This is a genomic window from Microbispora sp. H10885, from assembly GCF_014161415.1.
In the GTDB taxonomy this organism is placed as follows: domain Bacteria; phylum Actinomycetota; class Actinomycetes; order Streptosporangiales; family Streptosporangiaceae; genus Microbispora; species Microbispora triticiradicis.
Window position 1 is genome coordinate 112,696 of record NZ_JABBWY010000008.1, and the last position, 57,671, is coordinate 170,366.

Sequence of the window (57,671 nt, forward strand, 5' to 3'; positions counted from 1 at the left end):
TCTCCATGACGCGCAGTTGCGCGGCCACGTCCTCACCCGCGTGCCGGGGCGGCACCGAGCGCCAGAAGTCGAACCCGCCGCACTCCAGCAGCCGTTCCCGGTCGTACAGCACGCAGCCGCCGATCCACGCCACCTTGTACGGCCGCCACTCGCGGGGGCCCGGGGCGCCGATGTGCTCCTGTGCGAGGTGCAGCGGATTGGACGCGTTGTGCAGGGTCCACCGCCGCCAGGCCGGCGACTCCCGGCGCACCCGTTCGGGCCGTACGCCGCCGGTCCACTCCTCGTACGGCGCGAGTTCGGCCGGGCGTACGTCGTCGCGGTAGGACAGCCCGTGCAGGGCGAAGCCGACGAACCCGCAGCGCAGGCCGTTCATCGCCGCCAGCAGGACCTCGATCGCCTCCGGCTCCAGCCAGACGTCGTCGTCCAGGTAGAGCGCGAGCCGCCGATCGGCCCGGTCGAGCAGGAACGCCCGCTGCTCCGCCATGCCCCGCGCGGGCAGGTGACGACGGACGTCCACGGGCCGGTCACGGTGGCCGAGGATCCGCACCTGCGCGGCCACCAGCCGGTCCCCGGCGACCGGCTCCCGCGACTGGTCCGAGATCACGACGCGGAACCCCGGCACGGTCTGCGCCGCCAGACCCGCCAGCGTGACGGCGAGCGCACCGGGGCGATCCCTGGTGGGCACGAGAACGTCGAGGTCGGACGGGGTGAACATGCGCGGCTGATACCCCTGGGGTCGTACGGCAAACAGCCCCGCCGAGCGGCCGCCCTGCGAACGGACGGAGGGAAGGTGACGGTCAGGTGGGGTGGTCGGAGAGGCGGTCGGGGCGCCGGAAACTGATCCGGCGGCGTCCCGGGCACCCGTTCGGGCCGCGTTTTCCGGCGGCGTCGTCGGACGGCTGCGGCCGCCCGTTCGTGTGCGCCGGGCCGTGCGCCTCCGCGCAGTGGGGCTCGGCCGGGCCGCCGATGGCCAGCAGGTCCGGAGGGGCGTGGTCGACCTGGAGGGTGGTGTGGGCGATGCCGTACTCGTCGTGGACCATCCGCTGGGCGGCCTGTCGTACGGCGTGGCAGTCGGAGCCGGGGGCGACCAGGATGTGCGCGGACATCGCCGGGTAGCCGGAGGTGACCTCCCAGATGTGGAGGTCGTGCACCTCGACCACATGCTCCAGAGCGGCGGTCCTGCGGCCGATCTCGGCGGGGCTCATGCCCGCGGGGGCGGCCTCCATGAAGACCCGTCCGGAGTCGCGCACCAGGCCCCACCCGGCCTTGAGCATCAGGGCGGCCACGACCAGCGCGGCCAGGGCGTCGGCCCGGCTCCAGCCGGTGGCCCACACCACCGCGCCGGCGGCCGTGGTCGCGATGAACGCGAACAGGTCGTTCAGGATGTGCTGGAAAGCGCCCTCGACGTTGAGGCTCGACCGGTTCGCCCTGCTCAGCAGCCAGGTCGCGGCGAGGTTGACCACGATCCCGGCGAGACCCGTGGCGACCACGTACGCTCCCGCCACCTCGGGCGGCTCGATCAGCCGGCGTACGCCCTCGTAGACGAAGTAGACGCTGAGCAGCAGCAGCGTGATGCCGTTGATCTGCGCGGAGATGATCTCCGCGCGTTTGAGGCCGTACGTGAAGCCGCCCTGGGGAGGCCGGGCGGCGATCCGCATGGCCACGATCGCGAAGGCGATCGCGATCGCGTCGGTGAGCATGTGCCCGGCGTCGGACACCAGGGCGAGGGAGTGCGCGACGACGCCGACGACGACCTCGGCCGCCATGAAGCCCAGGATGAGCACCAGCGCGGCGGTCAGCAGCCGCCGGTCGGCCTCGGCGCTGACCGCGTGACCGTGCCCGTGACCGTGCGCATGCCCGTGCCCGTGCCCTTGTGCCTGTCCCGTCCCGCGTCGGTGTCCCTGCGGGGGTTCGTGCCCTGTGCCGGTATCACCCATGCCGGTCTCACCCATCGTCTCGGTCCTTCTCCTCATGCGTGAGGTGCGTGATCGCCAGATCGAACAGCAGTCGCACGTGCGAGTCCGCGAGGCGGTAGTAGGCCATCCTTCCCGTGCGCCGTACCTTCACCACGTTGTGGGCCCGCAGCAGGCGCAGGGCGTGGGACGCCGCGGACATGCTGTGCCCGGTGGCCGCGGCGAGGTCGCACACGCACATCTCGCCGCCTTCGAGCAGCGCCGCGATCAGCCGCAGCCGTCCGGGGTCGGACAGCAGCCCGAAGATCTGCGCCAGGTCCTCCATCGTCTCCGGGCCCGGCATGACCCGCCTGACGCTCTCCACCCGGTCCGCGTCGACCACGGGGAGCGCGCAGGAATCGGCGGTCTCGATGTCCACAACGATTGAACGGTCGTTCACATGAAGAAGTTTAGATGACCGGACCATGCTGTCAACGACGCACCGCCCGGGAGGTCCGCTCCAGGGGGTGGTGATGGACCGATCCACCCAAGAGGATCTTAATTTCGCAGGTGGTGGCGGCAATTGGGCCTTCACTGTTAGGAAAGCTTCTTTTATATTTGCGCCACCCCCAGCAGTGAGGAGCACCACATGCGAAGAGCGCTGACCTTCCTCGCGACGGCGTCGGTCGTCATCGGTGCCACCGTGTTCATCGCCTCGCCCGCTCAGGCGCACGGGTACATCTCGTCGCCGCCGAGCCGGCAGGCGATGTGCGCGCAGGGCCGCGTCCCCAACTGCGGCGACATCGTGTACGAACCCCAGAGCGTGGAAGGACCGAAGGGGCTGCGCAGCTGCAGCGGCGGCAACGCCCGGTTCGCCCAGCTCGACGACGAGAGCAGGCCGTGGCCCGCGACCAGCGTCGGCAACACCGTCACCTTCACCTGGTCGCTGACCGCCCGCCACTCGACGAGCACGTGGGAGTACTACATCGGCGGCACGCGGATCGCCGTCTTCGACGACCACGGCGCGCAGCCGCCGGCCACCGTCAGCCACAGCGTGAACCTCGGCGGCCGCACGGGCCGGCAGAAGGTCCTCGCCATCTGGAACGTGGCCGACACGACGAACGCCTTCTACGCCTGCGTCGACCTCCAGATCGGTTCGGGCGGGACGCCCAGCCCGAGCCCGTCCCCGACGCCGCCGCGCACCCCCTCGCCCAGCCCGTCTCCCAGCGCCTCTCCCACGCGCCGTCCCTCGCCGACCCCGACCGTTCCGGGCGGCACCTGGGCGGCCGGTACGGCGTACAAGGTGGGAGACCGGGTCACGTACGCGGGTGTGACCTACCGGTGCATCCAGGCGCACACCGCGCTCACCGGCTGGGAGCCGCCGAACGTCCCGGCGCTCTGGCAGCGGGTCTGACCCTGGGCCCGGCTGCTCTGACGCGGACCCGTGCTCCCCGCGGGCACGGGCCCGCGTACGGCCGTACGCGATTCAGGCGACGTGGACGTGTACCTCGGCGCCGTGCGCGAAGGCCCGGGAGTACGGGCACATGCGATGGGTCTCGTCCACCAGCCGCCGGGCGGTCTCGGGTTCGACCCCCGGCAGGCGTACGGTCACGTCCGTACTGATCGTGTAGTCGTCGGCGGCGCCCCGCTTGCGCAGCGTGACGGAGGCGTCGACGGTGGCGTCGGCGGTCCGGGTGCCCTGCCGTCCGGCGACCAGGGTCAGCGAGTTGTGGAAGCACGACGCGTACGCCGCCGCGAGCAGTTGCTCGGGGTTGGTCTCCCCACCGGGCCCGCCCAGCTCCGGGGGCGCCTTGATGCGCACGTCGAGCAGGCCGTCGTCGGATGCCACCTTCCCCAGGGCGGACGAGGCGCGGGCCGTGTAGAGGCCGTCGTACGATCCGTCGCCCCCGCGCTCGCCCCGCCGCTCCCGCCCCGGCCGGCCTTCCCGGACCAGGCCCGGCCGCGCCGCCTCGCCGGCCCGCCCACCCGTCCGGTCCTCCGGCCGGTCGTCGGGGTGCATGAGCCCGGTGAGCTCCGCCTCCACCCCGGGGCCCGAATAGTCGGGCCCCGGCGCCCGGTCGCCCGGCCGGTGAGTGAATCGCCGTATTTCCTCGCTCATCGCGTTTCCCCCGTCATGGATCGGCGGGTGGCCTACCCCCCTGACCTGCCCGATATCGGAATCCAGGGGCAAAAATTCACCTGTGCTACCGTCCCCGCAGGATCTGGGCGATGAGGAGTGGATCGGTATGAGCGGTGTTCGGTGGGGCATCCTCGGCACGGCGAACATCGCCGCCTGGGCGTTCCTCCCGGCGTTGCGCGAGGCGGGCGGCGGCACGGCCGCCCTCGTGGCGGGTCGCGACCTCGCACGGGCCGAGGCGTACGCCGGGGAGAACGGCGTCGAGCGTGCCGTGCACGGGTACGAGGCCGTGATCGAGGACCCGGACATCGACGCGGTCTACGTCCCGCTCCCGAACGCCCTGCACGCGCAGTGGACGATCGCCGCCCTGGAGGCGGGCAAGGCCGTGCTGTGCGAGAAGCCGCTGTGCCTGACGGCCGCGGAGGCCGAGAACGTGATCGACGTGGCCCGCCGGTCGGCCCGCCCGCTCTGGGAGGCGTTCGTCTTCCCGTTCCACCCGCAGACGGCCCGGCTGCGCGACCTCCTCGAACAGGGCGTCATCGGCGACCTGCGGGAGATCTGGTCGTCCTTCCACTTCCGGCTTGAGGGCGCGGAGAACATCCGGCTCGACGCGGCCCTCGGCGGCGGCGCCCTCTACGACGTGGGCTGCTACTCCGTACGGTTCGCGCAACTGCTGTTCGGCCGCGAGGCCGTGGCCGGTCACGCCGCCACTGTCAAGGGCGAGGCAGGGGTGGACATCGAGACCGCCGGAGTGCTCGAATTCGATCCCGGCCGCCTGCTGCTGAGCTGCAGCTTCGACCTGCCGTCCACGACGTACGCCCGGCTGGTCGGCACCGGCGGGGAGATCCGCCTGACCAATCCCTTCCACCCGAAACCGCACGACGTGCTGGAGGTCTGGCGCGAGGAGCGGCTGGTCGAGCGGCACGAGCCGGGGGAGGGTTCGACGTTCTCCTGGGGCATCCGCCACATCCACGAGGTGCTGCGTGGCGAGGCCGAGCCCCGGCACACCGCCGTCGACGATTCCCTCGGCACCGCCCGCGCCCTCGATTTGCTCCGCTGACCACACCTCCCCGGTCTCGAAGCCGCCCTCACCTCCCTGCTCGGCTGAGCCTCAGCCGAGTCGATCCTCGTCGACCAGGACTCTCGCCTCGGCCTACCGGTCGATTCGACCCGAGGCCCGCTGCACGCCGGTTCTGCTTGGCTGTTCAGCCGTACCAGGCGACGTGAATGATCTCCACCAGGCGTCGATACTCGACGATCAGGTAAGTGACCATGCCAGAACCGCCGTCCCCGAAGTCGTCCACCTGCTTGCTTTTGCCGACCGAGTACATCTAGAGGCCGAGATCTACGCCGAGCTGGGATGCCCGTTCGGCTAGGACCTCCCGGAACGGTCTCCCCGGCACGTATTCGCCGCTTTCGACCTGTTCTTGCACGCGAGCGCCGTGTTCCAGGACCGCTTCGTACTCCCCGGCGACCTTCATCCTGGCCATGTGCCACCAATGTGCGAGCAGGGCGTTGACGGGAGCGAGGTCCAGTTCTTCGGTGGCCTTGGCCATGGCCCGCCGATGGTCCAGGTCGAAGTAGTCGCGATCGGTGGGAGGAAGGCACGCACGGATGTTGCGTGGAGTCCGATCGGCCATCAGGGACTCCACGATCTGGTCAGGGCTCCGACCGCTGGTCATCTCGTGCGACCCGGCTGTCATGTGCTTCCCCCTCACGATCACGGTAGCCCCGGGTGACACCTCGAACCGAGCTTAGCCGTCAGGGCCGACAAGCCTGGCGGAACCTCGGGACGATGATGCCGGGAAGATGTGACGGGATAGATCTGCAGCGTGGCGGCACCCGGAGAAATGCGGCCTGCCCGTCAGGGGTGCTTGTCCGCGAGGGCGAGCTGGGTGAGGTAACGCTTGACGATGCGTCCGCCGTAACGGCCGTCGATGAGAGCCGCGATGCAGCCGAGCAGCCCCGCGCGGGCCTCGGCGGGCAGGGCGCGGTGGCCGGAGTAGGTATTGAGCAGGTCGAGATACTCCCGCGTCGTGTAGGCGTGGTCCCACTCGTAGCGATGGAACCGCACCGGCCCGAAGCGGCCGGAGTCGTCGATCTCGCCGCTGTCGTACGGGATGTCGCTCGCGGGCGTCAACCGCAGGCCGGGCGGCGTGGCGGGGTCCCACCGCTCGTAGCAGCGCTGCACCTCGGCGAAGAACGCCTCGCTGCCACCGGCGACGTGCTCGGTCGAGACGACGGCCAGCAGGCCGCCCGGTCTCAAGGCGTCGGCCGACCTGCCCACCCGTGTGGCGGGATCGAGCCAGTGGAAGCTGGTGGCGGCGAAGACGACGTCGAACGGCTCCGGCGGCAGCGGCCACTCCTCGAAGGTCGCGTTGACCACCTCCACGCCGGTGAACCGGGCGAGCTTGCGGCGGGCGAGCGCCGCCATCTCGGCCCCCAATTCGACCGCCGTGACCGCGCAGCCGCGCCCGGCGAGGGCGACCGTGGCCTGACCGGTGCCGCAACCAATCTCCAGCACCCGGCTGCCTTGGGGAATGTGCTCGAACATCGCGGGCGGGTAGCCGGGCCGCGTCCGGTCGTACAGGGCGGCGTCCTCGGTGAAGGTACGGCGCAGCATCAGCCGGTCGTCGTCGTTCACGCCCGGCTACCAGAGCAAAGGGTTTCGCGGTTGAAGAGCGCCGGCCTCGTCACACCAGGTCACGTTACCGGCCACGCTCCTGACGATCACGTGGTTATTCCGGGTGGCACCTTGATCGACCGCACGGGCCCGGCCGAGGGCCAGGAGGCGCTCTGTGCCGACGGCGCGCAGGGCGGGAGGTTCGCGGCTCAGTCGCGTACGACACCGGCGATGACGGTGTTCACCATCTTGTGCACGGCGTCGGCCTGGGGCGGACCGCCGTCGCGGTCGGCGAACAGCAGGTGTGAGGCGCCGAGCAGCGTGGGAGCGAGCGTGTCGACGTCGGCGTCCGCCGTGATCCGGCCCAGATCGCGCTCGGCGGCGAGGTAGGCGGCGAGCATGGCCGCGGCCTCCGTCAGGAGTGGAAGGCCCTGGCCAGGCCTGGCCTGACGTAACCGGGCGCGCAGGCCGTCCCGGGAGATGATCAGGCCGACGACCGCGACGGCGACCGAACCGAACAGGTCCGTCAGCACGTCGGTGAGGTTGCCGGCGACGGTGCCGGTCCCGGCGGACTCTTGCAGAGCGGCGGCCTGCCGGTCGATCCTGGCGATGCCGTCGAGCACCAACTCGGCGAGGAAGGCGTCGAAGTCGGCGAAGTGCCGGTGCAGGACACCCTTGGCGCAGCCCGCCTCGGTGGTGACCGCCCGGCTGGTCAGCGCACTCGGTCCGTCCCTGAGCAGCACGCGCTCGGCGGCGTCGAACAACTGCGTGCGTACGTCGCGGAGGGCCACTCCCGTCGGCACCGTTCGTCCCTCCTCTCCGCCACGATCGACTTTACCGGTGCCGCCTCCTCGGTCTTCGAAGCCGGAGGACCGAGTGTGCGACTCCACCACCGTGGACGGATACGAAGGTCAGGTCGTCGCCGGGTCCGCTACTCGGTGAACAACTCCTGGGCCGAGGTGACGGTGACGGCCCGGCGTACCCAGGTCCGCAACTGGTCCAGGTCCTGGCAGCGGCGGATCCGCTCGCGTACGTCGTCGGGAACCTCCAGACCCCGGGCCTCCAGCACGTTGAGGATCGCGTCACTCTCGCCTTTGGCGAGCCAGTGGGAGAAGTACTTCTCGCCGAGGTGCTCGAAGTCCTGAATGGTGGTCACCATCTCCTCCAGACGCTTGACAGTAACTGCGGGTAGCGAACTGAACACGTAGTCCAAATATACCGTCGCCCGGTCCTCGTCAAGCGTCGTGAGTCCGGCCAGCAGCGCTTCCAGGGCGGGCCCGTCCTCGGCTTCCTCGGGGTGGGCCACGACCGACATGACCGCGAGTTCCGGGCAGGTGCGCGCGGCCTCGGGGTCGGTGACGAGCGGGATGTCGCCGGGCTCGATCGCCAGCGGGGTGATGACGCCGCCCGGGCCCAGGCCGATGGCCTGCCGGCACCAGCGGGCGGTGGCCCGGTCGGGGCAGATGACCAGCAGCGCGGTGTCGCACTTGTAGCGGGAGCGCAGCGTCGTGACGTAGACCGGCCAGCTGAACCGCTTGCCCCGGTCGTGGCCGCGCTGCACCTCCACGATCACGGCCAACATCGCCGCTCCGGCCTCGTCGCGGACCACGACGACCGAGTCGGCGCGGCGTTCGACCGGCACCGGCTGGGTGCTGTCCACCGACTCCACCCGGGCGGCCGTGAAGGGCGGGATCGGGGTCCCGGTCGCGACGTGGAGAAGTTCCAGCGCGGTTTCCGGCCGGTTGTGGATGAGGGCGATGGGCATCTCGTGGTCGAGTCCTGGCATGGACTGCATATTACTTTGAGTCGTCGACTGATCACTCTAAGTTCGGAAACGACGCCGAGGGTGAACGTCGTTGACGAGTGGGCATGTGCCCACTATAAGTGGGCGCATGCCCACTTTTGAAGGTGCACCCCACAAGGCCAGGCAGATGGCGGAGTCGTTCGGTGTGGACGCCGAGCGGTACGACCGCACCCGGCCCGCGTATCCCGACGCCATGGTTGAGCGGATCGTCGCCGCCAGTCCCGGGCCCGAGGTTCTCGACGTCGGCTGCGGCACCGGCCTCGCGGCACGGCAGTTCCGGTCGGCGGGCTGCCGGGTGCTCGGCGTCGAACCCGACGCGCGGATGGCCGCCTTCGCACGCCGCGGCGGGATCGAGGTCGAGGTGGCGACGTTCGAGGCCTGGCACCCCGCCGGCCGGACGTTCGACGCGGTCGTCGCCGGGACCGCCTGGCACTGGGTCGATCCGGTCGCCGGAGCGGTCAAGGCCGCCGAGGTGCTGCGTCCCGGTGGCCGGTTGGCGGCGTTCTGGCACGTGTTCGAGCCGCCGCCCGCCGTGTCGGAGTCCCTCGCCGCGGTCTACCGGAAGGTGCTGCCCGGCTTCCCGCCACAGGACGGCGCGCGGCCGAAGTCGGCCCTCGACGGATACCGGCCGCTGCTGGACAAGGCCGCCGACGGTATCCGGGGGGCGGGCGCGTTCGGCGAGCCCGAGGAGTGGCGGTTCGACTGGCAGCGGTTCTACACGCGCGATGAGTGGCTGGACCAGTTGCCCACGTCCGGCCTGCTGACCCGGCTCCCGCCGGACACGCTGTCGGAGCTGCTCGCCGAGGTCGGGGCCGCGATCGACGCGATCGGAGGCGGCTTCACCGTGGCCTACGTCACGGTGGTGGTCACCGCCGCGCGCCTCTGACCCGTACGGCGGAATGCCCGGAGACGGAGGTGATGCTCATCGAGACGGCACCCGGTCGCCATCGGGAAATCAACTCGGTGTAATGGCGCGTGGTCAGGTTCGGGTCGTAGGACGCCTCCCGACACCCGAGGAGAACCATGCGCCGGCGACTCGGCCTTATCGTCGCACTCGTCCTGACCCTTCTCACTCCCGTCGTTCCGGCCGCGGCGGCCTCGCGGCCGCTGGTGGTCGCCCATCGCGGCGCGTCGGCGTACGCGCCCGAGAACACCCTCGCCGCGTTCCGGCTGGCCCGGGACCAGGGCGCCGACATGTTCGAACTCGACGTGCAGGAGACCGAGGACCACCACCTGGTGCTGATGCACGACACGACGCTCAGCCGTACGACCGACGTGGAGAAGGTCTTTCCCGGCCGGTCGCCGTGGCGGGTCGGCGACCTCACGCTGGCCGAGATCCGCGGGCTGGACGCCGGCTCGTGGTTCTCCCGGAAGTACGCGGGAGAGCGGGTGCCGACACTCGGCGAGACGCTGCGCGAGATGCGCGGCAGCGGGCTCGCGTTGCTGCTGGAGATCAAGGAGCCGCGGCTCTACCCGGGAATCGAGGCCCGGGTGGCCGAGGAGATCGGGCGCGACCCGGGCTGGCGGGGCCGGATTGTGGTGCAGTCGTTCGACTGGGAGTCGATGCGCCGGTTCCACCGCCTCGTGCCCGGGGTGCCGATCGGCCTGCTCGGCACGCCGCCGGTCGCGGACCTGCCCCGCCTGGCGGCGTTCGCCGACCAGATCAACCCGCCGTACGCCGGTGTCACGGCCGGCTACGTCCGCCGCGTCCACAGGCTGGGGATGAAGGTCCTCGCGTGGACGGTGGACGCGCCCGCCGCCGTACGCCGCCTGACCGGCGCGGGAGTGGACGGCGTCATCACCAACAGGCCGGACGTCGCACGGGAAGTGGCCGGCTGATGGTGTTGGCCTGACCGGGACGCGGGCAGATGTCCCTCCCGCGCGTTGAAGGGAGGAGCCCATGGGACGAGGTGTGGACTTCGCCAGAGCCGAGTCGCTGGACGATGTCGAACAGGAGCTCACCGAGGCCGAACGCGAACGGCTGCGCGAGATCACCGAGGAGCGTGACGAGAACGCCGGTTAGCGCGGAGCGGGTCGTCCCGCTGCCGGAGGCCGTACGGCGGGCCGGCGCGGCCCTCGCGCATCTGGGCCTGACACCCGACCTGGTGGACATGGGCGAGGGCCGTGAGCCGGCCGCCTGGCACTGCCGCCTGCGCGGGCCGGACGGTGTCCCGGCGCCGTCGGCGGAGGGCATGGGCAAGGGACGGCGCGCGGAGGCCCGTGCCGGCGCCCTGTTCGAGGCGCTGGAGCACTACCTGACGGGCCCGGCGCTGTTCGACCCGGCGGCGGTGGAACCCGTCGAACCGGCCAGGATCGCGGCCGGGCCGCTGCGGGCGGACGCGTCCGCCGTCCTGCTCGACGGCCGATGCGCCGCGCCGCTGGCCTGTCATCGGTATCGGGGACCCGGGGGCGCCGTCCCGGTGCCCCTGTTCCTGTCCGCCCCCTGGTACGTCGAGGCGGACGCGGGGCGGCTGCGCGAGCGGGCGGGTGACGCCCATGACTACACCGGTCTGATGAGGTACAGCTGCAACAGCGGATCGGCCGTGGGCGTCACCGCGACGGAGGCGCTGCTGCACGCGCTCAACGAGACGGTCGAGCGCGACGCGCTCTCCCTGCTGCTGGTGCGCGCCTTCCTCGGCACGGGCGAACGGCTGTCGGTCGTCGATCCGCGCACCCTGCCGCCCGAGCTCGCCCGCGCGTACGCCGTGGCCGGTCAGGTCGCCGGAGCGCCCGTCCACCTGCTGGACATCACCGGTGATCTGAAGGTTCCCACCATGCTCGCCTACGTCGCGCCGACGCCGGACCGCCCGCACCGGCGCGGAGCCGGAACCTCCCTGAGCCCCGCTCACGCCGCGTGGCGGGCGCTCACCGAGCTTGTGCAGACCACGGTGGGCGAGCGCATCCAGCGCCGGGGGGACGCGGAGCGGCTCGCCCGGTATCCCGAACTGCTGGCGTGCGGGCGTTTCGACCTCACCGAGCATCTGCGTGCGGCCCGTGCGGTTCCCTTCCCCGAGGACGGAGCACGGCCGGGCCGTCCCCGGGACCAGCTCCGCGAAGTGGCCGCCCGCCTCGGCGCGCGCGGCTACACCCCGCTCACGCGTACGGTGGCCGTTCTTCCCGGGCGGATAACGGCCGTGCACGTCGTCGTGCCGGGCCTGGAGCGCTTCATGCTGGTCGTGGAGGGCAACCTCGTCCTGCCGGGCCCCCGGGGCCGGGCCGCCGTACGGGCCGCGGACGCCGGGCGGAGTGATCTACCGGAGGCTTGACCTGCCCGCGCGCAGGTGTACGAGCACTTTTCCACAATGGGCGGATTCCCTTCTTACTCTTCCGGCAGAGCGGCTCGCATGATGGCCTTGTGGAGAGGTCGCGGTGGCATCGGCGGCACCACACGAGGACCTCGGTGGTGCTGGGGATCCTGTTCCTGGCCCTGGCGCTGGTGCTCCTGCTGCTGAACCTCAATCTGCTGCTGCCGAAATCGACGCCCCGCCTGATAGCGCTGAACGTCGCGCAGCTCATGGCCACGGCGACCGGCATCGTGGGCCTGGTGAACGGGGGCGTGCAGTTCGTGTCCTGGTGGGTCAGGTCCAGGAGACCCTCACCGGCCCCCACCCGGAGCGATGTCGACAACGCCAAGGACGCCCTCGCCGGTCTCGTGGCCGAGCAGTGGAGGGACGAGACGATCCTGAGGTCGCTGGCGGACCCCGAGCCCATTCCGGTGCCGTGGCGGTCGACGGAGCACGCCGAGCTCATGGACCACCCCCGCATGATCGCCAAGGACTTCGTCAGCTTTCCCAGCCTGAACGCGGACCTCGCCGGCATGGCGGCCGACTTCCGCGCGCTGCGATGCCGTCGTCTGGTCATCATCGGGGGCCCGGGATCGGGCAAGACGACCCTCGCCGTGCAACTGCTGATGGAACTGCTACGGACGCGGCTCCCAGATGAGCCCGTTCCCGTGCTGCTGTCCGCGGCACGCTGGGACGCCGAGGTCCATCCCCGATTACAGGACTGGCTGGCCGACTGCCTCGCCGTCGACTACCCGGCGCTGACGGCGGACGAGTACGGTCCCGACGCCGCGAAGACGCTGACGGCGCGCGGCGAGGTCCTGCCGGTCCTCGACGGCCTGGACGAACTGCCGGGACAGGCACGGGCCGGGGTGCTCAAGGCGCTCAACCACTCGATGAGCGGCCGCGACCAGTTGATCCTGACCTGCCGTACGGAGCAGTTCGCCGAGTCCGTCGACCTGCTGGGAGACGTGCTGACCGCGGCGGCGGTCATCGAGCCGGGGGAGATCACCGCCGACACGGCCGCCGACTACCTCCAGGCGTGCCTGCCGCCCAGGCCGCACCCCGCCTGGCTCAACGTGCTGGACGCGCTGAGGAAGGGGAACGCGCCCGCCCTCGCCGAGGTGGCCGCGACCCCACTGGGGCTCTGGCTCGTCCGGTCCGCCTACGTCGTCACCCGCCAGGACCCCGCGCCGCTGCTCGAACTCGGGCGGGCGGACGCGGCCCGTCTCTACGACCACCTGTGCGAGCGGTTCATTCCCGCCCTCGTCGGCTCGCGTACCCCCGCCGCGGACGCCGACGAACCGTTCCGGCCCCGGCACGCCTGGGACCCGGAGCACGTGCGGCACTGGCTCGCCTACCTGTCGGGTCAGATCCTGACCGTCGGGGAGGACACGCGCAACGTCGCCTGGTGGCATCTCGCGCGGTACGCCTCCACGCGGGCGGTCCGGCTCGCGGTCAGTGTCGCCAGCGGAACCCTGGCGGGCATCCCGATCGCGGTGGTGACCCACACGCCGGCCGCCGGAGCGCTGATCGGCCTGGTGTCCGCGATCGCCGTGCTGGTCATGACGAGGTCGTGGTTCACCGAGCCGCCGGGTCATGCCGACTTCAAGGTGCGCGGCCGGCTGGCCACGCTCGGCCGCACGCTGGCGGAAGCCGTCGTGGCCGCCCTGCTGGGCGCGCTCGTGGGCGGACTGATGAGCCACAGGGTCGACGGTGCGCTCAAGATCGCGGTGCTGTCCGGGCTCACGTACCTGCTCACCGTGGGTCTGACCCGCTGGGTCGAGCATCCGACCAGCACCGCGACGGCGCGCTCTCCCCGGTCGACGTGGTGCGCCGACCGCAACCTCACGCTCATCCGGGCGCTGTGCGGGCTGGGTGTCGGCCTGATGGTCGGAGTCCTCAGCCATATGGCCGGATTGAGCACCCCGACCGCGCTCGTGGGAGGCCTGCTGCTCGGCTTGCTGTTCGGGCTCGTCCTCGGCAGCCACCACGCCTGGCTCGCCTACACGCTGACGATTCCGCGGCTCGCCAGGCGCGGACGGCTGCCGCTGCGCACCATGTGCTTCCTCGACGACGCCCACCGCCTGGGCCTGCTGCGCGCCGAGGGGCCGTTCTACCAGTTCCGCAACTTCGAGTTGCAGCGGCGCCTGGCGCGCGACCACACACCCGAGCGGAGGGACTCGCCATGACCGAACCGACCCGCTTCCCGGGCCGCGACCTGTGCGGGACGATGCTGGTGCACCGCAGGCTGCTCAACGAGAGCATGACCTATCGGGCGCGGCGTGCCGCGATCGAGACCCGGGCCCTGCGGTACGAGCAGGGGCGGCGTGGCCCCGTCCGGACCGAGGTGGTGACCATCCCGGTCGTCGTGCACGTGGTGCACGACCGGGCCGTGCCGGCCGACGACATCGCCGACGAACAGATCCACAGCCAGATCGAGGTGCTCAACCGGGACTTCCGCGCGGCGAATCCGGACGTGGCGAAGGTGCCGGACGTGTGGAAGGCCCTGGTGGCGGACGCCCGGGTGGAGTTCCGCCTGGCCACGCGCGGGCCCGACGGCGAGCCCGCGACGGGGATCGTGCGCGTCGCCACCGACCGGCACGACTTCACCGTGGACGACGCCGTGAAATCGGGGGCCACCGGAGGATCGGACCCGTGGCCGAGCGACGAGTACCTGAACCTGTGGGTGTGCCGGCTTCGCGGGGGCCTGCTCGGGTACGCCCAGTTTCCCGGCGGCCCGCCGCAGACCGACGGCGTCGTCATCCTCAACACGGCCTTCGGGACGACGGGCACGGCGGCCCACCCCTTCGACGGCGGCCGTACGGCGACCCACGAGATCGGCCACTGGCTGGACCTCTACCACATCTGGGGAGACGACGACGGCGCCTGCACGAGCGACGACAAGGTCGCCGACACGCCGAACCAGGCGGACGCGAACTACGGGCTGCCGGCTTTCCCCCGCGTCACCTGCGGCAACGGCCCGAACGGCGACATGTTCGTGAACTACATGGACTACACCGACGACGCCGGCATGTTCATGTTCACCCGGGGGCAGGCCGCGCGGATGAACGCCTGCCTTGAGGGCGTGCGGGCCTCTTTCCTCGTCTCGCCGGCGGCGAAGGAGGCACCCGCGAAAGAGGCACCCGCCACGGAGGAGCGCCTCACGCGGGCGATGCCGGAGATGTGGCATCCCAGCCACGACGGGGACGTGGAGCGGCTGCTCCAGGACAGCGAGCGGCTGACCACCGAGGTGCTGAACGACATCCGCGCCGCGATCGGCATGGTCGGCGGCCACCCGGACGGGTGAGCCCGTGACGGAACCGGACATCGGCATCGTGGGGGAGTGGCTGCACTCCTACGAGGAGGACACCGGCGACGCGGAGGTCTACCGCCCCGCGCGCCATCCGTTCCGGCCCTCTCGCCGTCCGCGCCGGGGCCTGGAGTTCCGGGCGGACGGCACGTTCGTCGAGCTCCGCCCCGGCCCCGCCGACCGCCCGCGGCCGGTGACGGGCCGCTGGCACGCGCGGGAGAGCGGCGTGCGCGTCGTCTTCCCCGAAGGCGGGCGCACCGACCTCACCGTGCTGTCCTGCCAGGGCGGCGTGCTGACGATCGCGAAGTGACGGGAGACGCCGTGGACATCGCCGACGAGGTCCGGAAGAAGGGCCTGCGCCACGCCAGGGCGGCAGCCGTACGGTATCGCCGCAGCGGCACGGTCCGGGACGAGGTGCGCCGCAGGCAGAGCGAGGGCGACGCCTTCCCCGACTCGCCGGACCTGCTCGCGGCCCGTGCCGCCCGGCTCGTCCAGCGTCAGGGAGTGCCGGTCGAGGCCGTGATCGACGCCACCCGGGGCGTCCGCCTGGACCGGCCCGCGATGCACGAGCGCATCCTCGGCGTCGCCAAGGACCTCCAGGCGTGGAGCTTCCTGCCGCGCGGGGCCCGGGCGGCCCGCACCGTCGCGAGGATCTCGGTGCGCGAGAACGGCCGGGAGCTGCCGATCGGCACCGGCTTCCTGGTCTCGCCCCGGCTGCTGCTGACCAACCACCACGTCCTCCCCTGCCCGGAGGCCGTACGGCAGGCGTTCGCCGAGTTCGACGCCCAGGTCGGCGTGGACAACACGCCCGAGGTGGCCAAGCGGTTCGCCCTCGATCCGGACGCGTTCTTCGTGGCCGACGAGGGCCTCGACTTCGCCCTCGTCCTGGTCGCTCCCGAGGCCGGCGGACGGCCGGCGGGGGAGATCTTCGGCTGGAACCGGCTCAGCGCGCAGCCGGGCAAGCTCGTCATCGGCGAGCCGGTGAACATCGTCGGCCATCCCGGGGGCCGGTTGAAGGAGATCTCCATCCGGGAGAACCGGCTGGAGGTCCGTCTGGACGACTTCCTGCAATACCAGACCGACACGGAGCCGGGCAGTTCGGGCTCGCCCGTGTTCAACGACCAGTGGGAGGTGACGGCGCTCCACCACGGCGGCGTGCCGAGGACCGACGACCAGGACCGCATCCTCCGTCGCGACGGCCAGGTCTGGCAGGCCGGTGACGGCGACGACGCCGTGGACTGGGTGTCCAACGAGGGCGTGCGCGTCAGCTCGATCCTGCGGCACCTGGTCACGCTGCGGTTCGACGGCGCGTGGACGGCGCTGCTCGCGGAGATGGGGCCGGAGTCGGGGCTCCTGGACGGCCGCGCCGCGGGATCGGCTCCCACCGCGTCACCCGTGACGGCGCCGGCGGAGCCGGTGGAGCCCGCGGCCACGCGGACGGTCACGCCCGGATCGTCAGAGGCCACCACGGTGTCTCCTGACGAGCCCGGCACGACGGGGCTCGCCGCGGACTCCGCGGCGTTCGGGGGCGCCCTGCACCTGGTGTTCCTGCATGGCCGAGGCCAGCAGGGACGCGACCCCGAGCACCTGCGCCGTTACTGGACGGCGGGCCTGAACGGCGGGCTGACCCGGGCGGGACTGCCCACGATCGCCCCGGGGGACGTCTGCTTCCCCTTCTACGGCGACCGGCTCGCCGAAGCCCTGCGGCCCTCCCGCCCCGCGCCGCACTCCCTTGAGGAGATCTTCGCCGACCCGGTCGACGCGGCGGCTCCCGTGCTCTACGGCACGAGACGGCTGTACGAGCAGCTGATCGTGGAGGCCGCGGCCAGGGCCGGGATACCCGGAACCCGGCCGACGGGCGGGGAACGGGCGGACCTGGTGCACGGTGGGTTGAGCTGGCTGGCGGCCGTCACCGACCTGGACCGGCTCGCCATCGCCGCGATCTTCGCGGACGTGGCCGCCTACCTGGGGGACGAACGGGTCCGGGAGGCCGTGCTGGACACGGTGCTGCGGGAGACGCCCCGCGGCCCGCTGGTGATCGTCAGCCACAGCCTGGGCACGGTCGTCGCGCTGGACCTGCTCATCCGCCTCGGCCCGGCCGTGAACGTCGGCCTGCTCGTCACCGCGGGCAGCCCGCTCGGCCTCGACACCGTGTACCGGCGCCTGCTCGCCGGCGGCCCGAAGCGTCCCGGCCAGGTGACCCACTGGTTCAACGCGTGGTGTCCCACCGACCCGGTCACCGTCGGATGCCCGCTCGACGACGATTGGCAGGGCGAACTCGTCGAGACCTGCGTCACCAACCCCTTGAGCCGGGTGCACGACGTGGAGGAGTACCTCGCGCACCCCGAGGTCGCACGCGAGATCGGCGCGGCCCTCCCCGCCGCGTACGCCCGAGGTCAGAAGGCGTAGCGGACCCGGCAGTACGGCAGCCTCTCGGCGATCAGGCCGGTGAGCGCGGTGACGTAGCGGCCCTTGTGGCCGGTCTTGTAACGGACGTTCCATCCGCCGGTCTGCGAGCGCTTGGGCTGCTGGAGGTCGGGACGCCACAGCACGTCCTCGGCCTTGGGATGCCAGCCGAGGTTGACCTCGTGCAGGCGGTCGTTGTGGGTGAGGAAGATGACCTCGGCGGCGAGCTGCGCGCGCGCCGCCGGGCCCAGCGCGTCGTCGAGCTGCCCGAGCAGCTCGGCCCAGTCCTCCAGCCAGCCGTCCCGTACGACGACGGGGCTGAAGTTGACGTGCACCTCGTATCCCGCCTCGACGAAGTCGTCGATGGCCGCGATGCGGTCGGCGACGGGCGAGGTGCGGATGTCCAGCAGCTTGGCGTCCGCGGCCGGCATCAGGCTGAACCGGACGCGCGTACGGCCTTGTGGGTCCCAGCCGAGCAGGTCGCGGTTGACGTACTTGGTCGCGAAGCTCGCCTTGGCGTTCGGCAGGTCGCGGAACAGGTCGACGAGGTCGCGCACGTTGTCCGAGACGGTCGCGTCCACCGAGCAGTCGGAGTTCTCGCCGATGTCGTACACCCAGGCGTGCGGGTCGATCTGGTTGGGCTCGGGCTTGACGCCCTGCCGTCCCGCGTGCCGGGCGAGGTAGCCCGTGATCTTGTCGATGTTCGCGAACACCGTGATCGGGTTGCTGTAGCCCTTGCGGCGCGGCACGTAGCAGTACGCGCAGGCCATCGCGCAGCCGTTCGCGGTGGAGGGCGCGATGAAGTCGCTCGACCGGCCGTTGGGCCGCGCGGTGAGCGACTTCTTGACGCCGAGGACCAGTGCCTCGGTCTTGATCCTGACCCAGCGGGAGACGTTCGACTCGTCCCCGTACAGCTCGGGGATCCGGTGGTGCGACTCGATCTCGACGCGCTCGGCGTCGGGGAACCGCTGGAGGATCTCCTTGCCGCGCGGCAGTCCGGCCGCGGCGGGCTCGACGTAGAGGCGGCGGATGTCCAGGAGCCGGTGGCCTTCGTTCACCTGGGTGTAACAACCTGGCGGTGGCGTGACTTCCCAGGTCAGGGGGCATGTGCGGGCTGGTCGACGGGGCACGCGTACGCCGTCCTCGCGGCCAGCGTCCAGGTGCGGACGGCGGTTCCGCAGCGGCGGCAGCGCTCGCGTTTGTAGACCCAGCGCTCGTCCGGCGCGTCCGGGTCGCTGACCACCTGCCCCGCGTCGCGGCCCAGCGCGAGATAGCGCACGGCGGTGTCCCAGAGCCGCCCCGCCGCCTCCGCGCCGATGCCGGCGGCGCGGGGATCGAGGCCCGTGAGGAAGAGCAGCTCCGCCCGCCAGGCGTTGCCGATCCCGGCCCACACCCGCTGGTCGAGCACGGCCGCGCCGACCGGGTCGGGGGCCGCGAGCAGGCGCCGTACGGCGTCCTCCCGGTCGGCGTCCCCGCGCAGGGGGTCGGGGCCGGTCGCGGCCCTGAGCGCGCGAAGCCTCCCCTCGTCGAGCGGTTCGCACCGCATCGGGGCGATCAGGTCGAACGCCACCTCGCCGGTGGCCAGGCGAAGCCGGGTGCCCCGGCGCGGCTCGGCCGAGGGGTCGTCGTACCGCAGGAAGAGGCCGCGCATGCCGAGGTGGACGTGGATGGGCGGGGCGCCCTCCAGCCAGTAGAGCAGGTGCTTGCCGAGAGCCTCCACGCGCTCGACGACCCTGGCGTCGTACGGTGCCGCGTCGAACCTGCCCTGGGGACTGGTGGCCCGGACCATGCGCCCGGCGAGCGCCTCGTGCTGCTCGCGTGCGTGACGATGGACCAGATGCCCTTCCGGCATGCCCTGGCCCTACCCGCCCCGCCTCCGAAGTCACCCCCGGTCGTCCCGCCGGAGAGCGGCGGGTGGCGGAAGGCGGGTGGCGGGTGACCAGCGCGAGCGGGATACCCCGCGAGTAGGATGCCACGGTCCGGAAAGACGTAGATCCACCTGGGAAAGGGCGGCACGTGGCGCAGAAGGTGATACTGGTTGACGACCTCGACCACTCCGAGGGCGACGACGTGGCGAGACGGGAGTTCCCGCTGCTGAACCGGACCTTCGCCATCGACCTGTGCGACGAGAACCACAAGCGACTGAACGAGGCGCTCGCCTTCGTCGAGGAAGTCCTGGAGAACGCCCGTGAGGTGAAGCAGGCGTCGCGCGCGAAGAAGGCGGCGGACGCGTCGCCGCGCCTGCGCGGTCACACGCTCACCGACGTCCGCGAGTGGGCCCGTGAGCAGGGGCTGGAGGTGCCCGCGCGCGGGAAGGTGCCCGACGAGATCCTCGAACGGTTCGTCGCGGCCCACCCCGGCGCCGCTCCGGAGGAGACCCCGGAGGAGCCGTCCGTTCGCAGCGCAGATTCGGACATTTCGGGATAAACGACGCATAAGTGGACTTCGGATGCCCCATTGCTCGCAATGGGGCATCAAATACGGTAAATCACCGTTTATCGGTCATTCGGTCTGGAAACCATGCAAGCGCGGGGTGATGGCGGCTTAACGGTCACTGAACGACATAGCTCTCTAAGAGTGGATGTCGTGCAATCAGGCAGTTGATCCTTTAGAGGGGGACACGAATGCCCAAGCTCAAGAAGGTCATCGCCGGATTCGCATTCTCCACCGCGCTCGCCGGTGGCGCTCTCGCACTGAGCGCCGCGGCCGCGGGCGCGGCGACCGCTCCAACCGAATACGGCTACTCGGGCCCGGCTGAAGAAGTCCTGTTCAACAACACCTTCGCGAACAGCTTCAACAACTGGCGCACCACCCCCCGCCGCAACCCGTGCGGCACCACCGAGTTCGGAGACGGCTACACCACAGTCGGGGTCAACAACACCTTCGACAACAGTTTCAACGACTGGCGCACCGCCTCCTTCGGTGGGGAGACGTGCGGCAGTGTCATTCCCTCGTGGAATGACTGCTGGTGGGACAACTGTCTCTGGGCCAACGCCGTCTGGGGATTCGACTGCGACAACAGCTGCTTCAGCGGCTGCCGCAACTAAACACCGGTGGAAGGTGCCCCTCCGCGGAGCGCGTGGAGGGGCACCTGCCGCCGGTCGTGCGGCGCCCCGGCACTCCGGCAGGGCGTGCGTCGGGCGCCGCGGTTCGGCGGGACCGCGTCGCGCGTACGTTCGGCTCCCTGCCGGGGGCCGAGGAGAACTATCGTGACCATCATGGATAACCCCCCCGAGCGTGGCGACTCGCAGACGTCGCACCTGCGTGCCTCGGACAGCAACAGGGAGCAGGTCGCCGCCCTGCTCGGCGAGGCTCTGAGCAACGGTCAGCTGAGTCACGAGGAGTACTCCGAGCGCCTGGACACCCTCTACCAGGTGAAGACCGTGGGAGAGCTCGACGTGCTCACCCACGACCTGCAGGTCGACCGGCGCCGTCCGGCCGCGACCCCGGTGTCCTACCATCCCGACGCGACCTCCGAGCCCGAGAGCGTCGTCGCCGTCTTCGGCGGCGCCGTACGCAAGGGCCGCTGGAGGGTACGGCGGAGGACCAAGGCGCTCGCCGTCTTCGGCGGGGTGCAGTTCGACCTCACCTCCGCCGAGTTCGAGGCGAAGGAGGTCGAGATCACGGTCAACGCGATCTTCGGCGGCGCCGAGATCATCGTGCCCGAGGGGGTCGAGCTGCGCTGCCACGGGACCGGCATCTTCGGCGGCTTCGACGTGCAGAACGGCCCGGACATCGATCCCTCCGCGCCGGTGGTCGTGGTGCGGGGCCTGGCGTTGTTCGGCGGGGTGAGCGGCAGGGCCGGGCGCAGGCGCGGCCGCTGAACCGCGCCTCTCCGGGAACGGCGGGCGGCCACGGGCCGTCCGCGACGGATCACCGCCTCCCGATGAGGCGGCGGTGATCCCGCCCGGACCCCGCCCGGATCTCGCCGGTGCGCTCGCCAGCGGTCTCGCCAGTGGTCTGGCCGGTGTGCTCACCGGCGGCCGAGGTCACCCTTGACGACCTTGCCCAGCCGGTTCTTGGGCAGCTCCGCCACGAAGCGCACCTGCCGGGGCCGCTTGTGGACGGACAACTGGGTGGCGACGAAGTTCACGAGCTCGTCGGCCGGGACCGCGTCCGCCACGACGTAGGCGTGGATCTGCTCCCCGAGATCGTCGTCGGGGGCGCCCACGACGGCGGCCTCGCGCACCGCCGGATGCGCCAGGAGAGCGTCCTCCACCTCGGCGGCGCTCACCTTGAAGCCGCCGGTCTTGATGAAGTCGGTCGACGCCCTGCCCATGATCCGGTGGACGCCGCCGGGCCCGACGACCGCCAGGTCGCCGGTGCGGAACCAGCCGTCGGCGGTCATCGAGGCCGCCGTGGCCTCCGGTGCGTTGGTGTATTCCGTGAACAGGCTCGGCCCCCGCACCTCCAGCTCGCCCAGGGCGGAGCCGTCGTGGGGCAGGAGGTCGCCGTCCTCCGCCACCAGCCGCGTCTCCACGCCGGGCAGGGCGGTCCCGACCCAGCCGGGCGTCTGGTCCTCTCCCGCCCGGCCGCTGAGCGTGACCAGGGTCTCGGTCATCCCGTACCGGTTGAGCAGGGCGTGCCCGGTGAGGGCCCGTACGTTCTCGAACAGGGCAGGCCGGAGCGGAGCGCTGCCGGAGACCAGCAGCCTGGCGCCGCGCAGGGCCCGCGCGGACTCCGGGTCGTCGCAGACCCGCGACCACACGGTGGGGACCCCGAAGTAGACCGTCCCCGGCGCCCCGGCGTACGCGCGCGGGGCCGGCCGTCCCGTGTGCACCAGCGCCGAGCCGGTGTGGAAGGCGCCGAGCACGCCGAGGATCAGGCCGTGGACGTGGAACAGCGGCAGCCCGTGGACCAGCGTGTCCTCCTCCGTCCACGCCCACGCCTCGGCGAGCGCGCCGAGGTTGGCCGTGATGGCGCCGTGTGAGATCCGCACGCCTTTCGGGCGGCCCGTCGTGCCGCTGGTGTAGAGCACCAGAGCGGTGGAGCCGGGGTCCGGGCCGGGGAAGGAGGTCTCCGGGCCCGCGACGTCGTCCACGGGGACGACGGGGACGCCGAGGGCGCCCGGGTCCTCCAGCGCGCCCTTCGCCGCCAGCATGAGCGCGGGAGCCGAGTCGCGGAGGATGTGGTCGCGCTCCATGGGCCCGGCGTCGGGGGGCACCGGGACGACCGGGACGTTCGCGAGCAGTCCCGCGACCACCGCGATCACGGTGTCCATCGTCGGCGTGGCGTGGACGGCGACCGCGGAGGCGCCCGCGATCCCGCCGGCCACGGCGCTCGCGGCGCGCAGCAGCTCGGCCGGCGCCAGTGCGTCGTCCCCGAGCCGTACGGCGGCGGCGCCGTCTCTTCCGGCCGCCTGTCGAAGTCCTTCCAGCATGGCCTGCGTCACCTTTCGTCGGTACTTCGAGGGTGGCACGGAAGGCATGCGCCGGGCGGAGTGCCGTACTGCCGAGGGCGACCGCGCGTCCGCGCGTTCACCGGGATCGTGCCAGTAGTGGGACGGAGGGCCGGAGCCGGGCCGCTGCCGCTGCCGCTCGTGGATTCGCGCCCGCTCCGATCCGCCGGCAGCGGCAGTATAGGCGGCCTCCTCCCGCGCGCCGGGCATGGCGGCCTCCCGGCGTGCCCGGCGTATTCTCGCGCCGGGCAGCCGGAGGCCGGCCCTCCCGCGAAGGCGAGGGCCGGCCGTATGGGCTGATCAGGACCCGGACGGGGCCGGGGCGTCGGTGGGCGTCGGCTCAGGGGTGGGAGACACGGTGTCGGAAGGCGTCTCCGCCGGGGCGCTCGGGGTGGTCGGGGCGGTCGGGGTGTCGGTCGGCGCCGTGGGCGTCACCGTCGGCGTCGGGCAGGGCTGGGGAGTGCGCCAGGCGGGCTTGCCGGAGCGCCAGTGCGGGAAGTACGGCGAGCTCTTGCCGAGGTTCCACAGCTTCTTGCTCGGCCGGGAGAGATCGAAGACGTAGGCGGCCGCCGCGGTCTCCCCCTGAGAGGCGGCGGGTGACGGTTCGGTCTTCGGCGCGACGGTGTCCGCCTGCCCCGGCACGGCGGGGGCCGCCGGAGCCGTCGACGTCTGCGGATCGGGCGTGGGCGTTTCCCCGGGGGGAGCCGGTGTGCTCTCGGGCGGCGTGGGCGTCGCCTCCGGGGGAGTGGGGGTGGTTTCGGGAGGAATCGGTGTGCTCTCGGGTGGTGTGGGGGTCTCCTCGGGAGGTGTGGGCGTGCTTTCCGGGGGAGTGGGCGTGGCTTCGGGCGGGGTCTGCGGAGCGGGCTCCGCGGCGACCACGGAGACCCAGGCGTCCTGCCGGATCTCGCCGCCGCGGCGGCCGCTGAACACCCGCGTCGAGTCGTCGACGGAGTACGACCGCTCGAAGCCGTCCTGGCTCCGGATGGTGACCGAGCCATCGGCCACGGCGACGGCCTGCCCGGTCTGGGTGAACACCGTGAGGGTGTCGCACCTGTTCTTGGCCGGCACGACCATCTGGCCGTGCAGCACGCCGAGGAACGGGCCCACCAGGGGCACCTCGGTGGTGGTCTCGGCCGGGAGGTCCACCGGCGTGGGGGTGATCGTCACGGTGGTCGTCACCACGGGCTCCGGAGCGTCGGCCGGCGGGGTGACGGGAGCGGCGGAGGCCGCCGCCACTCCGACGCCGCCGGTCGCGGTCAGCACGAACGCGGTGGCGAGGATCATGGGGTGGGAGATGCGCCTGCGTGGTCCGCCCGGGCCGGACGATTGTCCTTCCTTCGGGCGGCGGGGGTTGGTCGGCGTCACCGTTCCTCCATATCGTGCGGTGTGATGGTTTCCGCCGGACTGGCGGCGGCCGGAGCGCGTTGCTCCGCTACCCGACAGTGGCGATCGTTATATTTGTTGTCAAACCGTGTCTCTTCCGTGGGTTTGTGGAGACCTTTCCCATCTAGCCCGAATCCATGCGGGCCGATCTGCGGCCGGGCGGCCGACCGACGGCTTTTGGGCAGGTCGGAAGGGTGGAAAGCGAAGTGAAAAATCTTCGGACGGCTCTCTCGCCCGGTCACGACTCCGGTGACGCGCCGGCCAGGCGCGCGTACGGCCCGCCCGCCCGCAGCAGGTCGGCGTGACCGCCGGCCTCCACGACCCGGCCGGCCTCCAGCACCAGGATGAGATCGGCGTCCAGCACCGTGCTCAACCGGTGCGCGATGACGACGCGCGTCATGTCCAGCCTGGCGAGGTTGGCCTCGATCGCCGCCTCCGTCGCCGTGTCGAGGTGGCTGGTGGCCTCGTCCAGGAGCAGCAGCCTCGGCCTGGACAGCAGGGCCCTGGCCAGGGCGATCCGCTGCCGCTGCCCTCCGGACAGGCCGCCCCCCTCGGCGAGCAGGGTGCCGTACCCCATCGGCATGGCCGTGATGTCGTCGTGCACGCAGGCGAGGCGGGCCGCCTCGGCGATCTCCTCGGCCGACGCGCCCGGGGCGTTCAGCGCGATGTTCTCGGCGATCGTGCCGGTGAACAGCACGGGTTCCTGCGGCACCACCGCGAACTGGCGGCGCAGCGCGCCCGGGTCGAAACGGGAGGCGGGGACGCCGTCGTAGCGGATCTCGCCCTCGGCCGGGGCGAAGAGCCCGAGCAGCACCCGGGCCAAGGTGGTCTTGCCCGAGCCCGACCGGCCCACCAGGGCGACCTTCCGGCCCGCCGGCACCTCCACGCTGACGTCCCGCACCACCCAGGGCGCCTCCGCCGTGTACCGGAAGCCCACGCCCTCCGCGCTGAGGCGGCCGCTCACCTCGGTGGTCACCGCGTCCGAGGGGACCGCCTCCGCCTCGGCCTCCCAGACGTCGGCCAGGCGGTCCACGTACGGCCGGGCCGCCTGGAGCGACTGCAGGCCGCTGATCAGCGAGGACAGCAGGGAGAGCGCGACGGCCGCGAGGGCCTGCAGCGCGAGCATCTCTCCCAGGGACATCTCTCCGCCGACGACCTGCCGCGCCCCGACCCAGACCAGGACCAGCGGGGCCGTGAACCTGATCGCGTCGAACACCGCCTGCTGCAGGCCCTGGGCCCGGCTGCTGCGCCCGGCCCGGCCGACGTACACCGCGAGCAGCTTCGTCCACCGGCTCCGGACGCGGGGTTCGGAGCCCGAGGCCTTGATGCTCTCGATGCCCCGCACCACCTCCACGAGCCGGCCCTGGACGTCGCTGCGCGTGTCCGCCTCGCGGCGGGCCAGGTCGCTCACGTGCCGCCGGGTGGCCAGCAGCAGGGCGACCTGGGCCGCCGCGAAGGCCAGCAGGCAGGCGCCGGTCAGTGGGCTGCGTACGGCCACCGTGACCAGGTATCCGAGCGCCAGCGGGCCGTCGAAGACCGCGAGGAGGGCCTGGCCGATCACGATCTCCCTGATCAGCACGGTGCCCATGACCTTGTTGGACAGGTCCACCGACGTCCGCCCGGCGAAGAACCGGAACGGCGCCGCGAGCAGGCGGGTCGCGGTGATCTCCAGCAGGTCGGCGTCCGCGCGGACGCGCAGGGCCGCGAGCGTGAACGCCCGCAGCACCCCGACCGCCGTGTGCGCGGCGAAGACCGCGAGCAGGCCCGCGCCGAGGGCGGTGATCAGGTCCCGTTCGCCCGAGAGGACCACCCGGTCGACGATCAGACCGGTCAGGGCGGGCAGGACGAGCCCGAACGCCTGCGTCAGGACGCTGAGCAGGGCCAGCAGGGCGACCAGGGACCGCCGCGCGGCGAACGCCGTACGGAGGAACCGAAGCCACGAGCGGCTCCGCGCGTTCCCGAACCGTCCCCGAGCGAACTCCGGCCCCGGTTCGAAGAGGAGCACCACTCCGCTGAAGGACTCGGCGAACTCCTCGTCGCTGATCCGGTGGCGCCCGGAACCCGGATCAGCGATGGTGACGCGCCCGCGCCCGAGGGCCTCGACGACGACGAAGTGGCGCGACTCCCAGTGGGCCACGGCGGGCAGGGGGACCTGCCGGATCCCGTCCGCGGGCAGCGAGAAGGCACGTGCGGTGAGGCCTCGCCGGCGTGCCGCCCGGATGAGTGAGAGAGCGTTCCCGCCGTCGCGCCCGATCCCCATCTCGTCCGCGAGCGCGCGGACCGTGGTGTGGTGACCGTGCGCTCCGAGGACCATGGCGAGGCAGGCGGCGCCGCACTCGGTCATGGAGTCCTGGAACAGCAGCGGCACCCTCGTGCGATTGAACCTCATGGTTCCCGCAGTGTTCCGTCGCCCACTGCGCGGAGACTTGGATCATCCGGCGTGGGAACGGGCCGCGGGGGCCCGGTTTCCGCGCCGCGGGGAGGCGGCGAGAAGGCCGGGCCCTCCCCCCGGCCTGCGGTTGCAGCGGTGCTCAGCCCCCCTCCAATCTGCTCGCAAGACGATTCCAAGATCTTCCACCGAGCCTTGAGGCGCGGGAGCCGTCCCGGCTCCCGTACGGAAAGGAGGGAGATCAGATGGGCAAGGACCCGCGCACGGAGCTGCGCGACATCTCCGAGATCGGCGCCGAGCTGGACGAGAGCCAGCTCCAGGGGATCAACGGCGGCATGGACCCCGAGGGGGCCTACAGCCACACCGGCCTGTACGCCAGCCGCGACGACGTCTACTGCTAGGGAGACACCGGAATGACTGTGCGGACCGTTCTCGCCGACATCGACGCCGTCGGCGCCGAACTCGACGAGGAGACCCTGCGGGGCATCAGCGGCGGCATGTGGCCCGAGTACAACACGGGCTCGTACGGCGGCAACATGTGCTCCTGGGACGACATCGCCCTCTGAGCGGCCCTTCGAAGCGCTTCCCGAAGCGCTCTGTGAAGCGCCTCTGAACCGCTTCTGAACCGTCGCTGAGGCACGGGGCGGGAGCGCCCGCGGCGGCGCTCCCGCCTTCCACCGTGATCACGAAAGGCCCGGCCTTGCCAACTCCGCACGTTCTCGTCCTCACGGGTGAGGACGATCCCCACGCCGACCGCGTCTGCGCGCTGCTCGCCGGGCGCGGCGCGCGGGTCACCGTCTTCGATCCCGGCGGCTTCCCAGTCTCCTGGAGGGTGGAGGTCGGCTACGCGGCGGACGGCCGCATGACGCCGCGCCTCCTGAGGGGCGGTGCGGAGGAGATCGCGCTCGACACGGTCACCGCGTTGTGGTGGCGCCGTCCCACCCCGCCCGCGCCGCATCCGGAGATCGCCGACCCGGCGGTCGCCGCGCACGCGGCCAGGGAGTGCCAGAGCCTGCTCAGCGACCTGTGGGAGCACCTGCCGTGCCCGCAGCTCCCCGCCCGCGAGTCGGTCTGGCGCCGGTCCGGCCAGAAGGCCTCCCAGCTCGCCCTCGCGGCGGAGCTCGGCTTCGCCGTACCGGACACGCTGATCACCACGGACCCGGAGTCGTTCTTCGAGTTCCACGAGCGGCACGACGGCCGCGTCATCACCAAGACGTTCCACATCCCCTTCATCGAGGGCGTCGGCGACGGCCTCACCGTCACGCGGCTCAGCGAGCAGGTGTCGCCCCGCGACCTGGCGTACGCCGACGGGCTGCGGTTCTGTCCCATGATCGTGCAGGAGCGGGTGGACAAGCGCCTGGAGCTGCGCGTCACCGTCGTCGGCCGCCGGATCTTCGCCGCGGAGATCCACTCCCAGGTGTCCAACCGGTCCAGCGTCGACTGGCGGCGCTACGACACGCGGGTCACCCCGCACCGCCCGCACCGCCTGCCGGACGACGTCGCGGCCCGGTGCCTCACCCTCATGGAGCGGCTCGGCCTCGCGTACGGGGCGATCGACCTGATCCTCACCCCCGAGGGCCGGCACGTCTTCCTCGAGGTGAACCCCAACGCGCAGTGGCTGTGGGTGGAGCACCTCACCGGCCTCCCGATCAGCGAGGCCATCTGCGAACACCTCCTGCGAGGAGCCTGACGTGGCGCTTTTCCCCGACCACCTGCTGAACGACGCCCTGGCCTTCCTGCGCCGGATCTCCGGCGCCGAGCCGGCCGACGCCAGGCGCCTGCTGGACGACCTGCGGGCCGGGCACCGGGACGTGCCGATGCGCCTCGTCTGGCAGCGCGACCATCCCGGCGGGAGCCACCACTACGACCTGCTGATCCCGGCGCCGGACGGCACGGTGTCGGTCGCCTTCGCGCCGGCGCGGGCCGTACCGTGGCCGCTGCGCGGCAGCCAGAGCGCCGGCGAGCAGGTCGTCGTCCGCGTCGACGGCGCCGACGTCAGGATGGAGCAGGCCATGGCCGTGCTCGACGGGCTGTGGGGGGACAGTTCGCTGGCCGTCCGCCTGGTGAACGCCGCCCTGGTGGAGCAGGAACTGGAGCGGGAACCGGTCGAGCTGACCGCCGAGGAGCTTCAGGAGGCCATGGACGCCTTCCGGCGGGCCCGCGGCCTGCTCACCGTGCGGGCCACCCGTGACTGGATGGCGGAGCGCGGGCTCGACCACGCGGCGCTGGAGGTGATCGTCCACCAGGAGGCCGCCATCGCCCGGCTGCGCCGCCGTGTGGCCGGTGACGACGCCGCCGGGCTGTTCGCCGCCGACCCGGGCGGCCACGACCGCCTGAGCGTGATGCGCCTGCGCTATCCCCACCTCGAAGCCGCCCGGGCGGCGGCCACGCGGCTGCGGGCCGAGGACGCCCGCGCGGCGATCTTCGCGAAGGCCGCCGAGGAGGCCTTCGCGTACGGCGCGGACGTCCGGCCGGCGCTCGTGTACCGCCGCGAACTCGGCCCGGAGGCCGCGGGCGCCGAAGCCGGGGACGTCGTCGCCGGCAGCGGGCCGGAGCCGCTGGTCACCTGCGTCCTGGAGGTGCGCCCCGCCGTCCTCGACGACGGGACCCGGCAGGCGATCGAGAACCGGATCTTCGACGACTGGCTCGCCCGCAGGCGCGCCGAGGCGAGCGTCGAGTGGATGTGGGGCACCGCGCGGCGGACCGGATCCGTCACCCGGGCGCTCCGGGCGCCGGACGGATCGCACGGCGCCTCGGAGGCCTCCCCGGCCGCCGGAGGGTTCGGAACGGTCTGAACCGGTCCCGCTTCCGCCCATCGGTCATCCGCGCGAGCCGTACGGGACGTTCAGCCGCGCGGCGCGCCGAACCACCTGGGCAGCCGATCGAGCAGGCCCGCCTGATCCTCGCCGGCCCACGCCACGTGACCGTCCGGCCGCAGCAGTACGGCGGGCACGTCCAGCTCCTCGCTGACGTCGGCGGCGTAGTCGACCCGGTCCGCCCACCCGGCGACCGAGAGCCGGCCGGTCTGGTCGAGCAGCAGCCCGCGGCCGCCGCGCGTGAGCTCGTAGAGGCGCCCGCGCTTCAGTGTCACGTCCCGCATCCGCCGGCCGAGCAGTTCGTGCCCCTCGCCGAAGTCGTAGCGGATCCCGATGGCGGTGATCTTCTCGGCCAGGCGCCGTCTCACGTCCTCGAAGTCCATCAGCTCCGACACCAGGCGGCGCACCGCCTGGGCGCCCGGCTCGGTCGACAACAGCTCCATCTGCGCGCGGGTGTTGTCCAGCACGTCGGCGGCCACCGGGCGCCGTTCGGTCTCATAGCTGTCCAGCAACCCCTCCGGGGCCCAGCCGGCGATCTCTGCGGCCAGCTTCCAGCCGAGGTTGAACGCGTCCTGGATGCCGAGGTTGAGGCCCTGCCCCCCGACCGGCGGGTGGATGTGCGCCGCGTCGCCGGCCAGCAGCACCCGGCCCACCCGGTAGCGGTCGGCCAGCCGGGTGGCGTCGCCGAAGCGGGAGAGCCGGCGGGGGGAGTGCACGCCGAAGTCGGTGCCGGCGACGGCCCGCAGCTGCTGCCTGAAGTCCTCCAGGGTCGGCGGGACCGAGCGGTCCTCGGTCACTCCGGCGGCGGGCACGACCACGCGGTACACCCCCTTGTCGAAGGGCGCGAGCCCGAACCGCTTCTGGGTGGCGCGGACCTCGGTCACCACGGCGGCCACCGTCTCCGGCGGCACGCCCACCTCCATCTCGCCCAGCAGCGTCTCGACCCTGGTGGGCTCGCCGGGGAAGCCGACGCCCAGCAGCTTGCGCACCGTGCTGCGGCCGCCGTCGCAGCCGACGAGGTAGCGCGCGCGCAGCCGCGTGCCGTCGGCCAGTTCCGCGGTCACCCCGTGCTCGTCCTGACTCAGCCCCGCCAGCGCGCGGCCGCGCCGGATCTCGGCGCCCACCTCGGCGGCGTGCTCGCCCAGCAGGCGATCGGTGATGGTCTGCCGGACGCCGAGGACGTAGGGGTGCGCGGTGTCCAGCCGTTCGGGCGAGGGCTTCTCGATGGCGGCGAAGGAACCGCCGACCGGAGACCTGCGGCCGTGCGGGAGGAACCGCTCCAGCAGGCCACGCTGGTCCAGCACCTCGATGCTGCGCACGTGCAGGCCCAGCGCCCGGACGAACCCGGTCGGCTCCGTCTCCTTCTCCAGCACGACCACCCGCACGCCGTGCAGCCGCAGCTCACCGGCCAGCATCATGCCGGTCGGCCCGCCACCGGCGATGATCACGTCGATCATGAATCCCCCATACGACAAGGTCCCGCTCCCTGTTCGGACGGAGATTCTGCGGTACGACCGGGGTCTTGCCGCAAGCCCCCCGGTGCGCTATAGCCTGAAAGTGGCGGGGGATCGCCTTTCTCGGCCACCCCATTCGCGCCACCCCCCTCGCATTGACACACGGGTGATTGGGCTGCCTGTATTCGCGGTGAATACGGTTGGGCGGGATGGTCCGGGGCTGGTAGCGTGCGGGTGATCGTGACAGGCCGCGAGGAGGTGAGACCCATGAACGTTGTGTCGATGGGGTGCTCCCTCTCGTCATCACGGTCGGGCGACTGACATAAGGAGTCGCCGGGAGCGCCTGGACAACAAGCACTCCCGGAAAGCGACAACCTAATGCCTTCTGTGCATTTCACTTCGGAAGAAACGTCGAACGGCGTCATCGCGCGCGGGTTCACCGTGGGCGAGGTCCCCGGCATGCTCTGGTCGCCCGAGTCCGGTTCCGGCCGCGCGCCGCTGGTGCTGCTGGGGCACGGCGGCGGCCAGGACAGCAGGGCGCCGGGGATGGCCGGCCGCGCGGCCCGCCTCGTGGGCGACGGCGGTTTCCACGTCGCCGCCATCGACGCACCCGGTCACGGCGGACGGCCGCGTACGGAGGACGACGAGCGGGAGATCGCCGCGCTCCGGCGGGCGATGGCGGCGGGTGAGCCGGTCGGCCCGATCGTCGTCGCCTTCAACGCCGGCATCGCCAGGCGTGCGGTGCCCGAGTGGCGGGCGACCCTGGACGCCCTCCAGGAACTGCCGGAGATCGGCGCCGGCGGGCCGGTGGGCTACTACGGCGTGAGCATGGGCACCGCGATCGGGCTGCCGCTGACGGCGGCCGAACCCAGGATCACCGCGGCGGTGCTCGGTCTCTACTCCTACGACGAGGCCCTGGCCGAGGCGGCGGGACGGATCACGGTGCCGGTCGAGTTCGCGCTCCAGTGGGACGACGAGCTCATCCCGCGTGAATCCGGCCTCGCCTTGTTCGACGCGCTGGCCTCGAAGGAGAAGACGCTGCACGCCAACCTGGGCGGGCACCACGAGGTGCCCGGGTTCGAGGCCGACAGCGCGGTCCGGTTCCTCGCCCGGCATCTGCGGGGGTAGACACCTCACCGGCCCGAGGGGACGCGGGATCGGCGGCCGGTCGCCGATCCCGCTTCCCTGTCGTTCCACGCCTGGACACGTCGGCCATCGAGGAGTCCCCGATGCAGCCCCGCGAGCCGCCTCTCCAAGGTCCTCGTCAGTTGAGGTCGGTGGCGGGCCGGGGCGTCGCCCGCGCGGCGGGAGCGGTCTCGTGGGCCGGCGCGCGGACCCCGAACCACATGCCGAAGAACCCGGCCACGCCGAGCCCGGCGCACATGAGCCAGACGAGCGCGCCGTCGTACTGGAAGAGCGCCGTGCCCATGGCGGGTCCCACCGCGTACCCGATGGTGTGGCAGGCGGCGAAGGCGCCGATGTAACGGCTGCGCAGGTGTCCCGGCGCGGCCAGCGCCGGATAGGCGTTCGACGACGGCGCGCTGACGATCTCGCCCATGGTCCAGATCAGCGCGCCGGCGAAGAGCAGCCAGACGCCGGCCGAGACGCCGGCCAACGCGAGCCCTCCGCCGATCAGCAGCGTCCCCACCGAGATCGCCGTCCGCATCGGCAGCCTCTGGACGTACGGGGTCAGCGGCAGTTCGAGCAGGATGACCAGGGCGCCGTTCAGGGCGACGACGGCGCCGTAGACCGCGGTCGGCAGGCCCCGGTCCCTGATCTCCAGGGGGAGGACGGCCTGATACTGCACCTCGGCGAGGGCCGTCGCGAACATCGCGGCGAGGACGAGGAGATAACGGCGGTCGCGCAGGACCGCGCGGTAGCCGCCGCGCGCCCCGTCCTCGTGCCGGACGGCCTCCGCCGCCTCGCGCCCGGGCCGGCCTCCGGGCAGTACGAACATCGCCGCCACCGCGAAGACGACACTCGTGATCGCGTCCGCGAGGAAGACCGCGCGGTAGCCGAATCCGGCCAGCCACACGCCCAGCAGCGGGGCGAGGGTCGCGCCGACGTTGAGCCCCAGGCGGCTCGCCGCCGTGGTGATCACCAGCCGGCGCGGCGGGGTCAGCTCCGACAGCATCGTCGTGGAGGCCGGCCGGTAGAGCTGGGTGACCGCGCCGATCGCCAGGCTGATCCCCAGCAGCGGCAGGTAGCCGGTCACGAAGCCGACGGCGCCGACGCCCACGCCGGACAGCGCCATCGAGGCGACGATCACGTTCCGCGCCCCGAACCTGTCGGTCGCGGCGCCGCCCGTCACCACCCCGGCGATCGAGCCGAGGCCGAACGCCGTGAGCGCGCCGCCCGCCTCGGCCGGGCGGTAGCCGAGCCCGGTGACGTAGAGCACCAGGAAGAGCGAGACGAAGCTGCCCATCCGGTTGACGGCGATCCCGCAGAGGAGGGCGAGCACGGGAGGGGGCAGTTCGCGGAGCGTCCGCAGCACGCCGGCGCGCTCGTCCCCCCGCGGCGCCGCGACGGGGGGCTGGTCCTCGGACACGTCCTCACTCCTCGCTCTCTCCACCGGACGGGCTCTCTCCACCAGAAGGGCTCTCTCCACCGGACGGGCTCTTTCGGCAGGACGGGTTCTCTCGGCTGGGCGCGCTCCCGCGCGAGACGGCCCGGGCTTTCCCCGCGCCGGGGCGGCGCCGCCATGGGCCGCTCCCGGAGCCTGTCCAGCCGCCTGCCGGGACGGGCTGTGCCGCCTCTCAGACGGAGACGACCTCCCGGGCGGCGTGCGGGGGGTCACCCTCGAACCGCGCGGCCCGCTCGGCCCGGTCGAGCACCTCGTCGCACTCCTCCGCCGTACGGCCGCGGGCGATGAGGAAGCCGTACCGGGCGATGGCGCCGTCGGGCGGCAGGATCAGCGGTGTCCCCGGGCCGGCGACCGCCACCGACGCCAGCAATCCAGCCTCGGGATCGGGCTCGGGCATCTCCACCCGCCGCGCCACGCAGGTCTCCGGCGGATAGAGGAACCGGATGCCGACCGCGCCGGCGCCGTGCGCGGTCACGTCGGGCCGCACCCCCAGGGCGAGGTCGGCCGCGACCACCCCGGAGTCGACGCCGTTGGCCAGCAGCCCGAGATAGGGGATGAGATCGCCGCCGAGCCGGCCGTTCACCTCGATCAGCGCGTAGCCCTCGGAGGTCAGCTTGACCTCGGTGTGCGTCGTGCCGTGGGTGTAGCCGAGGGCGCGGTGCGTGTCCGCCAGCAGCCGCAGCAGGTCCGCGTCCCGAAGCAGCGGCTCGTCGGCCAGCACGACGTGCCCGGTCTCCTCGAAGTACGGCTCGCCGCCCAGGCGCTTGCGGGCGACCAGGTAGGGCAGGTACTCGCCGTCGTGGACCGCCGCGTCGACGCTGATCTCGGGCCCGGCGAGGAACTGCTCCAGCAGGATCTCGTCGTGGCCGGGCATCCCGCTCTGGCGTGCCGTACGGCTGACGCCGACCGCCCAGCCGAGCTCGGCCTCGCCGGCGACCTTCACCACCCCCTGGCTCGCGCCGAGGCCCCGGGGCTTGGCCACCAGGGGGAACCCGATGCGCCCGGCCGCCGCCGCGGCCTCCTCCGGGGTCGCGACGAGCGCGTGCCGGGGCTGCCTGATCCCCGCCCGGTCGAGCAGCCGCCGCGTCGTCGGCTTGTCGCGTACGGCGGTCACGGCCTCGGGGGAGGGCCCGGGGAGGCCGAGCTCGGCCGCCACCCGGGCGGCGGCCTCGATCACCGCCTCGTGGTAGCTGATCACGCCGCGGACCGGTGTCCGCGCGGCCAGCTGCCGGGCCGCCGCGACGACCGCCTCCAGATCGAAGACGTCGACGACGGTGCTGCCCGCGATGTACGGGGTCTGCCAGGAGGGCCGTTCCGTCTCGAAGAGCCAGACCGGCCCGCCGCGCTGCGCGATCGAGGCCAGAAGGTACTCCCTGTAGTGCGGAAACCCACTTGCCATGACAAGGAGCACTCCGTCGGAGTTCGCCATGTCTTCTCCCTGTGGTAGCGGCGTCGGCGGGCGCGCGGACACCACCGGAGTGTTATCCGCGAAGCCCACGATACGAGGACGATACGTACCCGGAGAATAACCGTCGAATTTCCGCTTCCGATAGGACCGTAATAAATCTCACCACCGGGCTCTGAGCTGCCGCGATGCCCGGTCCTCAAGGGGTCGTCCGGCCGAACGGAAACCTCACCATGCAATTATCGGCGTTGTGAGGAATCTGTGTGACGTGCGTCACTTCGAAGGTCTATTGCGGCCGCTTGTCCGGTACGTATACTTCCGAACGGCGTCATCGTTTTGTGTGATGAACAGATGTCCACTGGCCGCGGCCGGCGATTCATCGTCGTCGGCAGGTTATTGGTCGACGATATTTCCGGCAATTCTCGCTCCGCTATCCGATCGCTCTTTCCGCCTGCACGGTGTCTCTATATTCCGGTTAACCGCCGGCCGCGTTCACGGCCGGTATTCGCCCGCGAATTGACGAGTAAGGAAACATCGATTGAGTGGATTCGTTGGCTGGATGGATTTCAGGCGCGACCTCGGCGCACAGGAAGACGTCCTCCACGCGATGGCCGACACCATGCAGCACCGCGGTCCCGACGCGAAGGGGCTCTGGCTGTCGCGGCACGCGGCGCTCGGGCACCGGAGGCTCGCCGTGGGCGACACGGCGGTCGGCGCGGCGGGCGGTGACGCCCAGCCCCTGACGGCGGAGATCGGCGGCGAGACGGTGGCCGTCGTCCACGCCGGTGAGATCTACAACGCGGCCGACCTCGGCGGGGGATCCTCCGAAGAGGTGCTGCTGCGCTCCTACCTCCGCTGGGGCGACCGGCTCGCCGAACGGCTCGACGGCATGGGCGCCTTCGCCGTCTGGGACGGCAGGTCGCGGCGGCTGCTGCTGGGCCGCGACCGCATGGGCCTCAAGCCCCTGTACTACTTCGCGTACCCGGGCGGCATCCTGTTCGCCTCGGAGCCGAAGGGCATCATGGCCAACCCGCTGTTCGAGGCGCGCCTCGACCCGGCGGCCCTCCCGATCGTCCTGCAGCCGCGCCTCACCCTGCCCGGCGAGACGCCGCTGGCCGGGCTGCGCGAGGTCCCGCCCGGCCACGTCGTCATCTGGTCGGAGGACGGGCCGTCGCCGCGCCGCTACTGGCGGCTGTCCAGCGAGCCGCATCGGCACTCGTTCGAGGAGACCACCCGCCACGTGCGCGAACTTCTTGAGGACGCGGTCGGCCGGCAGGTCCCCGCCTCGGGGCCGTGCGCCGCCATGCTGTCGGGCGGCGTCGACTCGACCTCGGTCGCGGCGCTCGCCGTCCGCGCCCTGGCGGCCCGGGACGGCAGGAGTCTCGACACCTTCTGCGTCCGGTTCGAGAGCGACTCCGCGCACTTCTCCCCGACCGAGCTGCGGCCCGAGGTGGACGCGCCGTACGCGGCGGACGCGGCCGAATTCATGGGCAGCCGCCACCACACCGTCACCGTCGGCCTGCGCGACCTGCTGGACGCCGTCCCGGCCACCCGTCGCGCCCGCGACCTGCCGGGCTGGGGGCAGTTCGACGCCTCGATGTACCTGCTCTTCCGCGAGATGCGGGAGATCGGCCCGGTCGCGATGTCCGGCGAGGCCGCCGACGAGATCTTCGGCGGATATCCGTACTTCTTCAAGCCGGAACTCGTCAACCGCGACGGTTTCCCGTGGATGGGCGACGGCCCCCGGCTCGCCGACTACCTCTCGCCGGAGATGCGGGCGACGGCCGACCCCGTGGAGGACGAGCGCGCCAGGCTCTCCCAGCTCCTCTCGGAGGTGCCGCGGCTGCCCGGCGAGGACCCCGAGAACGCGCGCATGCGCGAGGTGCTCCACCTGGGCATGTCCGGGCCGCTCGCGGTCGTCCTGGACCGCAAGGAGCGCATGAGCATGGCGTCCGGCCTGGAGGTGCGCATCCCGTTCTGCGACCACCGGCTCATCGAGTACGTCTGGAACGTGCCCTGGTCGATGAAGTCCCGGGGCGGGTTGAAGGGCCTGCTGAAGGCGGCCATGGCCGACGTCCTGCCACCCGGCACGCTGAACCGGCGGAAGAGCGCCTATCCCCATGTGCACAACCCGGAATACGACCACGCGCTCATCGAGGAGGCGACCTGGATCGTGAGCGACGAGCGCTCTCCGATCGGCCGGATGTTCGACCGGCCGCGCCTCGCGGAGTTCATCCGCGGGATCGCCGCCGACCGGCTCCGGCCGGACCTGCCCGGCGGGACGAGCGCGCCGCACATGCTCATCCAGCTCGTCGAGATGCGCAGGTGGATCGAGGACTACCAGGTGTCGCTCGGCTGACGAGCGCCGTAGCGATGTGAACGCAGGCAACACCGAGGGAGCTGCGCCATGCTCGAACTGGTCCCCATCACCGACTCCATCGGCACGGAGGTCCGCGGCGTCGACGTCACCGGCGACATATCGGCCCGCGACTTCGACCGCATCTACCAGGCCTGGATCGACACCTGCCTCCTGCTGTTCCGCGGCCAGAAGATGACCCCGGAGCAGCAGATCGCGCTCACCAGGCGTTTCGGTGAGATCACGACCTACACCCGCTCGGAGTTCAACGAGCCCGAGCACCCCGAGATCCTCGTGCTGTCGAACATCACCCGGGACGGCAAGCCCATCGGGTCGGCCTACAGCGGCCGCGTCTGGCACAGCGACGGCCACTACCTCTCCGACCCGCCGGCCGGGACGATGCTCTACGCGATCGAGGTCCCGCCGGAGGGCGGCGACACCTGGTTCGCCAACATGATGGCGGCGTACGACGCCCTGCCGGCCGCCATGAAGGAACGGATCGACGACCTCAAGGTCGTCATCAGCCGGGTGCAGTCGCGGCCGTACAACTATCCCGACCGTCCGGCGCCGACACCGGAGGAGCGGGCGGCGTGGGTGGACATGCGCCACCCGATCGTGCGCCGGCACGAGGTGAGCGGCCGCAACGCCCTCTACAGCGGCGGCAACGTCCCGTGGCGCATCGAGGGGATGCCGGAGGCCGAGAGCGCCCCGCTCGTCACCTTCCTGCAGGAGTTCTCGGTCCAGCCGCGCTTCACCTACTGCCACAGGTGGCAGCCGGGCGACATCCTGCTGTGGGACAACCGCAGCGCGATGCACCGGGCCACCCCCTACGACTACGAGGCGTATCGCCGGCTCATGCACCGCACGACGATCGCCGGTCACCTGTCCACCGGCAGCCCGGTGCCGGTCGGCGAGGCCATCGCCTCATGAAGACGTACGACTTCGTGATCGTCGGGGCCGGGGCGGCGGGCTGCGTGCTCGCCGGCCGGCTGACCGAGGACCCGTCCGTCAGCGTGCTCCTCCTGGAGGCGGGGCACGAGCGGCGCAGCCCGCTGCTGACGATCCCCGCCGCCGAGACCATCCTGATGGGCAACCCCAGGTACGACTGGTGCTTCGAGACCGCGCCCGACCCCACCATCGACGGCCGCAGCGTGCGCATCCCGCGCGGGCGCCTGCTCGGCGGCTCGAACGCGATCAACGGCATGATCTACGTACGGGGCCAGGCGGAGGACTACGACGACTGGGCGCGGCTCGGCAACCCGGGCTGGTCCTGGGCCGGCGTCCTGCCGTACTTCCGCAGCCTGGAGCGCGTGACCGGGATCGGCGGGGAGACGCGCGGCCGGGACGGGCTGATCGCCGTCGGCCCGCCGCGCGACCGCGACGAACTGTGCGACGTCTTCCTCGCCGCGGCGGCCAAGGCGGGCTATCCCGCCAACCCCGACTACAACTCGGGAGACCAGGAGGGCTTCGGCTACTACCAGGTCAACCACGATGGCGGACGGCGGTCGTCGGCCCTGGGGACCTACCTGAAGCTCGCCCGGCTCCGGCCGAACCTCACCCTCCTCACCCGGGCCCACGTCACGGGCCTGCGGTTCAGCGGCACCCGCTGCACCGGCGTGACGTACGTGCGGGACGGCGAGACGGAGCGGGCCGGCTGCGCCAAGGAGGTGATCGTCAGCGCCGGCGCGGTGCAGTCGCCCCAGCTCCTTGAGCTCTCCGGAATCGGCTCCCGCGACGTGCTCGGCGGCCTCGGCATCCCGGTCGTGCACCACCTGCCGGGCGTCGGCGAGAACTTCCGCGACCACTTCGCGGCCCGCCTGCGGTGGCGGGTGCGGCGGCCGATCACCTTCAACGAGCGCAGCCGCGGGCTCGCGCTGGCGCGGGAGGTCGCCACCTACCTGACCTCCCGCCGGGGCCTGCTCAGCCTGCCGATCGCGCTCGGCTTCGGCTTCGTCCGCTCCTCGCCGGACGAGACGCGGCCGGACATCCAGTTCCACTTCGCGCCGGCCAGCTACGGCCCCGGGTCGAGCAGGCGGCTCGACACCGCTCCCGGCATGACGCTCGGCGTCTACCCGCTGCGCCCGGAGTCGTCCGGCTCCATCCACGTCCGCTCCCGCGACCCGCTGGCCCCGCCCGAGATCCGCCCGCGCTTCCTGGAGTCCGGCATGGATCGTTCCCGCCTCGTCGCCGGGATCAGGATCGCCAGGGAGATCGTGGAGAGCCCGGTGCTCGACCCGTACCGGGGCGACGAGCTGACGCCGGGGAGCGGCGTGCGGACCGACGACGAACTGCTCGCCTACGCCCGCGCCCACGGCGACACCTCCTATCACCCCGCCGGCACCTGCCGGATGGGCGACGACCCCATGGCGGTGGTCGACCACCGGCTGCGCGTGCACGGGGTGGAGGGGCTGCGGGTGGTGGACGCGTCCGTCATGCCGACGCTGGTCTCCGGCAACACGAACGCCGCGAGCCTGATGATCGCCGAGAAGGGCGCGGCGATGATCCTGGCCGACCACGGGCGCGGCGGCCCGCACGCCGCCTATGAGCGCGAGAGCGGGGCCTACGAGCGCGAGAGCGCGGCGGACGAGCGCCCGGGCACCGGCCCCCACGTCACGAAGGACACCATATGAGCACGTCACCACGGCAGGTCCTGGTCATCGTCGACGGCTACTCGTCCGGCTCGCAGCTGCCGGGGGTGATGGCGGAGCACGGCTGGGACTGCGTGCACGTGCGGGCGTCGGCGAGCCTGCCCGAGTACTTCCGGGCCACCTACCGGCCCGGCGACTACCTCGCCGAGTTCGACAACGACGGGGACATCGAGGCCCTCGCCCGCGAGGTCGGCGCGTACCGGCCCGCGGCCGTGCTGCCGGGCACGGAGAGCGGCGTGATCGTCGCCGACCTCCTGGCGGCCGCGCTCGGCCTGCCGGGCAACGACCCGTCGTCCAGCGCCGCCCGGCGCGACAAGTACGAGATGCACAACCGCCTGCTCGGCGCGGGCCTGCCCGCCATGGACCACTACCTGGCACACGACCTCGGCGGGCTGCTCGCCTGGGCGAAGGCCGGCGCCTGGCCCGTCGTCGTGAAGCCGCCGGCGAGCGCCGGCACCGACTCCGTGACCTTCTGCGCCGACGAGGGCGAGCTGGAGGAGGTCTTCCACCGCCTGCACGGCGCGGTGAACCAGCTCGGCGAGCGCAACGACGCCGTGCTCGCGCAGCGGCTGCTGTCGGGCCAGGAGTACTTCATCAACGGGATCAGCGGGAACGGGCGGCACGTCGTCACCGAGATCTGGCGGACCGACAAGGTGCCGGTGCCCGGCGCGGGCCTGATCTACGACCGCAGCGTCCTGTTCGACCCGGTCGACCCGGAGATGAAGCGGATCGTCGACTACGTGAAGGCGGTCCTCGACGCCCTGGGCGTGCGGTACGGCGCCCACCACACCGAACTGATGGTCACCGACCGGGGGCCGGTCCTCATCGAGTGCGCCTCGCGCCTGTCCGGCGGGCTCAACCGGCCCGCCGCCAACCACGCGGTGGGCGCGAGCATGCTCGACCTGGCCGCCCGCCTGGTCGTCGAGGGCGAGCCGTTCGCCGCGCGGCTCGCCGACGAGCAGAAGGGGCTGCACGCCCCGCTGTGGCAGGTCCAGTTCATCTCCGCCCAGTCGGGGACGGTGACCCGGTCCCACTACGAGGAACTGCTGGGAACCCTGGAGAGCACCACCTGGATCCAGAAGGCGCCGAGGGCCGGTGACACCGTCACGCGGACCACCGACCTCTACTCGAGCCCCGGCATCGTCTTCATGAGTCATCCGGACCCCGAGGTCCTGCAGGCCGACTACCAGACCGTACGGCGATGGGAGCGCGAGGGCCGGCTCTTCACCACCGGCTGACGCGGCAGACAAAGGATGGGAGTGCAACGGTGACCGGACAGCCCCCCGCTGATCGCTTCGACTACACGGCCAACCTCGCCAGGGCGACGACCTACGGCGACCATCGCAACGCCTTCTGGCCGCCGTCCGACCGCTACGAACTGCGGCGGCTCGACCTCGCGGACGCCGCCCCCGCCCTCGGGCCGGCCTTCCTCCGCGACCTGGCCGCGCTCGGCGCGGCCGTGGAGGACGAGTGGCGCACCGTCAAGACCGTCGGCGCACCCGCCCGGACCCGGCTCCCCGACCCGCTGCCCGTCGCCGAGGCGATGCGCCGGATCGGCGGGCACCTGCCCGGGGAGGTGGACCGCCGGGCGCTCGCCCTGCGGGCGGACGCCGTCCAGCACGGCTACACCGACGACATCCTCCAGGAGCTCGTCGGCGTCGAGGAGGACGTCGCGGTCGTCGCCGGCCAGATCTCCACCTGGTACGGCAAGGACCTGCGGGGGCTGCCGACCGCGTTCGCCTGCCGCCGGGACCCCGAACGCCAGGCCGACGTGTCCGAGGCCCTGACGTACCAGGAGGACGTCGCGAAGTATCTCGCCCGGCTGCACGCCGACCTGCGGCTCGGCGACGTGCCGGCGTTCGCGGCGACCCGGCTGTTCTTCATGGCCGGGGAGGGCGCCCTCCACCCGAAGCACATCGCCTACTTCCTCCCGGAGGACGAGGGGGTGAAGCGCTCGCCGTTCAAGAAGACCTACTACTTCGGCAACACCCACCGGGCCATGGTCGAGGGCTTCTCCGGGCCGCTCGCGGCGCGGCACCTCGATCTGGGCGAGCCGTACGAGCCGGGCGGGGAGCGCTTCGCGCGGATCCCGGCGCTCGGCGTGTTCGGTCACGAGCTGGGGCACAGCGTGCGCCGCCCGGCCACCGCCTACAAGGAGCTGAACGCCGCCGACCGCTGGGCGTCGGTCGTCCTCCAGGAGGTCGCGGCCGACGTCTTCGGCATCCTGATCCTCGCCGACGTCTGGGCGCCCCGCATGGACCTGTCCGGCGCCGACGCCGTCGCCTACTACCTGGGGGAGTGCCTGCGGTACGTCGACCGCGGCCTCGGCCACTTCCCCGACAGCGACGGCATGTTCCTCCAGTTGTCCTACTTCGTCCAGCTGGGCGCGCTCGCCCTGGAGGACGGCCGCCTGAAGGGCGACCCGGAGGTCGTCCTGGCGGGGCTGCGCTCGCTGGCCCGGGTCCTCGCGGACGCGCTGCTCGCCGGCCGGGGCGAGCCCGCCGTCGCGCTGTACGGCGCCTACGGCCCGGCGAACCCCGCGCCACTGCTGCCCCTGATCGAGGAGATGCGCTCGCGTCCCCTCCGTTCCGTCGACTACCTGCAGGAGCACCTCCACGCCCACGGCGACGCCTGACCAGGACGCCTGACCAAGGAGAACGCACATGACCCAGACCCGACAGGCGCTCGACGCGGTGCGCGAGTACTACTGCACGCAGCGCGAGGTCGGCGGGGCCGAAGCCACCATCTACGACATATGGGAGAGCGGCGGCGCGTACAACGACTCCATCACCCCCTCCACGTACGTCCCCGAATACCGCTCGCACATGGTCCTCAAGATCCTGTCGCTGACCGCGGACGGCTCCGGCGTCTTCTCCCTCGGCTGCGGCAACGGGTTCGTCGAGGCCGACCTCGTGCACTGCGAGCGGAAGGTCAGGGCGATGGACTACAACGAGGAGGCGGTGCGGCTGACCCGGCAGAAGGGCGTCGACGCCTTCACCGCGGACTACTTCGCGCTGACGGCGGCCGACGTGGGCGACGCCGAGGCGGTCTACGCCGACGGCCTGCTCGGCCACCTCTTCGACCCCGTGGAGGAACTGCGGCCCGCCCTCGGCAAGCTGGAGAGCCTGGGCCTGCGGTCCGGGACGCGCCTGGTCTTCTCCAACGACGCGCCGCGCGACCGGCACGTCGCCTTCGCGCCGCACGAGCGGGTCGAGGGCTTCTGGTTCGTCTCGAAGGACTACCTCCAGGACACCCTGTCGTCGTTCGGGTTCGAGCCGCTGGAGAGCTACTACTTCCCCTATCTGCGGCCCATCAGCGGCATGCGCAACCGCACCATATGCGTCGCGCGGGTGCCGTGACCGAGGAGGACCAGCGTGCCGATCTCTGACGGGTTCGCCCGCAAGCTCCTGCCCGTGCTCCCGGACGTCGTGGCCGCGTACGGCACGCCGTTCCACATCTACGACGCCCAGGGGATCATCGAGACGTACCGGGGGATGGTGGACGCCTTCCGGGGCGAGCCCTACCGCCAGTACTTCGCCGTGAAGGCCCTGCCGAACCCCGCCGTCCTCTCCCTGCTGCACCGGGAGGGCAGCGGGCTCGACTGCGCGTCACCGATCGAGCTGGAGCTGGCCGCGCGCGTCGGCGCGGCCGGCGACGAGGTGATCTTCACTTCCAACAACACCCGGCTCTCCGAGTACCGCGCCGCCCTGGAGGCCGGGGCGCTCATCACGTTCGACGACCGGTCGTTCCTCGGCAAGGCGGACGTCCTGCCGGAGACGGTGGCGTTCCGCGCCTCGCCCAACGGGCTCGCGGCGGGCTCGTCCCTCATGGGCGACCCGACCGGCTCCAAGTTCGGCGTGCCCCTGGACGAGCTCCCCGACGCCTACCGCGAGGCCCGGCGGCGCGGCGTGACCCGGTTCGGCATTCACGGCATGACCTGCGCCAACGAGCTGGACGTCGACCGGGCCATCCGGGCGGCGGTGGACGTCGTCGAGCTGGGCGCGCACGTGGCCGAGGCCGCCGGAGTCGACATCGAGTACGTCAACGTGGCCGGCGGCCTCGGCATCCCCTACCGCCCCGAGGACAAGCCGCTCAGCTTCACGGCGTACGCCGACGCCATCGTGGCCGCGCGGCGCCGGTGCTTCCCGCAGCGGGCCCCGCGCATCCTCATGGAGTGCGGGCGGTACGTCACCGGGCCCCACGGCGTGCTGGTGACCCGGGTGGTCAACCGCTGCCGCAAGGGCCGCGAGATCGTCGGCGTCGACGCGTCGATGTCCGCGCTCATGCGCCCCGCGATGTACGGCGCGTACCACCACGTCAGCCTGCCCTTCGCCCGGGGACGGGAGCGGTCGCGGTTCGACGTGGTCGGCTCGCTCTGCGAGAACATGGACAAGTTCGCGATCGACCGGATGCTGCCCGATCCCCGCGAGGGGGACATCGCCCTCGTCCACGACACCGGCGCGCACGGGCACGCCATGGGCTTCACCTACAACGGCCGGCTGCGACCGGCCGAGCTGATGATGACCCCCGGCGGCGACGTCGTCGAGATCCGCCGCGCCGAGACCGTCGACGACTACCTGGCCACGGCCCGCTGGAAGCCGGAGCCGGTGCCGATCGCGTCGCCGGCCGGCCTCCCGAACCACGAGCACGAGGAGCGAAGCCTGTGAACGAAGCCGCGGTGGAGGCCGCCTGGGAACGGCGCGCCGAGCTGACCGAAGCCGAACTGGCGGTCCTCGCCCCGGAGATCGAGGCCGGTCTCGGCGCGCTCGACCGCGGCGAGCTGCGCGCCGCCCGCCCCCTGGGCGAGGAATGGGTCGTGGACACCTTCGTCAAGAAGCTGATCCTCCTGTCGTTCCGCACCGGCCGGAGCGAGATGGCCGAGGCGGGCCCCGGCCGCCCCCGGACCTTCGACAAGGTGCCCCTGAAGTTCGAGACGTGGAAGGAGCCCGACTTCCAGGAGGCGAGGATCAGGGTCGTCCCCGGCGCCGTCGTCCGCTTCGGGGCGTACGTCGCGCCGGGCGCCGTGCTGATGCCCTGCTTCGTGAACGTCGGCGCGTACGTGGGACCGGGCACCATGATCGACACCTGGGCGACGGTCGGCTCCTGCGCGCAGGTCGGCGCGCGGTGCCACATCTCCGGCGGCGCCGGCCTCGGCGGCGTGCTGGAGCCGATCGGCGACGACCCGGTCGTCATCGAGGACGACGTCTTCGTCGGCGCCCGCAGCGAGATCGCCGAGGGCGTGCGGGTGCGCCGCGGCGCGGTCGTCGGGATGGGCGTCTACCTGGGCCGCTCGACGCCGATCGTCGACCGGGCCTCGGGCGAGGTGACCTACGGGGAGGTGCCGGAGAACGCCGTGGTGATCCCCGGGGCGCGCACCGACCCGCGCCGGCCCGGCCTCTCGACGTACGCGGCGGTGATCGTCAAGTACGCCGACGAGCGGACCCGGGGCAAGACCGCGCTCAACGACCTCGTACGGGACCTGGACCGGTGACCACCGCCCGGAGCGCGTTCGCCCTGCTGCGCGACCTGCTCGACGGCGTGTCCGCGCCGCCGGACCGGGAACCGGTGCGGCTCCACCTCGGCGAGTCGCGGCTCGTGATGCCACCGCTCGCGCCCGGCCTCCTGGACGACGCCGAGGGGTGGACCCGCTATCCGCCGCTCGGCGGCACCCCCGAACTGCGGGCCGCCTACCGGGGCTGGCTGGAGCGCCGTTTCGGCGTACGGCGGGGGCTGGACGACGAGGCGATCGCGATCGAGCCGACCCCCGGCACCAAACAGGCCGTCGCGGCCGCCGTCGCCCTCGCCGTCACGTCCACCAGGGCGCGGGCCCGCCGCGACGGCGAGACTCCCTCGGTCGTCATGCCCAACCCCTTCTACCCGACGTACCTCGCGGGAGCCGAGGCGGCGGGCGCCCGGCCGCAGTTCTTCGCCGGGGGCGACGGCCCGGCCGCCGTCGCGGCGGCCGTGGACGCCGCGCGTTCCCCCGTCGCCGCCCTGATCGTGTGCAACCCAGGCAACCCGGAGGGGGAGATCCTGCCGGAGGAGGCCCTCAGCGAGATCACGAAGATCGCCGCAACGGCCGGCGCGCTGCTCGTCGTCGACGAGTGCTACACCGACCTGTCCACCGGCCGCGAGCCCCCGGGCTACCTCTCGCTGGTGGAGCACGGCTCGGTCGCGCCCGGACGGTTCCTGGTGCTGCACAGCCTGTCGAAGCGGTCCGCGGCGCCGGGGCTGCGCAGCGGCTTCGCCGCGGGTGACCCCGCCACGGTCGCCGCGTACGCCGCCCACAACCGGGCCTGCGGAGTCTCCAGCCCGCTGCCCGTCTGCGCGGCCGCCGCCGCGCTGTGGTCCGACGACGCCCACGTGGCGCGGCTGCGGACCGCGCTGGCCCGCAACTGGGACCTGGCCGACGAGATCCTCGGCGGGCTCCCCGGCTATCGCAGGGCCGAGGCGGGCTTCTTCCTCTGGCTGCCGGTGCCCGACGACGAGGCGGCGGCCCGGGACCTGTGGCGCGACCAGGGCCTGTCCGTCATGCCGGGCCGCTATCTCGCGGCCGAGGGGCCGTACGGCGTGAACCCGGGGGCCGGGCACCTGCGCGTCGCCCTCGTCCACGAGGAGACGGTCATGCGTGCGGCGCTCACCCGGCTGCGCGACGGCCTCGGTCACGGCGGCCGTCCCGCGGGCGACGGTCACGCGTCCGCCGCCGGTCCCGGCCGCGGTGCGGTGGAGGTGGCGACGCGGCGGGCGGAGGAGGCCGCTCCGCCCTCGCCGGGCGAGCCGTCACCGACGGCGACGGCGATCGCGCAGCGGCTGATCAGGTTCCCCACCGTCAACCCCCCGGGCGACGAGGCGGACTGCGTCGGCTGGATCCGCGACCTGCTGGACGCCGCCGGGCTGGAGACGCGGCTGCTCGCGGCGGACCCGCGCCGCCCGAACCTCGTCGCCCGGCTGCCCGGCCGGGGCGCCGAACCGCCCCTGCTGCTCCAGGCGCACGCCGACGTCGTCCCGGTGGAGGGGCAGCCCTGGACCCGCCCGCCGTTCGGCGGGGAGATCGCCGGAGGCGAGCTGTGGGGGCGCGGGGCCGTCGACATGAAGGGCCAGCTCGCGATGATGCTGGCGGCGCTGCTGCGCATGCGGGCGGCGGGTGAGGAGCCACCCGGTGACGTCATCCTGGCCGTCGTTCCCGACGAGGAGGCCGGGAGCACGGTGGGGGCGCGGTTCCTCGTGGGCCGGCACCCGGAGCTGTTCGCCGGGGTCAGGCACGCGATCGGCGAGGACGGCGGCGCCGAGCTGGGCCTCGGCGCGTACGCACGCGTCCATCCCGTCGTGGTGGGGGAGAAGCGCACCTGCTGGGTCCGGGCGACCCTGCGCGGGCCGGGCGGGCACGCCTCCCGGGTGCCGTCCGCCGACGGCGCCGTACGCAAACTCGCCCGGCTGCTCGACGCGATCTCCGACGGCGGCCTCGGCGTCCGGCTCACCCCGGTCGTCGACCACATGCTGGGCGAACTGGCGCGGGCGCTGCCGCCCGAGGCCGGCCGCGCCGTCGAGGCGTTCCGGGCCGACCCCGGGAACGCCGCCCTCCTGGCCGGGCTGGGCGACACGGCCTCCCGCTATCTCCAGTCGCTCGTCCGGCACACGGTCACCGCCACCGTGCTGCGCGGCGGCACGGTGACGAACGTGCACCCCTCCGAGATCACGGTCGAACTCGACGGACGGCTGCTCCCCGGCGACTTCTCGACGGAGGACTTCCTCGCCGGACTGCGCGCCCGGGCCGGCTGCGAGATGGACGTCGAGATCCTCGTGGAGGGCGAGAAGAGCCCGCCACCGCGCCTCGGCGGCTTCTACGACCGGCTCGCCGGAGTGCTCAGGGACAGGGACCCGGGCGGCGTCCCGGTCCCCGTGATCACGCCCGCCTCGACCGACGCGCGGGTCTTCCGCGGGCTCGGCATCGAGTGCTACGGCTGGATGCCGCTGCTGCACGGACCCGAGGTCGTCTACCGCGACCGCCTGCACTGCGCCGACGAGCGCGTCTCGGTGCGGGCGCTGGAGTTCGGCGCCGACTGCTTCCACACCCTGCTGAAGGGCCCCTGGAGCTGAGGGATCCCCCGTCGAAGCCGCGAGATGGGCGAGTGAAAGGCTGGACGGGTCCATCGCCGGCGGAACGGGAGCCATCGTCATGGGGGACACCGGATCGGGGAGACACGTCCGCGATGTGGACGATCTCGACCAGGCGGCGGCCGTCTTCCAGAGCGTGCGGCCCCGCCTGTTCGGGATCGCGTACCGGATGCTGGGCAGTTCCACCGAGGCGGAGGACCTGCTGCAGGACGTCTGGATGCGCTGGCAGGCCTACGACCGCGACACCGTGGCCGAACCGGGGGCGTTCCTGGCGACGGTGACCACCCGCCTCGCCCTCAACGTCCTGCAGTCCGCCCGGGTCCGCCGCGAGACGTACGTCGGCCCGTGGCTCCCCGAACCCGTCGACACCCGCGACGACCCCCACCTCGGCGCCGAGCGGGGCGAGGCCCTGGGCTTCGCGGTCCTGCTCCTGCTGGAGCGGCTCACCCCCACCGAACGCGCGGCCTACGTGCTGCGCGAGGCGTTCGACTACCCCTACCGGCAGATCGCCGAGATCATCGAGACCAGTGAGGCGGCGGTGCGGCAACTGGTCAGCAGGGCCCGCAAGCACCTCGCCTCCAAGCGCCGGACGCCGGTGACCAGAGCCGAGCAGCGCAGGCTGCTCGGCGCCTTCGTCACCGCCGCCCGCTCCGGCGACCTCGCCGCGCTGGAGCGGATCCTCGCCGCGGACGTGGTCAGCTACTCCGACGGCGGCGGCGCGGTCCGCGCCTCCCGCATCCCCGTGGTCGGCGCGCTGCGGGTCGCGAAGTACGTCAGGGCGTTCGCGGACCGCTTCTGGGCCGGGGCCGAGGTGGAGTGGGCCGACGTCAACGGGCAGGCGGCGGCCGTGCTCCGCCGTGACGGCGAGGTGTTCACCGTGCTCACCGTCAACGCCTCCGACGAGGGCATCGACCAGGTGCTGTGGATGATGAACCCCGCCAAGATCGCCGCAGTGTCCGGCGCGGACGGGCCGGGTCAGGAGGGGAACTCGACCCCGGCCAGCCGCTCGGAGACGTCCCACAGCCGGCCCGCGTCGGACCCGGCCCGGACCGACCGGTAGAGGGGCAGCTCCGTGGGGCCGCCCGTGAACTGGCCGATGCCGTCGGGGCCGTACAGCCGACCGCCCTGGGCGTCCGGGCTGGTGGCCGCGTACAGGGCGGGCAGCAGCCCGGCGTCGACCGGCTGCACGAACAGACCCCACCGCAGGAGCCGGGTCATGATCCGCTCGTACGGCGCGGAGCGGGCGCGGCCGAGGTTCGGCCCGGACGCGTAGAGGTTGGTCAGGGTCGTGCCGGGATGGGCGACGTTGCTCACGATGCCCCACCCCCCGGCCCTGCTGCGCCGGTCCAGTTCGAGCCCGAAGAGAAGGTTGGCCAGCTTCGACTGACCGTACGAGCGGACCGGCGAGTACTTACGTTCGCTCTGCAGGTCGGCCCAGTCGATCTTCGCCGAGCGGGCGGCGCTGCTGGTCATGGTGGTGACCCGCGCTCCGCGCAGGCGCAGCAGCGGCAGGAGCCGTGCCACCAGCGCCAGGTGGCCGATGTGGTTGGTGCCGAACTGCAGCTCCAGGCCGTCCGCGGTGGTGTGCCGGGAGGCGGGAGCCATCACGCCCGCGTTGTTGATCAGGATGTCGATCGGGCGGGCCTCGTGCCGGAGGGCGTCGGCGAGCTTCGCGACCGACTCCAGCGAGGCCAGGTCGAGCTCACGAGTGGAGATCACGGCCTCCGGCGCGGCCGCGTGGATCCTCTGGAGCGCGGCGGCGCCCTTGGCGACGTTGCGGACCGGCAGCACCACCTCGGCCCCGGCCTGGGCCAGGCGTGTGGCCAGGCCGAGACCGAGACCGTCGCTGCCCCCGGTCACCACCGCCAGCTTCCCGCTCAAGTCGGGTACTTCCATTGCGAACCCCCTGGTCGCACGAGTTTCCGTTCGCTGAGCAAGGACAGGACGGTCTGCCCGTCTGTGACACATGTGTCCGTCATCACAGATCGAGAGGCTCCCTCACCTACGGGCCTTGTGCCTTCGGCCGCTGGAGGGGTGCGGCCCGCGGGGCGCGTACGGGGTTTTGCGAAAGGGGGGCGCGAGAACCGCGTCGCGGCGTGTAATGTCGAGACAGAGGTTGTGTCGAAGTACCAGTATGCGTTGAAACGCTTGCTGAGTAGTGACAGCGGGCGTTGCCGTACGGAGCCGAGGCTTTCCCGAGGCGGTCGGTCGCAGCAGCCCGAGGGACCACACCCGTGGCCCTCGAGATCGTCTCATGAAGGAGAAAGCAGTATGGCCCAGGGAACCGTCAAGTGGTTCAACGCCGAGAAGGGCTTCGGCTTCATCGCCCCCGACGACGGCACTCCGGACGTCTTCGTCCACTACTCGGCCATCGACAGCCGCGGCTACCGCTCGCTCGAGGAGAACCAGCGGGTCGAGTACACCGCCGGCCAGGGCGCCAAGGGCCCGCAGGCCGAGCAGGTCCGCCCGCTCTAAGCAGCGCTTCGCACCGCCGATGCCGGGCCCACCGAGGTGAGGCCCGCGCCATCCGACGGCATCCGGCCCCGGGCTCCTCACGGAGTCCCGGGGCCTTCGTCATTCACAGGTAGCCCGCCTCGGAGCCGGTGAAGCGGCACCGTGAGGGCAGGCCCTCGGCGAGGCGGTCCCGTACGATTCGCTGGTGATCGAGAAGGACCGGGCCCGTCGCCGGGCGTGGCCGTGGATGGCGCTGGCGGTGCTCCTCTCAGCGGTGCCGTCCCTGCTGATGGCCATGACCGCGCGCGGCGGCATCGACTACCTGCCGCTCGTCTCCTTCGCCTGGCGTTTCATCGGAGTCGACGCGCGATACCTGCTCGCGCTCGATCTCCTCGTGGTGGGTGTCCTGCCGCTGTTCGCTCTGTCAGCGGCCGGCTTCTCCTGGTTCTGGTGGCGAACGGGGATGGCCGGCGCCGCGCTCCTCGGCGTCATGGCGGTGGTCAATCTGGTGGTCTTCGTGGGTGAATGCCCATGGCCGTTCACCCCTGCGGAGGTCAGCGCGGGCAGCCAGCCTGACTACATCAGCAGCGGCCCCGCAAACCCATGGGCTCCACCGCTGCTCGCCACCATCGCCTGCGCTGCCGCCGCCTTGGCCCTATCCGTTGGCTCCCGCCGCGTGCGGGCGAGGGCCTCACCGGCGTGAGCGCGCGGTTGAAAGTTTCATCACGAGGCCGCCGCCTGTTCTGTGTGGGCTGTGCCGGTAACGCCAGATAGATGCGCCTCTGAAGGTCGGAGCGTCACCGGACCTCTCGATCGGCCTCTTGACGCCACCCGCTGTCCCCTAGTTTGCTCCGCCAATACCACCACCGACATCGACGCCCGTGGACGCGACCTCTCGTGCCACAGAAAATGTTAGCGCTAACAGCACTTCGTAGGACCCAGGCCTCCGCCTCGACCCACCCTCAGGAGTAGACCATGCATTCACCCCCCATCCGTTCGGCCGTCGGCCGGTGGCGTTCCCACGTCACCGTGGCGGCGCGTGTGTCCGCCGCGCTGGTGACGGTGCTGGCCGCGGCGCTGGTCTCGGCGGCGCCCGCGTCGGCGGCGGCGGCGCCGCTGGTGGGCGTCGGGTCGGGCCGGTGCCTCGATGTGGTGGGCAACACCGACGCGCAGGGAACCGGTCTGCAGATCTACGACTGCAACGGCCAGGCCAACCAGGCGTTCGAGTTCACCTCGTCGGGTGACCTGCGGACGTTCAACGGCACGCGGTGCGTGGACGCCTACGGTCAGGGCACCGCGAACGGCACCAAGGTGGTCATCTGGTCCTGCAACGGCCAGGCCAACCAGAAGTGGCGGCTCAACTCCGACGGGACGATCACGGGCGTGCAGTCGGGCCTGTGCCTCGACGTGAGCAACTACGGCACGGCCAACGGGTCCGCCGTCTACCTGTGGACCTGCCACGGCGGGACCAACCAGAAGTGGACCACCTCTGGCGGCCCGAGCCAGTCGCCGTCCGCGTCGCCGTCCGCGTCGCCGTCTGTGACGCCGACCGGCACGTGCCCGCTTCCGTCGTCGTACCGCTGGACCTCGACCGGCGCGCTGGCGCAGCCGAAGTCCGGCTGGGTGTCGCTCAAGGACTTCACCAACGTCACCTACAACGGCAAGCACATCGTCTACGCCACCACGCACGACACCGGGTCGACCTGGGGTTCGATGGCCTTCAGCCCGTTCACCAACTGGTCGGACATGGCCTCGGCCACCCAGACCAAGATGAACTCCTCCACGGTCGCGCCCACGCTGTTCTACTTCGCCCCCAAGAACATCTGGGTGCTCACCTACCAGTGGGGCGGGACCGCGTTCTCCTACCGCACCTCCAGCGACCCGACCAACCCCAACGGCTGGGGTGCGACGCAGACCCTGTCCACCGCGAACATCGGCGGTGGGGGCACCGGCCCGATCGACCAGACGCTGATCGGTGACGGCCAGAACATGTACCTGTTCTTCGCCGGCGACAACGGCAAGATCTACCGGCAGAGCATGCCGATCGGGAACTTCCCGAGCAGCTTCGGCTCCAACTACACGCAGATCATGAGCGACTCGACCAACAACCTGTTCGAGGCGGTCGAGGTCTACAAGCTGCAGAACCAGAACAAGTACCTCATGCTCGTCGAGGCGATCGGCTCGCAGGGCCGCTACTTCCGCTCCTTCACGGCCGACAGCCTGAGCGGGTCGTGGACGCCGAACGCCGCCAGCGAGAGCAACCCGTTCGCCGGCAAGGCCAACAGCGGTGCCACCTGGACCAACGACATCAGCCACGGTGACCTGGTCCGCAACAACCCCGACCAGACCAAGACGGTCGACCCCTGCAACCTGCAGCTGCTCTACCAGGGCCGCAGCCCGAACTCCGGCAACGTCGACTACGGTCTCCTGCCCTACCGCCCGGGCGTCCTGACCCTGCAGCGTTAAGGCGTATGACACAGGTCCCGCCTCCAAGCCCTGACATGTGAGGGTGGACCTGAAACGGGCGGGCTCGGCACAACGCCGAGCCCGCCCTCGTCATGTCCGACGCTCATTCAGCCCGCTGCCCCAGCGGATGTACGGGTGAATATCAATCCCAGACGGCCGTCTTCGTAGTCTCTGTCACCGGCCCTTACGAGAGTCCTGGTGACCTTCCCGCGAAAATCGATCACCACGGCACGGTGGGGTGCCTTCTCCTGGTCGTCCGCCCACACGATCAGATGGTCCTCGTCCCACCAGCCGACCACGTGTGGCGCGTCGTACGGGATGCGGGCGACCGACGCGCCGTCGGAGACATTCCAGATACAGATCTCGGCTTCGTTCCCGGGGCACCATGTGCTGAACCTGCGTCCGGAGGGGGAGTCGGCTCCCATTCCATCGACGTTGGGTGTTCCCTTGCCGAGCAACCTTCTGATCGGGCGGCCGTCGGGGGAGTAGAGGTCGATCCTCTTGTCCGTCGAAGACGCCACCATCGTGCCCTTCCCCAGCCAGGTGTAGTGGGCGTCGGGATCGTCGATGGTGACGCTATGGGCCTTCAGACTCGCCACGTCGATGACCGTGAACCCAAGACTGCGCTCCTGGGATCCGTGTGACTCCCGGATCGTCATGAGGATCTTGCGTCCATCGGGCGACCAACTCGGCCACGACAGGCCGCGTGGGGCACGGACGGTCGAGACGAGACTCCCGGCGCCGGAGGCCAGATCGGTGATCCTCGTGGTGTCGCGACCGCTTGAGGGGAAAGACGTGCTCGCCGTGACCGCTGAACGTCCGTCAGGGGAGGTGGCGCTGTCGCCGGAGATCTCTTTGGTCGAGGTCCCGTCCGGCGCGGTGCGCATCCGGATGAGCCCATCTTGGGGCACGTAGCCGATCAGGCGTACTGGATCATCTTGGTCCTCGTACACGACGATGCCCGACTTCGAAAGCCAGGCCGGCCGCAGACCTGGACTGGACGGCACCTGCTGCGCAGCGTTCTCCCGGTCTCCGTGGGAGCGGAGGTGATCCGCGGCTCGACGCGCCAAGGCGAGCAGATCCACTGCACCGGGAGCACCAGCCTGCTCCATGCTGAAGACGACGTTCCCGGCACGCACGACAACGGCCTTCGGATAGCCGGGAAAGACGATCGCCTGATCGCCCACCCCTCGCACCTGATAGTCGCTGTCGTCGACCTGCATGCTCGTCATGTACGCCTGCGCCTGTCGCTGGTCCGGAGCCACACGGGCGACGCGCGTGCGCACGATCTCGCCCTGATGCCCGGCATAGTCACAGGCATGGGGTGATGGCACAGTGACGTCGCCGATGTGCCTGTTCCTGGGAATCGCGGTGAGGTGCGCCTCAGGAAGCAGGGCGCAGGCGTCCGGCCATGCGGCCGAACTCACCCCGGACAGTTCCGGCGGACCATCGCCCCCGGGGCTCCTCCTCAGCAGCGTCAGACGCCTGACCGGAGCCTGACCGGGGCGGGAGCGAGTCTGCGCGAGATAGAAGTCGCCACCGGCACCGGCGATCGTCCTGCCCCAGACCGGCACGGCGAGGGTCTCTCCCCGTCCGGTCTTCGGATCCACTTCATGCAGGAGATAGGTGATCTCGTCACGCATCAGCATGCCGTAGACGGAGCGGCCGTCGGTGAGCAGGCCTTGGTACCAGGACGGAAAGGATGGGGAATGACGCGCCAACCGCCAGTAGGAACGCGCCGTACGAACATCGACGGCCTCCAGCACAGCGTCGGGCCCCGCCTGATATGCCACCACCGCGCGGTCACCGACCCGCACGACGGGACAGGCCGGCCAGCACCCGCTCCGTGCGGCGATCTTGTGCCCTGCGGTGTCCAGCAGCACGACGGCGTGGTCGACGACGAGACCGATCAGGTCGTCGGCCAAGGACACATCCACATTCGATGCTCTCGTGACGAGGAGTGACCACACGTCCCGCCCCGTCGCTCCGTCCAGCATGCTGAGGCGATCGCGTCCAGGGCAGCTCCCGCTCAGAACGGGCTGTCCGTTCTCCATGCCGACGGAGTCCGTCTGGCAGTCCCTCACGCCGCGTCTCCAGACGGTATGCCCGTCGCGCAGGTCGAGGCCCACGAGCTCCTTACCGGACTCAGTGGCGGCGACGGCCACCCGATCGCGCTTGACGTCCCCTCGGTCTCCCTTCCACGCGCCTGCCATCCGCAGTCCGTCGCGCCGCCAGAGCTCGTGGCCCGTGTACACGCCGATCGCGATCAACGATGTGATGTCCTCGGTGGCTCCCGGACGGCTGTACTCGGCGACGAGGACGTCCCCGAGGCTCATCCAGTTGCCGACGACCAGGTCGTCGCGCGCGTAGCGCCATACCTGCGCACCGCTGAGCATGTCGACCGCGGCGAACCCGAGCCGGGTCGACAGGGCGAGACGCCCGCGCCACCTCGCTCCGGCGGAGTCCGAGTCGGAGGGAAGCGGGATATCCACATGCCACACTTCGGCCAACCGGTTCCCGGTGGGAGCGCTCGCCGGTGAGGTGCTACCCGTCGGAAGCAGCAGCACACTCAGGGCGGCCAGAATGGCCAGCCGCGACGCGCGAATCAGCACGATTTGTTCCTTGAAGCCCGGTAGCTGTTGGTCAACCCCGGTTCGGTATAGCTGACCTTGTACTTCTTCGCCGGGCCGGTCACGCGGAAGGCATCGCCATTCGACTGCTTGGCGTAGCTCTCCTGCAGTTCGGAATTGTCGCCGTAGTCGTAAATGATTTCGACGTCGTACTCATAGGAGTGGTTGTGCGCCAAAGTGGACAACTGCACGGTCACCCGGTCGTTCGCGGCCAGCTCGATGCTCTTTCCGAGGAACGTTCCAGACCGGTTCTTCGTGCCGTACCCGGGACGCAGGTGATCGAGATCGGCCTTGATGTTGTACGTTCCGGCGTCGCCCGCGGTCGGCACCTGAATGCAGGTGCCCTTGAAGACAGGCCCGGCGCTCAGAATGCGCGGCCGGACGTCGATGATCCGTACGCTTCGGTTGCGCAGGCCCTGAATCACCACGGTGATGTACTGATAACCGACCTGTGCGCCCTTGTGCCGTCGCACCAGATCATCCCATTGTTCCCGGGTCGCGCCCCGGAGCAGTAGGAACCGGTCCGAGCCCTTCAGTAAGGCGTCCTCGAACGCGCCGACATCGCCCTCCCAGGGGCGTGAGGACGCGACCGCTCGTATGGGCTCTTCCTCTCTCCAGTCCTTCACTCCGTCTTCCGCCTGCAGATAGATATTGTTGACCACCACCGCGACCACTCCGGCGACTGCCGCCCCAAAAGTGGTGAGCGCCCAGATCAACGGCTTGGCGAACCATCGTGGCTTTTTCCCCGCCGGTGCGTCCGGCTCCTGCGTGGCCATGCCGGTCACCCCGTCTCCCGCAACTTCTTCGCCAACCGGCGCCCAAGCCCGGAGACGTACTCCGCATGGCCTGGAACGTCGAGTCGCACTAGGACCGCACCGACCCTGAGATAGAGACGGTCGCTCGTCTGACTGTCCCTCACCGCTTCATCTCCGATTTTCTCCAGTGGAGGGCCCTCATCGTCGTGGAATGCCAGCAGGTCCCGGTGGGCCGCGTGCTTCGACGGAAAAATCCACAACACCGTGACGGCGATGAGCGGGTCGCTGCTCCGTGCCGGCTCCAGGTCACAGGCGGCAGGCGTTGTCAGTCCAAGCTCCGCGGGAGCGGCGACCGGTCGCGGGATGTAGCGGGCCCCGGGAATCACGGCTCCAATCTCCTCGGGCCCCAGCAGCGCGCAGGCGTCGGGCCACTGTGAGGCGGCCACGCCATCTCTGTAGAGCAGACCCGGGTCGGTGGAACTGACAGCTTCGGTTCGATAAGCGCCCAGGGTGTAAGAGTCGTTTCTGTAGTCGGCACTGACGATCAGGAGCACGCCGCCGCCGCCCGTCACCAGCCAGGGCGTGTCGCCAGGGGCGGGACCGACGGTCAGCAGGCCGGCGTCGGGGCGAGCCCATCGGATGATCTCGACGGGTGTATCGGAGAACGTCTCCCGCACATAGATCTGCCCTTCCACCTCCACCAACTGACTGTCGGCACTGATCTTCATCGACCGTCGTGCCAGCGACTGCCTGCTGATCAAGTCAAGGCGTAGTTCATCGTCCAGAGCGCCTGGCCGGGTCACCGCGACGGCGTCGGCGCCAATCGTCACACCGCAGCCACATTCATCGTCCTGAGGATCCGGTGGATAGGCCAGGAGTTGGTGACCGGTGGCGTCGTACACGCTGATCCCGGCGGTTCCGTGGAGCGCGACCAGGCCGTCATGCACCTCGATTCCAATTCTTTTCGCCGGTGGCTGTGCTCTCTCCCAGAGTTGCCTGCCATCGGTCGTGGCGACGGCCCGCAGTCGTACTTCGCGGCCGCAGCGGACGACTACAGCGGCGATGCCGCCTTCCGCCGCACCCGAACCGAAGGAACAGTTCGGCGGTGACGAGATCCGCCACGCCGGCGCCCCATCGGCATCGCCAAGAGCCCACAACTCGCGGTGTCTCTGTCCGGCTACGACGATGCGCCCGTGTCCGGCGCCGAGAACCGTGGCATGAACCTGCTCGACAGAGCCGAGACGCATGGTCCACAGAAGCGCCCCGGTCTGAGGATTGACAATGACGGCCCTTCCTCCCGTCTTCTTTCCATCGGGCTCCGGGGCCACGAGCAAGAGATTTCTCGTCGGCAGAAGACGATAG

At 71.6% G+C, this 57,671-nt stretch carries 52 protein-coding genes (2 of these 52 only partly in view); 31 read left to right on the forward strand and 21 right to left on the reverse strand.

The genetic code is table 11. The features are described 5' to 3' along the window. The 3 genes from HHX37_RS21925 to HHX37_RS21935 form a co-directional block, all read right to left on the reverse strand. Positions 1-715, reverse strand: partial view of a glycosyltransferase family 2 protein gene (locus tag HHX37_RS21925; protein ID WP_182886568.1) — the 5' portion only. The gene continues 122 nt to the left of window position 1, outside the view; only the first 715 of its 837 coding nucleotides appear in the window; its start codon is at positions 713-715; its stop codon lies off the left edge, out of view. A gap of 82 nt (positions 716-797) precedes the next feature. Continuing rightward, the gene (locus HHX37_RS21930) at positions 798-1,952 is read right to left on the reverse strand and encodes a cation diffusion facilitator family transporter (RefSeq protein ID WP_259406655.1); all 1,155 of its coding nucleotides are present in this window, start codon (positions 1,950-1,952) and stop codon (positions 798-800) included. Beyond that, complete coding sequence (locus tag HHX37_RS21935) at positions 1,945-2,352, reverse strand: metalloregulator ArsR/SmtB family transcription factor (protein WP_310738374.1); 408 nt, start codon at positions 2,350-2,352, stop codon at positions 1,945-1,947. The genes HHX37_RS21930 and HHX37_RS21935 overlap by 8 nt, the downstream gene beginning before the upstream one ends. Before the next feature lie 189 nt (positions 2,353-2,541). Between HHX37_RS21935 and HHX37_RS21940 the strand changes: the two genes are divergently transcribed. Beyond that, the gene (locus HHX37_RS21940) at positions 2,542-3,306 is read left to right on the forward strand and encodes a lytic polysaccharide monooxygenase (protein ID WP_182886570.1); all 765 of its coding nucleotides are present in this window, start codon (positions 2,542-2,544) and stop codon (positions 3,304-3,306) included. Positions 3,307-3,378: 72 nt separating this feature from the next. Here HHX37_RS21940 and HHX37_RS21945 read toward each other — a convergent pair whose 3' ends face one another. Continuing rightward, positions 3,379-4,011, reverse strand: coding sequence for an Ohr family peroxiredoxin (locus HHX37_RS21945; RefSeq protein ID WP_220503046.1), 633 nt, complete (start codon positions 4,009-4,011; stop codon positions 3,379-3,381). A 127-nt stretch (positions 4,012-4,138) separates the two neighbouring features. Between HHX37_RS21945 and HHX37_RS21950 the strand changes: the two genes are divergently transcribed. After that, a complete protein-coding gene (locus HHX37_RS21950; RefSeq protein ID WP_182886571.1) occupies positions 4,139-5,089 on the forward strand; it encodes a Gfo/Idh/MocA family protein in 951 nt (316 codons plus the stop codon). Positions 5,090-5,234: 145 nt separating this feature from the next. On the opposite strand, the gene HHX37_RS36940 is transcribed toward HHX37_RS21950, so the two are convergent. The 5 genes from HHX37_RS36940 to HHX37_RS21970 all read right to left on the reverse strand — a co-directional run bounded on the left by HHX37_RS36940 (position 5,235) and on the right by HHX37_RS21970 (position 8,438). Next, positions 5,235-5,360 (reverse strand): hypothetical protein, encoded by a 126-nt coding sequence (locus HHX37_RS36940; RefSeq protein ID WP_259406656.1) that lies wholly within the window; start codon positions 5,358-5,360, stop codon positions 5,235-5,237. Beyond that, positions 5,361-5,669, reverse strand: coding sequence for a DUF6247 family protein (locus HHX37_RS21955; protein ID WP_182886572.1), 309 nt, complete (start codon positions 5,667-5,669; stop codon positions 5,361-5,363). It abuts the gene before it with no gap. Between the two features lie 224 nt (positions 5,670-5,893). Next, complete coding sequence (locus HHX37_RS21960; RefSeq protein WP_220503047.1) at positions 5,894-6,673, reverse strand: class I SAM-dependent methyltransferase; 780 nt, start codon at positions 6,671-6,673, stop codon at positions 5,894-5,896. A gap of 188 nt (positions 6,674-6,861) precedes the next feature. After that, a complete protein-coding gene (locus tag HHX37_RS21965) occupies positions 6,862-7,455 on the reverse strand; it encodes a TetR/AcrR family transcriptional regulator (RefSeq protein ID WP_182883541.1) in 594 nt (197 codons plus the stop codon). A 128-nt stretch (positions 7,456-7,583) separates the two neighbouring features. Beyond that, on the reverse strand, positions 7,584-8,438 hold the full coding sequence (locus HHX37_RS21970; protein ID WP_182886573.1) for a hypothetical protein: 855 nt from the start codon (positions 8,436-8,438) through the stop codon (positions 7,584-7,586). A 106-nt stretch (positions 8,439-8,544) separates the two neighbouring features. Between HHX37_RS21970 and HHX37_RS21975 the strand changes: the two genes are divergently transcribed. The 8 genes from HHX37_RS21975 to HHX37_RS22005 all read left to right on the forward strand — a co-directional run bounded on the left by HHX37_RS21975 (position 8,545) and on the right by HHX37_RS22005 (position 17,459). After that, positions 8,545-9,342 carry a class I SAM-dependent methyltransferase gene (locus HHX37_RS21975; RefSeq protein ID WP_259406657.1) on the forward strand — a complete coding sequence of 266 codons (798 nt, stop codon included), beginning with the start codon at positions 8,545-8,547 and terminating at the stop codon, positions 9,340-9,342. A 137-nt stretch (positions 9,343-9,479) separates the two neighbouring features. After that, complete coding sequence (locus tag HHX37_RS21980) at positions 9,480-10,295, forward strand: glycerophosphodiester phosphodiesterase (RefSeq protein WP_182886574.1); 816 nt, start codon at positions 9,480-9,482, stop codon at positions 10,293-10,295. A gap of 61 nt (positions 10,296-10,356) precedes the next feature. After that, entirely contained in the window at positions 10,357-10,479 is a 123-nt protein-coding gene (locus HHX37_RS36945; protein WP_259402575.1) for a hypothetical protein, read from the forward strand. Then, positions 10,460-11,722, forward strand: coding sequence for a YcaO-like family protein (locus HHX37_RS21985; protein ID WP_182886575.1), 1,263 nt, complete (start codon positions 10,460-10,462; stop codon positions 11,720-11,722). Before HHX37_RS36945 ends, HHX37_RS21985 begins: the two co-directional genes overlap by 20 nt. Positions 11,723-11,811: 89 nt before the next feature. Beyond that, positions 11,812-13,929, forward strand: a complete 2,118-nt coding sequence (locus HHX37_RS21990) for an NACHT domain-containing protein (RefSeq protein ID WP_182886576.1) — start codon at positions 11,812-11,814, stop codon at positions 13,927-13,929. Beyond that, entirely contained in the window at positions 13,926-15,047 is a 1,122-nt protein-coding gene (locus HHX37_RS21995; protein ID WP_220499829.1) for a zinc metalloprotease, read from the forward strand. The genes HHX37_RS21990 and HHX37_RS21995 overlap by 4 nt, the downstream gene beginning before the upstream one ends. Positions 15,048-15,051: 4 nt before the next feature. Continuing rightward, entirely contained in the window at positions 15,052-15,360 is a 309-nt protein-coding gene (locus HHX37_RS22000; protein ID WP_182883536.1) for a hypothetical protein, read from the forward strand. After that, complete coding sequence (locus HHX37_RS22005) at positions 15,357-17,459, forward strand: serine protease (protein WP_310740471.1); 2,103 nt, start codon at positions 15,357-15,359, stop codon at positions 17,457-17,459. Before HHX37_RS22000 ends, HHX37_RS22005 begins: the two co-directional genes overlap by 4 nt. On the opposite strand, the gene HHX37_RS22010 is transcribed toward HHX37_RS22005, so the two are convergent. Together HHX37_RS22010 and HHX37_RS22015 are read right to left on the reverse strand one after the other, a co-directional pair. Next, positions 17,447-18,514, reverse strand: a complete 1,068-nt coding sequence (locus HHX37_RS22010) for a spore photoproduct lyase family protein (protein WP_182886577.1) — start codon at positions 18,512-18,514, stop codon at positions 17,447-17,449. The two genes, HHX37_RS22005 and HHX37_RS22010, sit on opposite strands and share 13 nt — an antisense overlap. A gap of 38 nt (positions 18,515-18,552) precedes the next feature. Continuing rightward, positions 18,553-19,308, reverse strand: a complete 756-nt coding sequence (locus HHX37_RS22015; RefSeq protein WP_182886578.1) for a DNA-formamidopyrimidine glycosylase family protein — start codon at positions 19,306-19,308, stop codon at positions 18,553-18,555. 164 nt (positions 19,309-19,472) lie between these two features. Here HHX37_RS22015 and HHX37_RS22020 point away from each other — a divergent pair, with 164 nt between their 5' ends. The 3 genes from HHX37_RS22020 to HHX37_RS22030 all read left to right on the forward strand — a co-directional run bounded on the left by HHX37_RS22020 (position 19,473) and on the right by HHX37_RS22030 (position 21,280). Further along, positions 19,473-19,883 (forward strand): histone-like nucleoid-structuring protein Lsr2, encoded by a 411-nt coding sequence (locus HHX37_RS22020; protein ID WP_182883534.1) that lies wholly within the window; start codon positions 19,473-19,475, stop codon positions 19,881-19,883. Between the two features lie 197 nt (positions 19,884-20,080). Further along, the gene (locus HHX37_RS22025) at positions 20,081-20,503 is read left to right on the forward strand and encodes a hypothetical protein (protein ID WP_182886579.1); all 423 of its coding nucleotides are present in this window, start codon (positions 20,081-20,083) and stop codon (positions 20,501-20,503) included. A gap of 171 nt (positions 20,504-20,674) precedes the next feature. Beyond that, positions 20,675-21,280 (forward strand): DUF1707 SHOCT-like domain-containing protein, encoded by a 606-nt coding sequence (locus tag HHX37_RS22030; protein ID WP_182883604.1) that lies wholly within the window; start codon positions 20,675-20,677, stop codon positions 21,278-21,280. Positions 21,281-21,429: 149 nt separating this feature from the next. Here the strand turns inward: HHX37_RS22030 and HHX37_RS22035 are convergent, their stop codons facing one another. From HHX37_RS22035 to HHX37_RS22045, 3 genes are all read right to left on the reverse strand, one after another. Then, entirely contained in the window at positions 21,430-22,836 is a 1,407-nt protein-coding gene (locus tag HHX37_RS22035; protein WP_182886580.1) for an AMP-binding protein, read from the reverse strand. Positions 22,837-23,154: 318 nt separating this feature from the next. Then, positions 23,155-24,219 carry a hypothetical protein gene (locus HHX37_RS37840; protein WP_182886581.1) on the reverse strand — a complete coding sequence of 355 codons (1,065 nt, stop codon included), beginning with the start codon at positions 24,217-24,219 and terminating at the stop codon, positions 23,155-23,157. 256 nt (positions 24,220-24,475) lie between these two features. Beyond that, complete coding sequence (locus HHX37_RS22045; RefSeq protein WP_182886582.1) at positions 24,476-26,626, reverse strand: peptidase domain-containing ABC transporter; 2,151 nt, start codon at positions 26,624-26,626, stop codon at positions 24,476-24,478. Positions 26,627-26,871: 245 nt separating this feature from the next. Between HHX37_RS22045 and HHX37_RS22050 the strand changes: the two genes are divergently transcribed. From HHX37_RS22050 to HHX37_RS22065, 4 genes are all read left to right on the forward strand, one after another. Further along, positions 26,872-27,027 carry a hypothetical protein gene (locus tag HHX37_RS22050; RefSeq protein WP_182886583.1) on the forward strand — a complete coding sequence of 52 codons (156 nt, stop codon included), beginning with the start codon at positions 26,872-26,874 and terminating at the stop codon, positions 27,025-27,027. A 12-nt stretch (positions 27,028-27,039) separates the two neighbouring features. Next, a complete protein-coding gene (locus HHX37_RS22055; protein ID WP_165900704.1) occupies positions 27,040-27,192 on the forward strand; it encodes a hypothetical protein in 153 nt (50 codons plus the stop codon). Positions 27,193-27,326: 134 nt separating this feature from the next. Then, positions 27,327-28,316 (forward strand): MvdC/MvdD family ATP grasp protein, encoded by a 990-nt coding sequence (locus tag HHX37_RS22060; RefSeq protein ID WP_182886584.1) that lies wholly within the window; start codon positions 27,327-27,329, stop codon positions 28,314-28,316. Position 28,317: 1 nt separating this feature from the next. After that, positions 28,318-29,421, forward strand: a complete 1,104-nt coding sequence (locus HHX37_RS22065) for a TIGR04500 family putative peptide maturation system protein (protein WP_182886585.1) — start codon at positions 28,318-28,320, stop codon at positions 29,419-29,421. 50 nt (positions 29,422-29,471) lie between these two features. Here the strand turns inward: HHX37_RS22065 and rox are convergent, their stop codons facing one another. Further along, positions 29,472-30,899, reverse strand: coding sequence for a rifampin monooxygenase (rox, locus tag HHX37_RS22070; RefSeq protein ID WP_182886586.1), 1,428 nt, complete (start codon positions 30,897-30,899; stop codon positions 29,472-29,474). Positions 30,900-31,274: 375 nt separating this feature from the next. On the opposite strand from rox, the gene HHX37_RS22075 reads away from it, so the two are divergent. Further along, positions 31,275-32,024: a dienelactone hydrolase family protein gene (locus HHX37_RS22075; RefSeq protein WP_182886587.1), complete on the forward strand. Its 750-nt coding sequence runs from the start codon at positions 31,275-31,277 to the stop codon at positions 32,022-32,024. A 136-nt stretch (positions 32,025-32,160) separates the two neighbouring features. Here HHX37_RS22075 and HHX37_RS22080 read toward each other — a convergent pair whose 3' ends face one another. Together HHX37_RS22080 and HHX37_RS22085 are read right to left on the reverse strand one after the other, a co-directional pair. Further along, on the reverse strand, positions 32,161-33,444 hold the full coding sequence (locus HHX37_RS22080; RefSeq protein WP_182886588.1) for an MFS transporter: 1,284 nt from the start codon (positions 33,442-33,444) through the stop codon (positions 32,161-32,163). Between the two features lie 208 nt (positions 33,445-33,652). Continuing rightward, positions 33,653-34,909 (reverse strand): ATP-grasp domain-containing protein, encoded by a 1,257-nt coding sequence (locus HHX37_RS22085; protein WP_182886589.1) that lies wholly within the window; start codon positions 34,907-34,909, stop codon positions 33,653-33,655. Positions 34,910-35,423: 514 nt separating this feature from the next. Here HHX37_RS22085 and asnB point away from each other — a divergent pair. From asnB to HHX37_RS22135, 10 genes are all read left to right on the forward strand, one after another. Then, complete coding sequence (gene asnB / locus HHX37_RS22090) at positions 35,424-37,244, forward strand: asparagine synthase (glutamine-hydrolyzing) (RefSeq protein WP_182886590.1); 1,821 nt, start codon at positions 35,424-35,426, stop codon at positions 37,242-37,244. A 48-nt stretch (positions 37,245-37,292) separates the two neighbouring features. Beyond that, positions 37,293-38,171, forward strand: a complete 879-nt coding sequence (locus HHX37_RS22095; protein WP_111701092.1) for a TauD/TfdA dioxygenase family protein — start codon at positions 37,293-37,295, stop codon at positions 38,169-38,171. Beyond that, positions 38,168-39,871 (forward strand): GMC family oxidoreductase, encoded by a 1,704-nt coding sequence (locus HHX37_RS22100; protein ID WP_182886591.1) that lies wholly within the window; start codon positions 38,168-38,170, stop codon positions 39,869-39,871. The genes HHX37_RS22095 and HHX37_RS22100 overlap by 4 nt, the downstream gene beginning before the upstream one ends. Then, positions 39,868-41,127, forward strand: coding sequence for an ATP-grasp domain-containing protein (locus HHX37_RS22105; protein ID WP_182886592.1), 1,260 nt, complete (start codon positions 39,868-39,870; stop codon positions 41,125-41,127). The genes HHX37_RS22100 and HHX37_RS22105 overlap by 4 nt, the downstream gene beginning before the upstream one ends. A gap of 29 nt (positions 41,128-41,156) precedes the next feature. Then, positions 41,157-42,524, forward strand: coding sequence for a hypothetical protein (locus HHX37_RS22110; RefSeq protein ID WP_182886593.1), 1,368 nt, complete (start codon positions 41,157-41,159; stop codon positions 42,522-42,524). Between the two features lie 28 nt (positions 42,525-42,552). After that, a complete protein-coding gene (locus HHX37_RS22115; RefSeq protein WP_111701096.1) occupies positions 42,553-43,248 on the forward strand; it encodes a class I SAM-dependent methyltransferase in 696 nt (231 codons plus the stop codon). A 15-nt stretch (positions 43,249-43,263) separates the two neighbouring features. Next, positions 43,264-44,556 (forward strand): diaminopimelate decarboxylase, encoded by a 1,293-nt coding sequence (locus HHX37_RS22120; protein ID WP_182886594.1) that lies wholly within the window; start codon positions 43,264-43,266, stop codon positions 44,554-44,556. Beyond that, positions 44,553-45,380, forward strand: a complete 828-nt coding sequence (locus HHX37_RS22125; protein ID WP_182883517.1) for a 2,3,4,5-tetrahydropyridine-2,6-dicarboxylate N-succinyltransferase — start codon at positions 44,553-44,555, stop codon at positions 45,378-45,380. The genes HHX37_RS22120 and HHX37_RS22125 overlap by 4 nt, the downstream gene beginning before the upstream one ends. Next, positions 45,377-47,986 (forward strand): aminotransferase class I/II-fold pyridoxal phosphate-dependent enzyme, encoded by a 2,610-nt coding sequence (locus HHX37_RS22130; RefSeq protein WP_182886595.1) that lies wholly within the window; start codon positions 45,377-45,379, stop codon positions 47,984-47,986. The genes HHX37_RS22125 and HHX37_RS22130 overlap by 4 nt, the downstream gene beginning before the upstream one ends. A 79-nt stretch (positions 47,987-48,065) precedes the next feature. Continuing rightward, the gene (locus tag HHX37_RS22135; protein WP_182886596.1) at positions 48,066-49,064 is read left to right on the forward strand and encodes an RNA polymerase sigma-70 factor; all 999 of its coding nucleotides are present in this window, start codon (positions 48,066-48,068) and stop codon (positions 49,062-49,064) included. On the opposite strand, the gene HHX37_RS22140 is transcribed toward HHX37_RS22135, so the two are convergent. Next, complete coding sequence (locus HHX37_RS22140) at positions 48,980-49,900, reverse strand: SDR family oxidoreductase (protein WP_182886597.1); 921 nt, start codon at positions 49,898-49,900, stop codon at positions 48,980-48,982. The genes HHX37_RS22135 and HHX37_RS22140 overlap by 85 nt on opposite strands. 375 nt (positions 49,901-50,275) lie before the next feature. On the opposite strand from HHX37_RS22140, the gene HHX37_RS22145 reads away from it, so the two are divergent. The 3 genes from HHX37_RS22145 to HHX37_RS22155 all read left to right on the forward strand — a co-directional run bounded on the left by HHX37_RS22145 (position 50,276) and on the right by HHX37_RS22155 (position 52,924). Further along, positions 50,276-50,479: a cold-shock protein gene (locus HHX37_RS22145; RefSeq protein ID WP_111701102.1), complete on the forward strand. Its 204-nt coding sequence runs from the start codon at positions 50,276-50,278 to the stop codon at positions 50,477-50,479. Between the two features lie 184 nt (positions 50,480-50,663). Beyond that, complete coding sequence (locus HHX37_RS22150; protein WP_182886598.1) at positions 50,664-51,161, forward strand: hypothetical protein; 498 nt, start codon at positions 50,664-50,666, stop codon at positions 51,159-51,161. Between the two features lie 272 nt (positions 51,162-51,433). Further along, on the forward strand, positions 51,434-52,924 hold the full coding sequence (locus HHX37_RS22155; RefSeq protein WP_182883511.1) for a non-reducing end alpha-L-arabinofuranosidase family hydrolase: 1,491 nt from the start codon (positions 51,434-51,436) through the stop codon (positions 52,922-52,924). 107 nt (positions 52,925-53,031) lie between these two features. On the opposite strand, the gene HHX37_RS22160 is transcribed toward HHX37_RS22155, so the two are convergent. The 3 genes in view from HHX37_RS22160 to HHX37_RS22170 are tightly spaced (at most 5 nt apart) and all read right to left on the reverse strand, a layout consistent with a single transcriptional unit that may run on beyond the window. After that, entirely contained in the window at positions 53,032-55,536 is a 2,505-nt protein-coding gene (locus HHX37_RS22160; RefSeq protein WP_182886599.1) for a PQQ-binding-like beta-propeller repeat protein, read from the reverse strand. Next, entirely contained in the window at positions 55,530-56,330 is an 801-nt protein-coding gene (locus HHX37_RS22165) for a hypothetical protein (protein WP_182886600.1), read from the reverse strand. Before HHX37_RS22165 ends, HHX37_RS22160 begins: the two co-directional genes overlap by 7 nt. Before the next feature lie 5 nt (positions 56,331-56,335). Further along, positions 56,336-57,671, reverse strand: the 3' portion of a protein-coding gene (locus HHX37_RS22170; protein ID WP_182886601.1) for a PQQ-binding-like beta-propeller repeat protein. It continues 284 nt past the right edge of the window; the window shows 1,336 of its 1,620 coding nt (coding positions 285-1,620); the start codon falls outside the window, past its right edge; the stop codon is at positions 56,336-56,338.

Bases quoted from the DNA above. Each gene is read 5' to 3' on its own strand.
- HHX37_RS21995 (WP_220499829.1), top strand. From the start codon at position 13,926: ATGACCGAACCGACCCGCTTCCCGGGCCGCGACCTGTGCGGGACGATG.
- HHX37_RS36945 (WP_259402575.1), top strand. From the start codon at position 10,357: ATGGGACGAGGTGTGGACTTCGCCAGAGCCGAGTCGCTGGACGATGTC.
- HHX37_RS22055 (WP_165900704.1), top strand. From the start codon at position 27,040: ATGACTGTGCGGACCGTTCTCGCCGACATCGACGCCGTCGGCGCCGAA.
- HHX37_RS21950 (WP_182886571.1), top strand. From the start codon at position 4,139: ATGAGCGGTGTTCGGTGGGGCATCCTCGGCACGGCGAACATCGCCGCC.
- HHX37_RS22155 (WP_182883511.1), top strand. From the start codon at position 51,434: ATGCATTCACCCCCCATCCGTTCGGCCGTCGGCCGGTGGCGTTCCCAC.
- HHX37_RS22085 (WP_182886589.1), bottom strand. From the start codon at position 34,909: ATGGCGAACTCCGACGGAGTGCTCCTTGTCATGGCAAGTGGGTTTCCG.
- HHX37_RS22140 (WP_182886597.1), bottom strand. From the start codon at position 49,900: ATGGAAGTACCCGACTTGAGCGGGAAGCTGGCGGTGGTGACCGGGGGC.
- HHX37_RS21945 (WP_220503046.1), bottom strand. From the start codon at position 4,011: ATGAGCGAGGAAATACGGCGATTCACTCACCGGCCGGGCGACCGGGCG.
- HHX37_RS21970 (WP_182886573.1), bottom strand. From the start codon at position 8,438: ATGCCAGGACTCGACCACGAGATGCCCATCGCCCTCATCCACAACCGG.
- HHX37_RS22115 (WP_111701096.1), top strand. From the start codon at position 42,553: ATGACCCAGACCCGACAGGCGCTCGACGCGGTGCGCGAGTACTACTGC.
- HHX37_RS22035 (WP_182886580.1), bottom strand. From the start codon at position 22,836: ATGCTGGAAGGACTTCGACAGGCGGCCGGAAGAGACGGCGCCGCCGCC.
- HHX37_RS21940 (WP_182886570.1), top strand. From the start codon at position 2,542: ATGCGAAGAGCGCTGACCTTCCTCGCGACGGCGTCGGTCGTCATCGGT.
- HHX37_RS22100 (WP_182886591.1), top strand. From the start codon at position 38,168: ATGAAGACGTACGACTTCGTGATCGTCGGGGCCGGGGCGGCGGGCTGC.
- HHX37_RS21930 (WP_259406655.1), bottom strand. From the start codon at position 1,952: ATGGGTGAGACCGGCATGGGTGATACCGGCACAGGGCACGAACCCCCG.
- HHX37_RS36940 (WP_259406656.1), bottom strand. From the start codon at position 5,360: ATGTACTCGGTCGGCAAAAGCAAGCAGGTGGACGACTTCGGGGACGGC.
- HHX37_RS21975 (WP_259406657.1), top strand. From the start codon at position 8,545: ATGCCCACTTTTGAAGGTGCACCCCACAAGGCCAGGCAGATGGCGGAG.
- HHX37_RS21955 (WP_182886572.1), bottom strand. From the start codon at position 5,669: ATGGCCGATCGGACTCCACGCAACATCCGTGCGTGCCTTCCTCCCACC.
- HHX37_RS21980 (WP_182886574.1), top strand. From the start codon at position 9,480: ATGCGCCGGCGACTCGGCCTTATCGTCGCACTCGTCCTGACCCTTCTC.
- HHX37_RS22015 (WP_182886578.1), bottom strand. From the start codon at position 19,308: ATGCCGGAAGGGCATCTGGTCCATCGTCACGCACGCGAGCAGCACGAG.
- HHX37_RS22050 (WP_182886583.1), top strand. From the start codon at position 26,872: ATGGGCAAGGACCCGCGCACGGAGCTGCGCGACATCTCCGAGATCGGC.
- HHX37_RS22095 (WP_111701092.1), top strand. From the start codon at position 37,293: ATGCTCGAACTGGTCCCCATCACCGACTCCATCGGCACGGAGGTCCGC.
- rox (WP_182886586.1), bottom strand. From the start codon at position 30,899: ATGATCGACGTGATCATCGCCGGTGGCGGGCCGACCGGCATGATGCTG.
- HHX37_RS22025 (WP_182886579.1), top strand. From the start codon at position 20,081: ATGCCCAAGCTCAAGAAGGTCATCGCCGGATTCGCATTCTCCACCGCG.
- HHX37_RS22030 (WP_182883604.1), top strand. From the start codon at position 20,675: ATGGATAACCCCCCCGAGCGTGGCGACTCGCAGACGTCGCACCTGCGT.
- HHX37_RS22145 (WP_111701102.1), top strand. From the start codon at position 50,276: ATGGCCCAGGGAACCGTCAAGTGGTTCAACGCCGAGAAGGGCTTCGGC.
- HHX37_RS22045 (WP_182886582.1), bottom strand. From the start codon at position 26,626: ATGAGGTTCAATCGCACGAGGGTGCCGCTGCTGTTCCAGGACTCCATG.
- HHX37_RS22135 (WP_182886596.1), top strand. From the start codon at position 48,066: ATGGGGGACACCGGATCGGGGAGACACGTCCGCGATGTGGACGATCTC.
- HHX37_RS22105 (WP_182886592.1), top strand. From the start codon at position 39,868: ATGAGCACGTCACCACGGCAGGTCCTGGTCATCGTCGACGGCTACTCG.
- HHX37_RS22075 (WP_182886587.1), top strand. From the start codon at position 31,275: ATGCCTTCTGTGCATTTCACTTCGGAAGAAACGTCGAACGGCGTCATC.
- HHX37_RS22165 (WP_182886600.1), bottom strand. From the start codon at position 56,330: ATGGCCACGCAGGAGCCGGACGCACCGGCGGGGAAAAAGCCACGATGG.